This window comes from Nonomuraea sp. B12E4, from assembly GCF_039871825.1.
Classification (GTDB): domain Bacteria; phylum Actinomycetota; class Actinomycetes; order Streptosporangiales; family Streptosporangiaceae; genus Nonomuraea.
In genome coordinates this window covers 1-56520 of record NZ_JBDPME010000018.1, presented here as the reverse complement: position 1 = coordinate 56520, position 56520 = coordinate 1, and the positions used below count along the sequence as shown (strand labels likewise).

50 protein-coding genes and 2 pseudogenes are annotated in these 56520 nt (G+C 69.7%); 29 read left to right on the top strand and 23 right to left on the bottom strand.

What is annotated here, in order from left to right:
* Positions 1–32 precede the first annotated feature (32 nt).
* Complete coding sequence (locus ABGB18_RS32525; protein ID WP_347699469.1) at positions 33–218, top strand: hypothetical protein; 186 nt, start codon at positions 33–35, stop codon at positions 216–218.
* Between the two features lie 176 nt (positions 219–394).
* Here the strand turns inward: ABGB18_RS32525 and ABGB18_RS32520 are convergent, their stop codons facing one another.
* From ABGB18_RS32520 to ABGB18_RS32495, 6 genes are all read right to left on the bottom strand, one after another.
* Positions 395–1381 (bottom strand): malate dehydrogenase, encoded by a 987-nt coding sequence (locus ABGB18_RS32520; protein WP_347699468.1) that lies wholly within the window; start codon positions 1379–1381, stop codon positions 395–397.
* A 58-nt stretch (positions 1382–1439) separates the two neighbouring features.
* Positions 1440–3506, bottom strand: coding sequence for a transporter substrate-binding domain-containing protein (locus tag ABGB18_RS32515; RefSeq protein WP_347699467.1), 2067 nt, complete (start codon positions 3504–3506; stop codon positions 1440–1442).
* A 137-nt stretch (positions 3507–3643) separates the two neighbouring features.
* Positions 3644–4675 (bottom strand): polysaccharide deacetylase family protein, encoded by a 1032-nt coding sequence (locus ABGB18_RS32510; protein WP_347699466.1) that lies wholly within the window; start codon positions 4673–4675, stop codon positions 3644–3646.
* Positions 4676–5078: 403 nt separating this feature from the next.
* Positions 5079–6296: an NADP-dependent isocitrate dehydrogenase gene (locus tag ABGB18_RS32505; RefSeq protein WP_347699465.1), complete on the bottom strand. Its 1218-nt coding sequence runs from the start codon at positions 6294–6296 to the stop codon at positions 5079–5081.
* Positions 6297–6349: 53 nt separating this feature from the next.
* On the bottom strand, positions 6350–6649 hold the full coding sequence (locus ABGB18_RS32500; protein WP_347699464.1) for a DUF3017 domain-containing protein: 300 nt from the start codon (positions 6647–6649) through the stop codon (positions 6350–6352).
* Positions 6650–6757: 108 nt separating this feature from the next.
* A complete protein-coding gene (locus ABGB18_RS32495) occupies positions 6758–7879 on the bottom strand; it encodes a citrate/2-methylcitrate synthase (RefSeq protein ID WP_347699463.1) in 1122 nt (373 codons plus the stop codon).
* A 237-nt stretch (positions 7880–8116) separates the two neighbouring features.
* Between ABGB18_RS32495 and ABGB18_RS32490 the strand changes: the two genes are divergently transcribed.
* Positions 8117–8764: an FHA domain-containing protein gene (locus ABGB18_RS32490; protein ID WP_347699462.1), complete on the top strand. Its 648-nt coding sequence runs from the start codon at positions 8117–8119 to the stop codon at positions 8762–8764.
* A 463-nt stretch (positions 8765–9227) separates the two neighbouring features.
* Here ABGB18_RS32490 and ABGB18_RS32485 read toward each other — a convergent pair whose 3' ends face one another.
* The gene (locus ABGB18_RS32485; RefSeq protein WP_347699461.1) at positions 9228–10763 is read right to left on the bottom strand and encodes a family 10 glycosylhydrolase; all 1536 of its coding nucleotides are present in this window, start codon (positions 10761–10763) and stop codon (positions 9228–9230) included.
* An 88-nt stretch (positions 10764–10851) separates the two neighbouring features.
* Between ABGB18_RS32485 and ABGB18_RS32480 the strand changes: the two genes are divergently transcribed.
* The 5 genes and pseudogenes from ABGB18_RS32480 to ABGB18_RS32460 all read left to right on the top strand — a co-directional run.
* A complete protein-coding gene (locus ABGB18_RS32480; RefSeq protein ID WP_347699460.1) occupies positions 10852–12294 on the top strand; it encodes a glycoside hydrolase family 3 N-terminal domain-containing protein in 1443 nt (480 codons plus the stop codon).
* Entirely contained in the window at positions 12279–13151 is an 873-nt protein-coding gene (locus ABGB18_RS32475) for a MurR/RpiR family transcriptional regulator (RefSeq protein ID WP_347699459.1), read from the top strand. The genes ABGB18_RS32480 and ABGB18_RS32475 overlap by 16 nt, the downstream gene beginning before the upstream one ends.
* Positions 13152–13674: 523 nt before the next feature.
* A pseudogene (locus ABGB18_RS32470) lies at positions 13675–13836 on the top strand (ABC transporter ATP-binding protein); the annotation flags it as partial.
* A gap of 31 nt (positions 13837–13867) precedes the next feature.
* Entirely contained in the window at positions 13868–15508 is a 1641-nt protein-coding gene (locus ABGB18_RS32465) for a thiamine pyrophosphate-dependent enzyme (protein ID WP_347699458.1), read from the top strand.
* Between the two features lie 87 nt (positions 15509–15595).
* Positions 15596–15895 (top strand): annotated as a pseudogene (locus ABGB18_RS32460) (aldehyde dehydrogenase family protein); the annotation flags it as partial.
* A gap of 42 nt (positions 15896–15937) precedes the next feature.
* Here ABGB18_RS32460 and ABGB18_RS32455 read toward each other — a convergent pair.
* Complete coding sequence (locus tag ABGB18_RS32455) at positions 15938–16771, bottom strand: polysaccharide deacetylase (RefSeq protein ID WP_347699457.1); 834 nt, start codon at positions 16769–16771, stop codon at positions 15938–15940.
* A 94-nt stretch (positions 16772–16865) separates the two neighbouring features.
* Entirely contained in the window at positions 16866–17723 is an 858-nt protein-coding gene (locus tag ABGB18_RS32450) for a bifunctional methylenetetrahydrofolate dehydrogenase/methenyltetrahydrofolate cyclohydrolase (protein WP_347699456.1), read from the bottom strand.
* Between the two features lie 138 nt (positions 17724–17861).
* Here ABGB18_RS32450 and ABGB18_RS32445 point away from each other — a divergent pair, with 138 nt between their 5' ends.
* Complete coding sequence (locus tag ABGB18_RS32445) at positions 17862–18116, top strand: hypothetical protein (protein WP_347699455.1); 255 nt, start codon at positions 17862–17864, stop codon at positions 18114–18116.
* Positions 18117–18144: 28 nt separating this feature from the next.
* Here ABGB18_RS32445 and ABGB18_RS32440 read toward each other — a convergent pair whose 3' ends face one another.
* From ABGB18_RS32440 to purN, 3 genes are all read right to left on the bottom strand, one after another.
* Positions 18145–18324 (bottom strand): hypothetical protein, encoded by a 180-nt coding sequence (locus ABGB18_RS32440; RefSeq protein WP_347699454.1) that lies wholly within the window; start codon positions 18322–18324, stop codon positions 18145–18147.
* 143 nt (positions 18325–18467) lie between these two features.
* Positions 18468–20009 (bottom strand): bifunctional phosphoribosylaminoimidazolecarboxamide formyltransferase/IMP cyclohydrolase, encoded by a 1542-nt coding sequence (gene purH / locus ABGB18_RS32435; RefSeq protein ID WP_347699453.1) that lies wholly within the window; start codon positions 20007–20009, stop codon positions 18468–18470.
* Entirely contained in the window at positions 20006–20635 is a 630-nt protein-coding gene (gene purN / locus ABGB18_RS32430) for a phosphoribosylglycinamide formyltransferase (RefSeq protein WP_347699452.1), read from the bottom strand. Before purN ends, purH begins: the two co-directional genes overlap by 4 nt.
* A gap of 77 nt (positions 20636–20712) precedes the next feature.
* On the opposite strand from purN, the gene ABGB18_RS32425 reads away from it, so the two are divergent.
* A complete protein-coding gene (locus tag ABGB18_RS32425; RefSeq protein WP_347699451.1) occupies positions 20713–21132 on the top strand; it encodes a hypothetical protein in 420 nt (139 codons plus the stop codon).
* A gap of 236 nt (positions 21133–21368) precedes the next feature.
* Here the strand turns inward: ABGB18_RS32425 and ABGB18_RS32420 are convergent, their stop codons facing one another.
* The 3 genes from ABGB18_RS32420 to sucC all read right to left on the bottom strand — a co-directional run bounded on the left by ABGB18_RS32420 (position 21369) and on the right by sucC (position 25805).
* On the bottom strand, positions 21369–23000 hold the full coding sequence (locus tag ABGB18_RS32420; protein WP_347699450.1) for a DUF6350 family protein: 1632 nt from the start codon (positions 22998–23000) through the stop codon (positions 21369–21371).
* Between the two features lie 744 nt (positions 23001–23744).
* Positions 23745–24620 (bottom strand): succinate--CoA ligase subunit alpha, encoded by an 876-nt coding sequence (gene sucD, locus ABGB18_RS32415; protein ID WP_347699449.1) that lies wholly within the window; start codon positions 24618–24620, stop codon positions 23745–23747.
* A 3-nt stretch (positions 24621–24623) separates the two neighbouring features.
* Complete coding sequence (gene sucC / locus ABGB18_RS32410) at positions 24624–25805, bottom strand: ADP-forming succinate--CoA ligase subunit beta (protein ID WP_347699448.1); 1182 nt, start codon at positions 25803–25805, stop codon at positions 24624–24626.
* A gap of 365 nt (positions 25806–26170) precedes the next feature.
* Here sucC and ABGB18_RS32405 point away from each other — a divergent pair, with 365 nt between their 5' ends.
* Together ABGB18_RS32405 and ABGB18_RS32400 are read left to right on the top strand one after the other, a co-directional pair.
* Positions 26171–26986 (top strand): hypothetical protein, encoded by an 816-nt coding sequence (locus ABGB18_RS32405; protein WP_347699447.1) that lies wholly within the window; start codon positions 26171–26173, stop codon positions 26984–26986.
* 154 nt (positions 26987–27140) lie between these two features.
* Positions 27141–28001, top strand: coding sequence for a hypothetical protein (locus ABGB18_RS32400; RefSeq protein WP_347699446.1), 861 nt, complete (start codon positions 27141–27143; stop codon positions 27999–28001).
* A gap of 60 nt (positions 28002–28061) precedes the next feature.
* Here ABGB18_RS32400 and galE read toward each other — a convergent pair whose 3' ends face one another.
* Complete coding sequence (galE, locus tag ABGB18_RS32395; protein WP_347699445.1) at positions 28062–29042, bottom strand: UDP-glucose 4-epimerase GalE; 981 nt, start codon at positions 29040–29042, stop codon at positions 28062–28064.
* Between the two features lie 311 nt (positions 29043–29353).
* Positions 29354–30457 (bottom strand): Gfo/Idh/MocA family oxidoreductase, encoded by a 1104-nt coding sequence (locus ABGB18_RS32390; protein ID WP_347699444.1) that lies wholly within the window; start codon positions 30455–30457, stop codon positions 29354–29356.
* Positions 30458–30540: 83 nt separating this feature from the next.
* On the opposite strand from ABGB18_RS32390, the gene ABGB18_RS32385 reads away from it, so the two are divergent.
* The gene (locus tag ABGB18_RS32385; protein ID WP_347699443.1) at positions 30541–31146 is read left to right on the top strand and encodes a TetR/AcrR family transcriptional regulator; all 606 of its coding nucleotides are present in this window, start codon (positions 30541–30543) and stop codon (positions 31144–31146) included.
* 14 nt (positions 31147–31160) lie between these two features.
* Here the strand turns inward: ABGB18_RS32385 and ABGB18_RS32380 are convergent, their stop codons facing one another.
* Positions 31161–31724, bottom strand: a complete 564-nt coding sequence (locus ABGB18_RS32380; RefSeq protein WP_347699442.1) for a PadR family transcriptional regulator — start codon at positions 31722–31724, stop codon at positions 31161–31163.
* A 151-nt stretch (positions 31725–31875) separates the two neighbouring features.
* Between ABGB18_RS32380 and ABGB18_RS32375 the strand changes: the two genes are divergently transcribed.
* Positions 31876–32439, top strand: coding sequence for a hypothetical protein (locus ABGB18_RS32375; RefSeq protein WP_347699441.1), 564 nt, complete (start codon positions 31876–31878; stop codon positions 32437–32439).
* Positions 32440–32449: 10 nt separating this feature from the next.
* Positions 32450–33646, top strand: coding sequence for a low temperature requirement protein A (locus ABGB18_RS32370; protein WP_347699440.1), 1197 nt, complete (start codon positions 32450–32452; stop codon positions 33644–33646).
* Positions 33647–33670: 24 nt separating this feature from the next.
* Here the strand turns inward: ABGB18_RS32370 and ABGB18_RS32365 are convergent, their stop codons facing one another.
* Entirely contained in the window at positions 33671–34918 is a 1248-nt protein-coding gene (locus ABGB18_RS32365; protein ID WP_347699439.1) for a cytochrome P450, read from the bottom strand.
* A gap of 234 nt (positions 34919–35152) precedes the next feature.
* Between ABGB18_RS32365 and ABGB18_RS32360 the strand changes: the two genes are divergently transcribed.
* From ABGB18_RS32360 to ABGB18_RS32335, 6 genes are all read left to right on the top strand, one after another.
* Entirely contained in the window at positions 35153–36604 is a 1452-nt protein-coding gene (locus tag ABGB18_RS32360; protein ID WP_347699438.1) for a glutamate--cysteine ligase, read from the top strand.
* A 5-nt stretch (positions 36605–36609) separates the two neighbouring features.
* Positions 36610–37260, top strand: a complete 651-nt coding sequence (locus ABGB18_RS32355; RefSeq protein ID WP_347699437.1) for a neutral zinc metallopeptidase — start codon at positions 36610–36612, stop codon at positions 37258–37260.
* A 100-nt stretch (positions 37261–37360) separates the two neighbouring features.
* Positions 37361–37618, top strand: coding sequence for a WhiB family transcriptional regulator (locus tag ABGB18_RS32350; protein ID WP_347699436.1), 258 nt, complete (start codon positions 37361–37363; stop codon positions 37616–37618).
* 334 nt (positions 37619–37952) lie between these two features.
* Positions 37953–38636, top strand: coding sequence for a CPBP family intramembrane glutamic endopeptidase (locus tag ABGB18_RS32345; RefSeq protein ID WP_347699435.1), 684 nt, complete (start codon positions 37953–37955; stop codon positions 38634–38636).
* Positions 38637–38895: 259 nt separating this feature from the next.
* Positions 38896–39120, top strand: a complete 225-nt coding sequence (locus ABGB18_RS32340; RefSeq protein ID WP_347699434.1) for a type II toxin-antitoxin system VapB family antitoxin — start codon at positions 38896–38898, stop codon at positions 39118–39120.
* Positions 39102–39530, top strand: a complete 429-nt coding sequence (locus tag ABGB18_RS32335; RefSeq protein ID WP_347699433.1) for a PIN domain nuclease — start codon at positions 39102–39104, stop codon at positions 39528–39530. Before ABGB18_RS32340 ends, ABGB18_RS32335 begins: the two co-directional genes overlap by 19 nt.
* A 52-nt stretch (positions 39531–39582) precedes the next feature.
* Here ABGB18_RS32335 and ABGB18_RS32330 read toward each other — a convergent pair whose 3' ends face one another.
* The gene (locus ABGB18_RS32330) at positions 39583–40302 is read right to left on the bottom strand and encodes a PIG-L deacetylase family protein (protein ID WP_347699432.1); all 720 of its coding nucleotides are present in this window, start codon (positions 40300–40302) and stop codon (positions 39583–39585) included.
* A 126-nt stretch (positions 40303–40428) separates the two neighbouring features.
* On the opposite strand from ABGB18_RS32330, the gene pcrA reads away from it, so the two are divergent.
* Positions 40429–42654: a DNA helicase PcrA gene (pcrA, locus tag ABGB18_RS32325; protein ID WP_347699577.1), complete on the top strand. Its 2226-nt coding sequence runs from the start codon at positions 40429–40431 to the stop codon at positions 42652–42654.
* A 237-nt stretch (positions 42655–42891) separates the two neighbouring features.
* On the opposite strand, the gene ABGB18_RS32320 is transcribed toward pcrA, so the two are convergent.
* From ABGB18_RS32320 to ABGB18_RS32310, 3 genes are all read right to left on the bottom strand, one after another.
* Positions 42892–43893: a L,D-transpeptidase gene (locus tag ABGB18_RS32320; protein ID WP_347699431.1), complete on the bottom strand. Its 1002-nt coding sequence runs from the start codon at positions 43891–43893 to the stop codon at positions 42892–42894.
* Positions 43894–44036: 143 nt separating this feature from the next.
* Entirely contained in the window at positions 44037–44669 is a 633-nt protein-coding gene (locus ABGB18_RS32315) for a response regulator transcription factor (RefSeq protein WP_347699430.1), read from the bottom strand.
* Positions 44666–45874, bottom strand: a complete 1209-nt coding sequence (locus tag ABGB18_RS32310) for a PspC domain-containing protein (RefSeq protein ID WP_347699429.1) — start codon at positions 45872–45874, stop codon at positions 44666–44668. Before ABGB18_RS32310 ends, ABGB18_RS32315 begins: the two co-directional genes overlap by 4 nt.
* A gap of 3 nt (positions 45875–45877) precedes the next feature.
* Between ABGB18_RS32310 and ABGB18_RS32305 the strand changes: the two genes are divergently transcribed.
* The 8 genes from ABGB18_RS32305 (at position 45878) to ABGB18_RS32270 (ending at position 56400) form a co-directional block, all read left to right on the top strand.
* Positions 45878–47638, top strand: a complete 1761-nt coding sequence (locus tag ABGB18_RS32305; RefSeq protein ID WP_347699428.1) for a PspC domain-containing protein — start codon at positions 45878–45880, stop codon at positions 47636–47638.
* A gap of 219 nt (positions 47639–47857) precedes the next feature.
* Positions 47858–48043 carry a hypothetical protein gene (locus ABGB18_RS32300; protein WP_347699427.1) on the top strand — a complete coding sequence of 62 codons (186 nt, stop codon included), beginning with the start codon at positions 47858–47860 and terminating at the stop codon, positions 48041–48043.
* A 72-nt stretch (positions 48044–48115) separates the two neighbouring features.
* On the top strand, positions 48116–48598 hold the full coding sequence (locus ABGB18_RS32295; RefSeq protein WP_347699426.1) for a (2Fe-2S)-binding protein: 483 nt from the start codon (positions 48116–48118) through the stop codon (positions 48596–48598).
* A complete protein-coding gene (locus tag ABGB18_RS32290; protein ID WP_347699425.1) occupies positions 48595–50952 on the top strand; it encodes a xanthine dehydrogenase family protein molybdopterin-binding subunit in 2358 nt (785 codons plus the stop codon). Before ABGB18_RS32295 ends, ABGB18_RS32290 begins: the two co-directional genes overlap by 4 nt.
* Complete coding sequence (locus tag ABGB18_RS32285; protein ID WP_347699424.1) at positions 50949–51803, top strand: xanthine dehydrogenase family protein subunit M; 855 nt, start codon at positions 50949–50951, stop codon at positions 51801–51803. The genes ABGB18_RS32290 and ABGB18_RS32285 overlap by 4 nt, the downstream gene beginning before the upstream one ends.
* A 76-nt stretch (positions 51804–51879) precedes the next feature.
* A complete protein-coding gene (locus ABGB18_RS32280; protein WP_347699423.1) occupies positions 51880–52617 on the top strand; it encodes an SRPBCC family protein in 738 nt (245 codons plus the stop codon).
* Between the two features lie 91 nt (positions 52618–52708).
* The gene (locus ABGB18_RS32275) at positions 52709–55339 is read left to right on the top strand and encodes a CDP-glycerol glycerophosphotransferase family protein (protein WP_347699422.1); all 2631 of its coding nucleotides are present in this window, start codon (positions 52709–52711) and stop codon (positions 55337–55339) included.
* Positions 55336–56400 carry a glycosyltransferase gene (locus ABGB18_RS32270; RefSeq protein WP_347699421.1) on the top strand — a complete coding sequence of 355 codons (1065 nt, stop codon included), beginning with the start codon at positions 55336–55338 and terminating at the stop codon, positions 56398–56400. Before ABGB18_RS32275 ends, ABGB18_RS32270 begins: the two co-directional genes overlap by 4 nt.
* The last annotated feature ends 120 nt before the right edge of the window (positions 56401–56520 follow it).

The window sequence follows — 56520 nt, the reverse complement described above, 5'->3', positions numbered from 1 at the left end:
TGCGAGCCTAATGTGTGCTCTGATACGCAAATGTGAGGAGTCTTTCACCAAGGGTCACCAAGCTGCTCTTCGGTGCCCTGGTTGTCGCGGGCAGCCTGATGGCCGCCGCCGGCGTGATCTTCGTCACCCCTCGGCCCTCCCCGGCCGAGCAGCCGGCGACGTGCCCGGAGATGGCGAGCCCCAGCCTGACCACCTGCCCCGACACGGCCAGCCCGTAGCGGGGCCCGCCTGGGCCCTTCGCGGCCCCCTGGCGTGGCGGTGAGCGGTGGGGACGGCGCCCACAGCCCCGCGGACTCACGGCGCCACGGGCGCGCACGCGCGCCCGGACAACAGGGTGGTCGCCTGAGACGCGAACGCGCGCCCCGCGACGGGGGGCGCGCGTTCAGCGGGGCTTTCAGATGAGGCCCAGCTCCTTGACCGCGTCGCGCTCCTCGCTCAGCTCGCGCACGCTGGCGTCGATGCGCTCGCGCGAGAACGCGTCGATCTCCAGGCCCTGGATGATCTCGAACTTGCCGTCCACCGCGCGGACCGGGAAGGACGAGACGAGCCCCTCGGGCACCCCGTAGGAGCCGTCGGAGACCACGGCGGCCGAGGTCCAGTCGGTGCCGTTGACCCAGTCGTGGACGTGGTCGATCGCCGCGTTGGCGGCGGAGGCGGCCGAGGAGGCCCCCCGGGCGTCGATGATGGCGGCGCCGCGCTTGGCCACCGTCGGGATGAAGGTCTCCCGCAGCCACTCGGCCTCCACCTGCTCGGCCGCGGCCTTCCCGCCCACCTCGGCGTGGAACAGGTCGGGGTACTGGGTGGCGGAGTGGTTGCCCCAGATCGTCATCTTCTTGATCTCGGTCACCGGGATCTGCAGCTTGGCCGCGAGCTGCGACAGCGCGCGGTTGTGGTCGAGCCTGGTCATCGCGGTGAAGCGGTCGGCGGGCACGTCGGGCGCGTGCTGCTGGGCGATGAGGGCGTTGGTGTTGGCCGGGTTGCCCACGACCAGGACCCGGATGTCGTCGGCGGCGTGGCCGTTGATCGCCTTGCCCTGGGGGCCGAAGATGCCACCGTTGGCGCCGAGCAGGTCGCCCCGCTCCATGCCGGCCTTGCGCGGCATCGCGCCGACCAGCAGGCCGATGTTGGCGCCCGCGAAGGCGACGTCGGGGTTGTCGGTGATCTCGATGCCGGACAGCAGCGGGAACGCGCAGTCGTCCAGCTCCATGGCGGTGCCCTCGGCCGCCTTCACCGCCGCCGGGATCTCCAGCAGGCTGAGCTTGACCGGAACATCGGCGCCGAGCAGCTGCCCCGACGCGATGCGGAACAGCAACGCGTAGCCGATCTGGCCGGCGGCTCCGGTGACGGTGACCTTGACGGGCACAGTGGCTGACGACGCCATGGCCTTCCCCTAACTCGCAGGACGAATCATTGACCTTCGGGATGTTACCCGCTCGTCATCAGCAGCTTTCCATCGCGGGCACTTTCCGCTCCGTTTCGAAATCGACGTTGCCGAAATACGTGGTCAGGAGCCTGTCGATGGTGCCGGTCCGGTAGAGGTCGGCGATGATCGACCTGACCGCCCTGCAGGTCTTCACGTCGCCGTCCTTGATGCCGACGGCGTAGCGCTCGTTGGTCAGTTTGGCGCCCAGGACCTTGAACCGCATGTTCTCCCGGCCGGCGAACCCGGCCAGGATCACGTCGTCGCCGGGGATCGCGTCGACCTGGCCGCCCTTGAGCATGTCCATGCATTCGGCGTAGTCGCCGGCCGCCACCGGCACGACCTTCACCTTGTCCTGCACCGTGCCCACGGCCGGGATGCCGAGCCCGCAGATCTTCTTGCCTTTGAGGTCGTCGAGGGAGTCTATGCCGCTTCCCGCGCGTACCAGGATGTCCTGGTGCGCGAGGTAGTAGGGGCCCGCGAACCGCGTCCGGCTCTTGTCGATCGAGTAGGTGGCGACGACGAGGTCCACCTTGCCCTCGGCCAGGGCGGTGGCTCTCTCGGGGCCGCTGACGCCGACGAACTCCGTCGTCTTGGCGCCTAACCCGGTGGCCACGAGCCTGGCGATGTCGACGTCGAAGCCCTGGAAGCCGTCGCCGTTCCGCAGCCCCACCCCGGGCAGGTCGCCCTTCACGCCGACCACGATCCGCCCGCTCTCGGCCGCCTTGTCCACCACGGAGGGGAACGCGGGCTGGATCTCCTGCCCGGCCGTGCCGGTGGGCCCGCTCTGCCCGCCGAGGGACAGCGGCGACCAGCCGGACCGCGCCAGCGCGACCGCCCCGGCGATCAGGACCCCCACGGTGATCAGCACGATCCAGATCCGCGCCCGCCCGCGCCGCGAGGGCGCGGCGGGCCCGGTCGGCTGGTACGGCGGACCGCCCCCTTCCGTCGGCGCCGTCAGCTCCTGGGAGACCGGCTGCCTGCCCGGCACCACGGAGCCCTGCCCCGTCGCCGCCACGGAGCCCTGACCCGAAGGCACGGAGCCGTCCCCAGGCGCGACCATGGAGCTGCTCTGCCCGGTCAGCGCGGAAGCCTGCCCAGAGGGCGCCACGGAGCTCTGTCCGGGCGGCACCACGGAGCCCTGCCCAGGAGGCGCCAGGGAGCCCTGTCCCGTCTTGTCGGTGATCGACCCTGCCGAGACCCTCAGGAACGGCTTGGTGTCGTCGCTGGCCACCTGCACACCCCGGGTGAGCACCGCCGTGGAGGCCCCCACCGTGGACGACTGCCCGAGCAGCCGCAGCAGGATCTGGTCGGCCGAGGGCCGCTCGGCCGGCGACTTGGCCAGCGCGGAGCGCACGACGCCCTGCAGCGGCTCCGGCATCATGCTGACGTCGACCTCGTGGTTGAGGATGCGGTTGAGCACCATCGCGATGGACTTGCCCTCGAACGCGGCCTGCCCCGTGGCCGCGAAGGCGATGGTGGCCCCCCAGGAGAACACGTCGGTGTAGGGCCCGATGTCATCGCCGGCGATCTGCTCGGGCGCCATGTAGGCCGGGGTGCCGATGGCCCGGCTGGTGATCGTGCCGGTGGAGTCGATGATCCGGGCGATCCCGAAGTCCACCACGCGCGGCCCGTCGGCGGCGATCAGCACGTTGTCGGGCTTGAAGTCCCGGTGCACGATCGAGGCGTGGTGGATCGCGGTGAGCGCCGTGGCGGTGCCGATGGCCAGCCGGTCGAGCGCCGTGCCTCTGAGCGGCCCGTCGGTCTCGACGATCTCCCTGAGCGCCCGCCCGTCGATGTACTCGCTCGCGATGTACGGGGTGTCGCCGTCGAGATCGGCCTCGATCACCCGGGCCGTGCAGAACGAGGCCACCCGCTCCGCCGCCTTCAGCTCCCTGGCGAAGCGCGACCGGGCGATGGTGTCGCCGGAGAACTTCACGTGTAGCAGCTTGATCGCAGCGCGCTCACCTTGATCGTTGACGCCCAGGTAGACAATGCCCTGGCCGCCCTCACCGATCCGTCCTGACAACCGGAACGACCCCAGCTCGGTGGGATCGCCGGTAACCAGTGGCGAGATCTGCGGCATTCCTCATCCCCACGTTTGCTGAACCCCAACGAGGCAAACTTTACGACGTTCAGCAACTTCGCAGGGATCCGTTAAAGGTTCGTGACGTCACGGTTCGCCACGTTCTCCCGGCCGGCGTGGGCTCCGGCCAGGAGAAACTAGTAGGCCAGACTCCACGTAGCGTAGCTCTTGCGCAGGTACGGGTTCTTGTACTTCGGATACGCCACGGTCCTGACGTCGCCGTCAGAGGTATACCGCATGTCCGGGTTGTTCTTCAGCCAGTCGAGCCAGGCCGCCGAGCAGAACTGGGCGCAGTCGCCCTTCTTCTCCATGACCTTGATACGCGGGATGCCGGCCGGGTCGTACGACTTGCTGAACGGCGACGCGGCGGGCGTGTAACCGGCGAGGAAGGCGCCCTTGTGGTGGTAGAGCTTGCCCCGCAGGGCCCACTCCTTCTTGCTGGGCTGGTTGCCGTACGGCAGGGCGATCGTGGTCGGGTTGGTGTAGGACAGGCCGCTGATCTGCTGGGCGATCGAGCCGATCTGCTCCTCGACCTCCTTCTGCGTGCGTCCCCGCAGGTTGTGGTGGTCGCGGGTGTGGTTGCCGATCTCGAAGCCGTTGTCCTTCAGCCACAGCAGGTACTGTGCCTGCTCCTCGCGGGTGGTCTTGCCGAACATGTCGCGCGTCACGTAGAACGTGGCGGCCGGGCGGAACCCCGGGTGCTTGGCGGCCATATCCTTGAGGATCTCGACGGCGGTGTCCTTCTGGGGCACGCCCATCTCGTTCAGGGTGAGCTGGGACGGGGAGGAGTCGTCGAAGGTCAGCACCACGGGGTGTTTGCCGGCCGGGATGTCGATCTTTCCGGCCACCATCTCGGCGGCCGTGATCGGCACGTAGTCCTCCCTGATCAGCCGCTCCAGCTCCGCCCTGAACTGCTGCGGCGACCGGTCGTCCGTCGTGGCCGGCTTGGGCACGATCCGGTGGAACATGAGCACCGGGATCTGTCCCAGTTCGTTCGCCTTGACCTTGGCGGCCGCCTTGAGCTTGGCGGCCCGGCTCTCCTTGAGCCTGGCCGCGGCATCCGCCTTGGTGTTGGCCAGCTTGGCGGTGTCGGGCCCCGAGTCACAGCCGGCCAGGATCGCGACGGCGATCAACCCCACCCCGGAGCCGAGCAAAGTTCCCAGTCGCATCCGAACCCCCCCGAGTCACGCACGACCGTTACGAGGTGGCTCCTACCCAACTGATCAACTGCACCACGCTGCCCAGATCGTCAAGAGATGGCCGGAAAATACGAAAGGACCGCCCGGGATTCCTTCCCGCGCGGGACCCTTTGCGGACGACCACACCAGGTCACAGCGATAGTGCCGACCTGAATCCGGTCGAATCACCGGTGCCGTCACGACCGTCTGGTGGATCCATTCTGCCGCCTCCGGAAAGACGAAGCCGACGGGACCATGAACGCCCGCAAGGTGACAGCACTAAACGCAATACCTGCCATGCCGAAAATAGCGGTTCCCGGCTCGGCGCGACGGCGGCCGGGCATGCGATACGGCCCCCACTGTGCGGAAGGAGCTCAGGCAGGGGCCGTATCGACTAGGCGGACATCTTCTTCTTGAGGTTCTCGTCCAGCGCCGCCAGGAAGTCCTGGGTGGTGAGCCACTTGGCGTCGCCGCCGACCAGGAGTGCCAGATCCTTGGTCATCTGACCGCTCTCGACGGTCTCGATGCAGACCTCCTCCAGCTTGTTCGCGAAGTCGGTCACGGCGGGGGTGCCGTCGAGCTTGCCGCGGTGCGCCAGCCCGCGGGTCCAGGCGAAGATCGAGGCGATGGGGTTGGTGGAGGTGGGGTTGCCCTGCTGGTGCTGGCGGTAGTGGCGGGTCACCGTGCCGTGCGCGGCCTCGGCCTCGACGGTCTTGCCGTCGGGGGTCATCAGGACCGAGGTCATGAGGCCGAGCGAGCCGAAGCCCTGGGCCACCGTGTCGGACTGCACGTCGCCGTCGTAGTTCTTCGCGGCCCAGACGTAGCCGCCCTCCCACTTGAGCGCCGCGGCGACCATGTCGTCGATGAGGCGGTGCTCGTACGTGAGCCCGGCCTGCTCGAAGTCGGCCTTGAACTCCGTCTCGTAGACCTCGGCGAAGATGTCCTTGAAACGGCCGTCGTAGGCCTTGAGGATCGTGTTCTTCGTCGAGAGGTAGACCGGGTAGTTGCGGGCCAGGCCGTAGCGCATCGACGCGCGGGCGAAGTCGCGGATCGACTCGTCCAGGTTGTACATCGCCAGCGCGACGCCGCTGCCGGGGAAGTCGTACACGTCGAGCTCGATCGGCTCGGAGCCGTCCTTCGGCGTGAACGTGAGGGTCAGCGTGCCCTCGCCGGGGATCTTCAGGTCCGTGGCGCGATACTGGTCGCCGAAGGCGTGACGGCCGACGACGATCGGCTTGGTCCAGCCCGGGACGAGCCGCGGCACGTTGGACATGATGATCGGCTCGCGGAAGATGACGCCGCCGAGGATGTTGCGGATGGTCCCGTTGGGGGACTTCCACATCTTCTTGAGTCCGAACTCCTCGACCCGCGCCTCGTCCGGGGTGATGGTGGCGCATTTCACACCGACACCGTGCTTCTTGATGGCGTTGGCGGCGTCGATGGTGACCTGGTCGTCCGTGGCGTCGCGGTGCTCGATGCCGAGGTCGTAGTACTTCAGGTCGACGTCGAGGTAGGGAAGGATCAACTGGTCCTTGATGAACTGCCAGATGATCCGGGTCATCTCGTCGCCGTCAAGCTCGACGACGGGGCCCTCCACCTTGATCTTGGGCATGCGAATGGTTCCCCTTCAATGAATTGATGCATTGAGGCTATCGGACCGTCAGGTCAACCGGCCAAAAGGGACAGGATCAGGGCCTTCAGCTCGTTGTTGTAAAGCAGCAACGAGGTCAGGACCAGCACGAATCCGAACCCTGCCAGTGTGATGGCGTCGCTCCGCTTGCTGCGGATCTCCAGCGCCCCGCCGTAGCCGGCGAAACGCAGGGCGGCGGCGACCATGATGACGGCACCCAGCGTGAACCCGCCCCAGCGCGGGTCCACGAAGAAGGTCACGAGCACGCCAAGGACCGCACCCACCAGAATCAGCGGGTACGGTCCCCAGCCCTCACGTTCGGTCCGATCGCTCAACGCGCCTGCTCGTGGCCGCATTCGCTACGGGCCTGCGTCGGCATCGCTTCTCACTCTCTCCAATACTGAGCTCATCGCGCTGTGTCGATGGTCGCACCAGCCACGGGCTCATCGCTCGTCGATGGGCTTCCACTTCTGGTCGGACTCACCGATGTACTCACTGTCCGGCCTGATCAGCCGGTTGTCGGCATGCTGCTCAATGACGTGAGCGGTCCAGCCCGACATGCGGCTGATCGAGAAGACCGGCGTGAACAGGTCGGTCGGTATGCCGAGATAGTGGTAGACCGAGGCCGCGTAGAAGTCGACGTTCGGGTAGAGGCCCTTCGTTTCGAAGACGACCTCCTCCATCTCCTTGGACATCCGATAGTACGTGTCGTCGCCACTGCCCTCGCCCAGTTCGGCGGACATCCTGCGCAGGTGGGTGGCGCGGGGGTCCTCCGTCTTGTAGACGCGGTGACCGAAGCCCATGATCTTCTCGCCCGCGGCGAGCTTGTCGCGTACGGCCTGGGCCACGCCGCCCGGGGACAGCGACTCCAGCGTCTTCATGACCTGCTCGTTGGCCCCGCCGTGCAACGGGCCCTTGAGGGTGCCGATGGCGGCGACGATGGCGGAGTGCATGTCCGACAGGGTCGCGGCGCAGACGCGGGCGGCGAAGGTGGAGGCGTTCATGGTGTGGTCGGCGTGCAGCACCAGGCACTCGTCGAAGATCTCGACCTCGCGGGGGTCGGGGGTGCGCCCGGTGACCTGCAGCAGGAAGTTCGCGGCGATGCTCAGTGAGGGATCGGGGGCGGGGGCCTCGCCACCGCTCCTGGCGGCGTGGTAGCGGGCGACCAGCAGAGGCTCCTGCGCGGTCAGCCGGGCGGCCTTGCGCAGGTTGGCGTCGGGGGCGATGGAGTCCTTGTCGGGGTCGTCCGCGCCGGAGAGCGAGACCAGCGAGCGCAGCGCCTCCATGGGTTTCTGTTTCTCGGCGATTTCCGCGATGTTCGCCGAGACCAGCGCGCCGAGCTCCCTGCCCTGAGCCAGCTCGGCGCCGTAGGCCTCCAGCTCCGAGCGGTTGGGCAGCTTGCCGCGCTGCAGCAGGTATGCGGTCTCTTCGAACGTCGCGCGGCCGGCCAGGTCGTGGATGTCGTATCCGCGGTAGAACAGGCGACCGGCCTTTCCGTCAATGTCGCTCAGCGCTGTGGACGCCGCGACGACATCGGCCAGACCTTTCGTGGGCTTGTCCGCCATGAGTGTTTCCTCCGCTTATCTCCGCCCGAAGTCTACCCGTGAGCAGGCAAAACCGTCCGCAAAGGTCCAGACCAATTTCACGCCGGATTCTCCTTTCGGCAAAGGCGATTCCGCATCCCCTCGTTTGGGTAAGCCGGAGCTGTAGTAATAGTTACGGCGGGCTACCTGGGGAGGAACTGCCGTGCCCAGGAGGAGGCGTGCCGTTCATACGCTGCCTCACAAGGGGAGGAACCGCCAGTGGAGGGGCCGTTCATACGCATCGAGGACACTGGCGAGGTGGTCCCGTTGCGCCCCGAGATCACGACGGTCGGGAGGGGCCGGGGTGTTGACATCCGGCTCACCGATCCCAGCGTGTCTCGACTCCATGCCGAGTTCGTCAGACGAGGACCCTACCTGTATGTCGTGGACCTGGGACTGTCCAGGAACGGCACGCGGGTGAACGGCAGGCCGATCGCCCGGAGGGTTCTCGACGACGGTGACGTCGTCTCGTTCGGCGCGGCGCGGGGTCGCATCGGTGGAGTCCCCCGTGAGGACTTCACCCCTGAGGTCGAGCTGCGCAGGGCGGCCGCGCCCGAGCTGACCAGGCGTGAGGTCGACGTGCTGACCTCGCTCTGCCGGCCGGCGCTGTCGGACGAGGCGTTCGTCGCTCCGGCGACGGCACGTGAGATCGCCGACGACCTGGTCGTGACGGAGGCCGCGGTCAAGCAGCATCTGCTGCGGCTCTATCAGAAGTTCAGGATTCCCGAGGGCACCAACCGGCGCACGCGATTGGCCAACGAGGTCGTCGCGCTCGGCTTGGTCCGCCCGACCCCCGTGGTGCCACCACAGAGGTCGTCGGGAGCCACCGCCGAGCAGCCGTCGGCGGCTGGACGCAGGGCTTCATAGGCACGGGCGACCGCTGCCTGGTGGCGGGCCGCTGATCGCGGCCCACCACAATGACCAGATCGCGACCGGGGCTTCGGCGAGGGGTTCCGGCAGCGTCCGGAGCCTGGACCTCAGCGTGCCCGCCCCGGGCACGGTTCACGAGCGGGTGCGCGCCCGCGCGGCGCGCACCGGGCTCGTCGCCTGTCAGGAAACCGGCCGGCGACCCGCGCGAGCGTAGCCTGCCCAGATGCGACCGGCCATACCCGCCGGCGCACCGCTCATGGCGGCAGACCGGATCGGCGAGCCCGGCCGATTGTCGGCGAGCCGTGTCGACAAGACGGGTCGGCCTGGGGCAGCGGGTCGGGCCGGGGTGGCAGGTCGGGTCAGGGTGGCCGGTCTGGCCGGGGTGGCAGGTCGGGCCGGGGTGGCAGGTCGGGCCCGGTGGCGTGGCGGCCAGGGTGGCCGGTCGGGTCAGGGTGGCCGGTCAGAGCGCCGTGAAGGCGTTGCTGGGCCTGCTGGTGCGGTTGGCCCGGTCCACCGCCACCGCGTAGTAGTGGTGACCGCGCCTGCCGTCGGGGTCCGTCCAGCGGATCTGCCGGTCGCCGGGCACCACCGCGACCAGGTTGCGGGCGTCGGCGAAGGCTCCGGCGGAAGCGTGCCGGTCGAAGCGGTAGATCGCGAACAGGAACGGCTCGTCCCTGCCGGTCGCCACCGCGCGTACCTCGACGCCGCCGGAGCGGCGCAGCGCGTACGCCAGCACCGGGCGGCGGGGTGGCTCCCCGTCCGCCAGCCGGGGCAGCACGGGAGCCAGCGCGGGCCGCTGGTAGTGGTCGCGCACGGCCGTGGAGACGGAGCCGAGCCGGTCCACCCGGACGTCGTTGGCGTTGTACCAGATGTCCCCGCCGATCTCGGGGTGGTCCCGGTTGAGTGTCAGGTGCCTGGACAGCTCGTCGGGGACCTGCCACTCGGCCGCCTGGGCCGGATCGCCCGCCTTGTACGCGGCCTGCCCGATCCACAGCAGCGTCTTCGTGCCGCTCGCCACGTCGGCCCACCACGGGACCAGCTTGCTGTAGTCGGCCGGCGGCTGCCCGATGTACCAGTAGAGCTGCGGCGCGATGTAGTCCAGCCAGCCCTTCTTGACCCAGCCTCGGGTGTCGGCGTGCAGGTTGTCGTACGACTGGCCGCCGTTGGTGTCGGAGCCGAGCGGGTCGGTGCCCTTGTTGCGCCAGATGCCCGACGGGCTGATGCCCCAGGCGATCTCCGGCTTGGCCGCCCGCACCCGCTGCTGCATCTCCTGGACCATGAGGTCGACGTTGTTCCGCCGCCAGGCGGCCAGGTCGGGGAAGCCCGCGCCGTGCTGGGCGAACGCGGCGCTGTCGTCGAATTCTGTGGTGTTGACCGGATAGAAGTAGTCGTCGAAGTGCAGGCCGTCGATGTCGTAGCGGGTGACCGCGTCCAGCATCGCGTCCTGGCAGAACCGCCGCACCTCCGGCAGGCCGGGGTTGTAGTAGAGCTTGCCGCCGAACGGCACGATCCACTCAGGATGCCGGCGCCCCGGGTGGTCGGCGTGCAGCCGGGCCGGGTCGGCCTGCATCGAGACCCGGTACGGGTTGAACCACGCGTGGAAGGCCAGCCCCCGCCTGTGCGCCTCGGCCACGGCGAACCCGAGCGGGTCGTAGCCGGGATCCTGCCCCTGGGTGCCGGTCAGGTACTGTGACCAGGGCTCGAACGGGGACGGCCAGAACGCGTCCGCCGTCGGCCTGATCTGCACGAACACCGAGTTGAGCCGGCGCCGCACGGCCAGGTCCAGCCAGGCGACATATTCGGCCCGCTGCTGGTCGGCCGACAGACCCGGCCTCGACGGCCAGTTGATGTTGGCCACCGAGGCGATCCACATGCCGCGCATCTGGCGCAGCGGCGGGGCCGCGTCGGCGGCGTGCGCGGCGTGGGCGGGCAACTGGACCGCGGTGGCGGCGGCGGCGAGGGCGAGACCCTTCAGGAGAGTCCTTCTGCTGGGCATGGGGGGTGGCCTCTCGAAAGTGGTTGTGTCGAGGGCGACGATGACAGAAACTTACCTTCATATCAACAATCGTGAAGGAAACTGCCGAATGACCGATGACCTGTACGGACTGGCGATGACCGTGCTGCATCCCGGGTTCGACGGTACGTCCGTGCCCGACTGGATGCGCCGGGCTCTCGGAGAGGGCCTCGGGGGTGTCGTCCTGTTCGCCCGCAATGCCATCGACGAGCGGCTCGTACGCTCCCTCCGGTCTGAGCGGCCGGACACGGTCATCGCGATCGACGAGGAGGGCGGGTCCGTCACCCGGCTCGAGGTCGAGGCCGGCAGTTCCTTCCCCGGCAACCGGGCGCTGGGCGTGGTCGACGACGTCGAGCTCACCCGCCGGGTCGGCCGGCAGATCGGCCGCATGCTCGCCGGGCTGGACATCACGCTCGACTACGCCCCCTCCGCGGACGTGAACTCCAACCCGGCCAACCCCGTGATCGGCGTGCGCTCGTTCGGCCCGGACCCCGGCCTGGTCGCCCGGCACACCGTCGCCTTCGTCCACGGGGTGCAGGGCGCGGGCGTGGCCGCCTGCGCCAAGCACTTTCCCGGCCACGGCGACACGGTCACCGACTCCCACCTGGCGCTGCCGACCGTACACGCCTCCCGCGAGGTGCTCGTCGAGCGCGACCTGCCGCCGTTCAGGGCCGCGGTCGACGCCGGGGTGCGTGCCGTCATGTCCGGTCACCTGCTCATCCCCGCGCTCGATCCGGAGGCCCCGGCGACGCTGAGCCGTACCGCCATGACCGGGCTCCTGAGGGGCGAACTCGGCTTCGACGGGATGCTCGTCACCGACGCGATCGAGATGCGGGCGGTGGCCGCCATGTTCGCTCCCGGCGAGATCGCGGTGCGGGCGCTCAACGCGGGCGTGGACGCCATCTGCCTGGGGCTGACCACCGAGGACGGCCTGCGCGAGATCCGCGACGCGATCGTGGCGGCGGTCCGCGCGGGGGTCCTGCCCGAGGAGCGGCTGGCGGAGGCGGCCACGCGGGTGCGCGCCCTGTCCGGCTGGTACGCGGGCCAGTCCGCGCTGCGTGACAAGGCCCGCGCCGACCTCGACGATGGCGTGGGCCTGGCGGTGGCCAGGGCGGCGCTGACCACGACCGGGACCGCCGCGCTCGGCGGCCGCGCGCCGCTCGTGGTCGAGGTCAACACCCGCCTGAGCCAGGCGGTGGACCCCGCCACGCCGACCGGCGTCACGGCGGCCCTCGGGGCGCTGCTCCCCGGCACCGAGCGGGTGCGGATGGAGCCGGAGGGCGAGCTGCCGGAGCTCGCGCGGGCCGGCGATCGGCCCGTGGTGCTGGTGGTGCACGACGCCGCCCGGCACGCCTGGGTACGCGAGGCCGTGGCGCGGGCGGTGGCACTCCGGCCCGACATCGTCGTGGTCGACACCGGCATCCCGGCCGCACCGGCCGGTGCTGCGCACGTGGCCACCCACGGGATCTCCCGGGTGTCCGCGCAGGCGGCGGCCGAATGGCTGATCCGGTGACGAACGAGCCGGCCAACCCCGTCGCCGCCGTACGCGCCGTGCTGCCTTCGCTCACCCCGGCTGCCCAGGCCATCGCCCGCGTCATCCTCGACGATCCCGGCGTGGTCGTACGCAGCACGATCACCGAGTTCAGCGCGGTGTCGGGGACGAGCGAGGCGACGATCGTACGGACCGCCCGCGCGCTCGGCTTCACCGGCTACTCGCAGATGCGCTTCGCGCTGGCCGCGGCCGTGGCCAAGGAGCCCGAACGCCTCGTGCCCGGCGACCTCGCGCCCGACGACCCGCTGACCGACGTGATCGCCAAGGTGGCGCGGGCCGAGTCGGAGGCCCTGGCCGACACGGCGGCGCAACTCGACCCCGACCAGGTGGGCGAGGTGGTCAAGGCCATCTCGGTGGCGCGGCGGGTGGACGTGTACGGGGTGGCGGCCTCGGGGCTGGTGGCGGCGGACATGTCGCAGAAACTGCTGCGGATCGGGCTGTCCAGCCATCCGTTCAGCGACGCCCACCTGGCCCTGACCAGCGCCGCCCTGCTCCGGGGCGGAGACGTGGTGGTGGCGATCAGCTGTAGCGGGGAGACCCCGGACGTGCTGGTCCCGACCCGGACGGCGGCCGACGCGGGGGCGCTGGTCGTGGGGATCACGAACAACCCGCGGTCGTCGCTGGCGGACCTGGCCGATCACACGCTGGTGTCGGCGGGGCGTGAGACGGCCTTCCGACCCGGGGCGCTGGCCAGCCGGATCAGCCAGTTGTTGATCGTGGACTGCATCTTCGTGGGGTTGGCGCAGCGCACGTACGAGCGGGCGGACGCGGCGATCCGCGCGACCCGCGACGTCATCGAGCGCTACCGCAGCCGCTGACCGGCGGCTCCTTCCTCGCCGGCACTGAAGCACCCGCCGCAGATGGTGACGGTCCTGGGGGGAGAAAGGGAAGAGTGAAGGGCCGACGTGGGGCGGACGTGAGTGGAAGCAGACGGGGCCGCTGAGCCGGGCGGGGGCGGCGGGTGGAGGCCCCTTTGGTGGGAAGAGGGCCGGTGGGTGGCGGACGTGGGTACGGGCGCACGCGGGCCGTGCACGGGAGCGTCAGCTCGGGCTCCGCGGCGCTGAAGGCCCGGATCACCGCGAGCCCGCGGGCCAGCGACTGCATGATCAACCATTGGTGATCCCCTTGACAGGAGACGGCAATAGCGTAGGTTGCGCGATACGGGGTTGTTCGATCAGAGAATATATGTGCGCATAGCGAACAACTAGGAGCAGTCGTGCGTCGTGCTCTCGTTCTTTTCGGCGCCTTATTCGGACCCGCCTGCGGCGGCGGCACGCAGACTCCGGCACCCGTCAGGCACAGGGCAAGGCCAAGGGCGCGCCCGCCGCGTTGCGGAGCGACCGGGTGGACGCCATCGTGCTGTCCTCCTCGCCCACCACGGTCATGGAGGACCTGAAGATCGACCTGCCCGCCGAACGCGACCAGCTGACCACGCGGTCGCTGCCCCGGTTCGGGGAGCTGCGCGGGCACCGGCAGATCCAGCGGGCAAGGGGGACGCGATGAGCACGGCCGGGCACGTGGTGAGGGGGACGCGATGAGCACGGTCAGGGACGCCGCTTTCGAGGTGCTCCGCCGGCACGGGCTCACCACGCTCTTCGGCAACCCCGGCTCCACCGAGGTGTCGCTGCTGACCAGGCTGCCGGACGACCTGCGGTTCGTGCTGGCGCTGCACGAGGGGTCCGTCGTGGGCATGGCCACCGGGTGGGCGATCGGCCACGAGGCACCCGCGCTGGCCGTGCTGCACACCACCGCCGGGCTGGGCAACGCCGTCGGCGCCATCGCCACCGCCCGCGCGAACCGGGTGCCGCTGGTGATCCTGGTCGGGCAGCAGGACCGGCGGCATCTGGCGCTGGAGCCCTTCCTCGCCGGGCGGCTGAGCGGGCTGGCCGGGGACTACCCGGTGTGGGCCGACCAGCCGGCGCGGGCCCAGGACGTGCCGGGCGCGCTGGCCCGGGCCTGCCACGAGGCGACCACGTTCCGGGGGCCCGCGCTGGTGGTGGTGCCGATGGACGACTGGGACGCGCCCTTCGAGGGCGAGACCATGGCGGCGCCCGTCCGGGTGCTGCGGCCGGCCGCGGTGACCGACTCCGACCTGGCGCCGCTGGTGGAGCTGCTGGCCGGGGCCCGCTCGGCGGCGATCGTGGCGGGCGCGGGGGCGAGCTGGGACTCCCTGGTCGCGCTGGCCGAGCGGCTCGGCTGCCCGGTTTTCCAGGAGTCGTTCGGGGCCCGGGCCGGGTTCCCCCAGGACCATCCGCGGTACGCGGGTGTGCTGCCGGCCGACCGGACGCGGCTGCGGGCGGTGCTGGCCGGACATGATGCCGTGCTCGCGGTCGGCGCTCCCGTCTTCCGGCAGTACGTGTACGCGCCGGGCCCCCTCGTCCCGGAGGGCACGTCGGTCGCGCTGGTCACCGACGACCCGGCCGAGGCCCATCGGAGCCCGGCCGACCTGGCCTACCTGGCGGCGCCCGCGGCGGTCTGCGCACGGCTGGCGGCCCTGGTCCCGGCCCGTGCCACCGAAACCGGTCGGCGTGACACCGAGGCCGGCCACCGTGACGCCGAGACCGGCCACCACGGCACCACGGTCGCCGGGCCCGACGTCCCGGTGCCGCCCGCGGAGGGGAGGCCGTTGCGGGCCGCTCATGTGCTGCACGAGCTGGCCAGGCGCCTGCTCGCCGACACCGTGCTGGTCGAGGAGACCCCGTCCTCCCGCCCCGACCTGCACCGGCTCATGCCCGCCAGGACCCCGCTGGGTTTCGTGGCGGCGGCCATGGGCGGGCTGGGGTTCGCCGTGCCCGCCGCGGTCGGCCTGCGGATGGCGCTCCCCGACCGGCCCGTGGTGGCCGTCGTGGGCGACGGGGCGGCGCTCTACGGCGTACAGGCCCTGTGGAGCGCCGCGCACTACCGGGTGGGCGCGCTGTTCGTCGTGCTGGCCAACGGCCGCTACGCGATCTTGGACCGGCTGGCCGAGCAGCAGGGCGGCAAGGCTCCCTGGCCGCCGTTCACCGAGGTGGACATGGGTGGCCTGGCCAGGTCGCTGGGGTGCCCGGCCCGGCGGGTGGACTCCTACGAGGAGCTGACGGCGGTGCTCGACGAGGTGCTGCCCTCGCTCGCCGAGCGCGAGGAACCCCTGTTGCTAGAGGTGACCGTGACCCCGGATCCGGATTACCGGCCTTGAGGAGGCCCACCATGACGTTTCCTTGACCCCAAGCTCTGGACGGGCTCGATCTTCGACGGCGGATGGACGGACTCGCGCGGCGGGAGCGCACCGGTGGTCGAGCCCGCCACCGGCAACGAGCTGCTGGCCGCGGACTCCGAGTACGGCCTGTCCCTCCGCGTCCTGACCCGCGACGTCATGAAGGGGATGGCGCTGGCGGACCTGGTGCCGACGGGCATCGTGCACATCAACGACCAGACGGTGGACGACGAGGCCGTGGCGCCGTTCGGCGGGTTGGGCGCCTCGGGGACGGGCACGAGGTTCGGCGGGACGGGGGCGAACGTCGACGCCTTCACCGAGACGCAGTGGATCACCATGCAGGGTGCCATCGCCGCCTACCCGTTCTAGCCATCCCGCGTCGGGCCCTTCCTGACGGGCGGGGGCCCGGCGTCAGGTGGCGGATCTGAAGGCGCGGGCGGCGTGCAGGCAGGTGCGGAAGGTGAGCGGCCGGCCGAGGCAGGCGTCGAGGAAACGCTCCAGGCCCAGCATCCGGTGGCCGCGCCCGATGACCTGCGGATGGAACGTCAGCACGCACACCCCGCCGGGCACGTCACGCAGCATGTAGTCGATGTCGTCCAGGAAGTTGCCGAACACGCCCGCCGGTTCGCGCAACCCCGGCAGGGTCCCGGTGTCCGTCCGCAGGTATTCGAACTGCGGGTAGTCGTCGAGCGACCACGACACCGGCAGCTCGACGAGCGAGGTCGGCTCGCCGAACCGGTACGGGCCGTCCGGGTCGGCCGGGTCGGCCGGGTCGCCTCGCCTGGCGTAGTAGGGGGTGTAGTCGGTGTCCATGAGACTGGAGTCGTATTCGCAGCCGAGCTCCAGCAGCACGTCCACGGTGGAGTCGGTGAAGTCCCAGCTCGGGGTGCGGTTGCCGCGGGGGTCGTGGCCGGTGACCTTCCTGATCGCGTCGCGGGCGCGGGTGCAGGCGGCCAGCTCACCGGCCCGGTCGAGCTTGGAGACCGGCTCGTGGACGTATCCGTGCAGGGCGATCTCGTGCCCGGCCTCCGCGATGGCGGCGCACTCGGCCGGATAGGTATCCACGGTGTGCCCGGGGATGAAGAAGGTCGCGGTGATCTCCCTTTCCCGCAGCGTCCTGAGGATGCGCGGGATCGCGTGCGCCCCGAACTCGCCCCGAGAGACGGGCCCCGGCGTGTCCATCCCGCGCGCCAGCCAGAGCGAGATCGCGTCGAAGTCGAACGTGAGGCAGATCGTCCCGGTCATGTCCCCTCCATCTCGACGTGAATGCCCGGCTCTCGCTTTCCGCCGCACCGGACCACCCGGCGTCCAGCCGAGATCGCGCCGGAAAGCCAGGGGCTCAGCGGAGGCCGTGCTCGCGTTCGGCGGCTTCGACGACGTTGGACAGCAGCAGGGCCCGGGTCATGGGGCCCACGCCGCCCGGGTTGGGCGCGACGAACCCGGCGACCTCCGCCACGTCCAGCGCCACGTCCCCGACGATCTTGCCGTTCACCCGGGAGACCCCCACGTCGAGCACGGCCGCGCCGGGCTTGACCATGTCAGCCGTGATCAGCTCGGGCACGCCGGCCGCCGCCACCACGATGTCCGCCCGGCGCACGTGGGCCGCCAGGTCCTGGGTGCCGGTGTGGCAGAGGGTCACGGTGGCGTTTTCGGTGCGGCGGGTCAGCAGCAGGCCGAGCGAGCGGCCCACCGTGATGCCACGGCCGACCACGGCCACGTCGGCGCCCTTGATCGGCACCCCGTATTCCTGCAGGAGCAGCACGATGCCGTGCGGGGTGCACGGGAGCGGCGCGTCGACCATGTGGACGAGGCGGCCCAGGTTGACCGGGTGCAGGCCGTCGGCGTCCTTGGCGGGGTCGATGCGCTCAAGCAGGGCCATCGTGTCGAGCTGCTTGGGCAGGGGCAACTGAACGATGTAGCCGGTGCAGGCCAGGGAGACGTTGAGCTCGTCGATGGCCGCTTCGACGTCGGCCTGACCGGCGGTCGCCGGGAGGTCGACGCGGATGGAGGCGATGCCCACCTCGGCGCAGTCGCGGTGCTTGCCCGCGACGTAGATCTGGCTGCCGGGGTCGTCGCCGACCAGCACGGTGCCGAGGCCGGGGGTGATGCCGCGTTCCTTGAGCGCGGCCACCCTGGTCTTGAGGTCTGCCTTGATCCGGGCGGCGGTGGCCTTGCCATCGAGTTTCACTGCGCTCATGCCCGCAATCCTTCCATGCCTCAGGCCGGCTCCCACACCCCCTCCCGCCATCGATCCGCGGGCCGTCGGCCCAGGTCTGGCCGTGACGCTTCGGTTGAGAACACGTCAGAGGGCTGGAACGCGTCAGAGGGAATCGCCGTGGGCCATGAGGTGGGCCGCCGCCAGGGCCTGCCACGGGCGCCACCGTTCCCGGGACCCGGGGACGTGGCGGGGTCGAGGCCGAGGTCGGCGAGCACGGACGGCGCGCCCCTGCTGCCACCGAAGGACCGGGCCGGGCGCATCGCGGCGGCGCGGGCGGCGGCCGCCGAACTGCTGGCCGGCGGCACGTACGAGTCGCTCGCGAGGGGCCTGGACTACGGCACGCTCAACGCGGCGCTGACCGCGCAGGCGTGAGCCGGCGCGGTTCGTGGGCCGGGAGCTCTCAGTCGCGCTCGGCGGCGGCCTGGGCTTCGCGGCGCTCGATGATGCGCCGGGTGAACGGGACGACCTCCACGATGCGGATGCCGAGGTAGGCACCGCAGAATGCGAGCACCAGCAGGACGAAGGGGCTGGTGGCGAGGCCGTTCATGGTCACGAAGGCGTGCAGGATCGCGTCGAGCAAGGGGCACTCCGGGGGCAGAATGACGGGGAATCCTCAGGGTAACCGCAGTCGGCGGATGCTTACCGCCAAAAGCCGCAAAGGGCGACATGATCGTAAATATCGCCCTTTACGGTCGATCGTCCTATGGGTGATCGCCCACGGGATCAGTGGAAGAAGTGGCGGGTGCCCGTGAAGTAGAGGGTGATGCCCGCCTTCTCCGCCGCCTCGATGACCTCCTGGTCACGGATGGAGCCGCCGGGCTCGACGATCGCGCGCACCCCTGCCTCGATCAGCACCTGCGGACCGTCGGCGAACGGGAAGAACGCGTCGGAGGCCGCCACCGAGCCGGCCGCGCGCTCGCCCGCCCTGGTGACCGCCAGGCGGCACGAGTCCACCCGGTTGACCTGGCCCATGCCCACGCCCACGGTCGCCCCGTCCACCGCCAGCAGGATGGCGTTCGACTTCACCGAGCGGCAGGCGCGCCAGGCGAAGGCCAGGTCGGCCAGCAGCTCCGGCGACGCGGGCTCCCCGGTCTTGAGCTCCCACTGCGCGGGGTCGTCGCCGGGCGCGTCCACGCGGTCGACCGACTGCACCAGGAGACCGCCGTCGATCTTGCGGAACTCCGTCGGCTGCTCCGGCCGCTCCGGGCACCGCAGCAGGCGCAGGCTCTTCTTGGCCTGCAGCACCTCCAGCGCCTCCGCGTCGTAGTCCGGCGCCACCACGACCTCGGTGAACACGTCAGCGATCTGCCTGGCCAGCTCCACCGTCACCGCGCGGTTGACCGCGATCACCCCCCCATACGCCGACACGGGGTCGCAGGCGTGCGCCTTGCGGTGCGCCTCGGCCACGTCGGAGCCGACCGCGATGCCGCACGGGTTCTGGTGCTTGATGATGGCCACACAGGGGTCGGCGAAGTCCCAGGCGGCCCGCCAGGCGGCGTCGGAGTCCAGGTAGTTGTTGTAGGACATCTCCTTGCCGTGCAGTTGCTCGGCGTTGGCCAGGCCGCCCGGTGCCCCGGTGTAGAGGGCGGCGCGCTGGTGCGGGTTCTCGCCGTAACGCAGGGTGGCCTTGCGCTGGTATGCGGCGCCGGTGAACGCGGGCAGCTCCTCCTCGTTCCCGTACGGGCCCGCGAACCAGTTCGCGACCGCCACGTCGTACGAGGCCGTGTGCGCATACGCGACCCCGGCCAGCCGCCGCCGCTCGTCGAGCGTGAAACCGCCGGCGGCCACCGCGTCGAGCACGTCGCCGTAGAAGGCGGGATCGACCACGACGGCGCAGGTGTTGTGGTTCTTCGCGGCGCCCCGGATCATCGCCGGCCCGCCGATGTCGATCTGCTCGACGCACTCCTCACCGGACGCGCCGGAGGCCACCGTCTGCTGGAACGGATAGAGGTTGACCACCACGAGCTGGAACGGGTCGATCTCCAGCTCCTCCAACTGGGCCACGTGGTGCGGCTTGGTGATGTCGGCCAGCAGGCCCGCGTGCACGCGCGGGTGCAACGTCTTGACCCGCCCGTCCAGGCACTCGGGGAATCCGGTGAGCTGCTCGACCTTCGTCACCGGGATCCCGTACGAGGAGATCGCGGCCGCGGTGCCCCCGGTCGAGACGATCTCCACCCCCGCACCGTCGAGGGCCCTGGCCAGCTCTTCGAGCCCGGACTTGTCGTAAACGGCGATCAGCGCGCGCCGGATGGCGATGCGAGTCACGTGGATTCCCCTCCTGGTTGGTTCCCGATACGGACGATGCGTCCCTTGACCGTCCAGCCCTCGCGGACCATCCGGCCGACGATGTCGACGAGCAGGCGGCGCTCGACGGTCTTGATGCGCTCGTGCAGCACGGCCTCGTCATCATCCGGCAGCACGGGCACCGGCTCCTGCGCGATGATCGGCCCGGTGTCCACTCCCGCGTCGGCCAGCATCACCGTGCAGCCTGTCACCTTCACCCCGTGGGCGAGCGCGTCACGGACGCCGTGCGCGCCGGGGAACGACGGCAGCAGCGCCGGGTGGGTGTTGACCACGGGAAAGGAGTCCAGGGTCGGCGCGCCCAGGATCTTCATGAAGCCCGCCGAGACGACCAGATCGGGTTCGTGTTCCGCGATCCGGGCCGCGATGGCGGCATCCCACTCGACACGCGTCTCATGGTCGCGCAGTTTCTCGACGAAAGTCGGAATTTGGGCCTTCGCCGCCCTGGCCAGCCCTTCGATCCCCTCCCTGTCGGCGCCGACCGCGACCACGCGGGCTCCATACGACGGGTCGGCAGAAGCGTCCAGCAGGGCCTGTAGGTTGGTTCCAGAGCCGGAGACGAGGACGACGAGTCGCCCAGCCTTAGACACGCGCACTCTCCAAAGAGGAAACATGGGTGGGGGTGCCAGCGTATCTGTTCCTCGTCCGGCGACGCAGAGGAGGTCAGGTGTCCACACCGGTGAAGGCACCGGCAGGCCAGCAACCCGCGGACTCAGCGGGCCGCCGAGCGATCTGGTTGTCCATCGCAGCGCTGGCCATGACGTTCATGTTGCCGCTCGCCGGCCTGGTCATGGCGCTGTTCGCGCTGGTGGCCGGGATCCGGGCGCTGCCCCTGCTGAAAGCCGAGGGCAGGCCCACCGGCGTGGCGGCGGGCGGCATCACCATTTCCTCGGTCGCGCTGGTGGTGTCCGCGATGGCCGCGGCGATGCAGCTCTACCTGATGGACGAATACACCGCCTACCAGGAGTGCTTGAAGGGCGCGGGGACGGTGTCGTCACAGGGCGAGTGCTTCATCCAGTTCCGCGACGCGGCCCAGCGCAAACTCCCCGCCGACGTCCTCGACATGCTCGGCACCATGCAGCCGTAGCAGGGGATCTGCCGCACTCCCCGGCGCCGGCTCGGTCAGCCGCGATCCAGGCATGACATTCGTTGAGCCGCGACCCCAGCGGTGGAGGTCGGTGAGTCACGGTCCCCGGCGTTGGGGTAGGTCGGTCACAGTCCCCGGCGTAGGGATTCGTCAGCCGCCGGTCCCAACCGTAGGGGTTCGTCAGCCGCGGCCAGGAGTAGGGGCCCCTCAGTCGCGATCCCAGGCGTAGGGGCCTGTCAGTCGCGATCCCAGGCGTAGGGGTCGAGATAGATGACGTGTCCGCCGCGGTCGTCCGACTCGTCCACGATGTCCTTGCGCGGCGGACGGGCCGTTTCGGGGCGCGGCAGGCGAGGGCGGGCCTGGGCCAGCGTCTCCGCTTCCGCCGAGGCGTGTTCGTCCTGCCAGTCGTCCCTGATGACCGGGATCTCCTGGGTGTCGGCCTCGGTGGCGTCCATCCAGTGGCCAGGCAGCGGACGCGGGTCCGACTCGGCCAGCCCCACCCTGCTCGCCGCCTTCGCGATCGCGGCCCCCGCCTTCCGCACAGGAGCGGCCGCCTTGTCCAGCGGCGTACGGGCCCGCTTGTTGAGCAGCAGCAGGTTGGCCACCCCGGCGGAGATGCCCGCGGCCACCCCGACCTCGAGCGCCACCGACAACGCCACCTCCCAGGGCGACGGCCCGACCGCGGCCAGCCGCCCCCCGCCGATGGGCCCGCCGGACAGTGCCGCCAGCACCCCCGCCACCAGCCCGGCCGAGACCCCGGTGAGGAACCCCCAGAGCGGCGCGGCCTCATACGACGGCGACGGCGAGATCCTGGCCACCATCACCCCGGCCACGGCCCCGGCGGCGAACGGCACCGCGATCACCGCCATCATCCACGCCGGCACCGGCCCGCTCTCCGGCAGCGCCCCCAGCAGCGGCAGGCTCGGCACCGTGCCCAGTTGCACGCCGGTGGGCGCGACCAGCGTGTCCGCGCCGATGGCGAACCCGGGTCCGGCGATGTAGGAGAAGGCCCAGATGACGGCGTTCAGCAGGTAGAGGAGTTGCAGCAGCAACAGCAGCACCCCGCCCACGAACCCGGGCGCGAGCACCTCCGACAGATCCCTGACCTGCCCGAAGTTCAGCACGACGGCGACCAGCACCAGCGCCAGCCCGGCCACGAGCAGCACCGCCGTGGCGACGGCCGTGCCGATGGTGAGGGCGCGCACCCGCTCGGGCAGCAGCCGCAGCATCGCCCGCCACGGCCCGATCGTGCGTGCCGTGGCCAGCGCGCCCGCCAGGAACGCCAGCACGAAGTGGCTGAGCAGCGCCTCACCGATGAACGGCTGCGTGATCTCGTTGCTCGCGACGAGCGCGATCAGCCCCGCGAGCAGCGCGTACGGGGCCGCCAGCGAAACCCCCGCCTGCATCACCAGGACGAGCTGGGCCCGGCGCCGAGCCTGGGCCTGCTCCTTCGGGCTGTTCTTCGGCAACCGGGCAGGCAGGCGGAGCCGCAGGTCGGCATCACGCGCCATCCACCGCCCGGCCCGGTAGAGCAGCACGGCGGGCAGGATCGTCAGGCCCAGCGGCAGCAGCCCGACCCGCCCGCCCGGAATGGCGAACCCGGCGTGGTGCGCCGCCAGCCAGAGCTGCGCCGCCGTACGGAACACGCCCGGCAGCCCCGCCCCCAGCGTGCCACGCGGCGCGGCGATCCAGCCGACCAGCGTCAACGTGGTGAGCGCGGCCAGCCCGACGCCTAGGGTTAGGGCGGCGGCGAGCATTCCCGACACGGGCAGCGGCCGTCTCGACTCGTCGTCGTCGCTCGAACCCCCGGGCAACTTGCCGAGCACAGACCGGGGGGCAGTACGCAACTGGTCGAGAATCGCCGTCACAGTAGGCGATTTTCTCAATCTTTCCCGACCAGCGCTTGGTTGACGCGCCGCCGCCCCACACTTTATGAATCTCGCCGCCGTTTTACCCCATCCATCTCGGCCGCCGCCCACCTCGGCCGCCGCCCCTCAACCCCCGCCCATCTTGTACGCTCCGCCGGGGTTGCCCCACCCGCCGTCCTTGGCTGGGCTCTGTCCAGGGGGACGCTTGCTGAGCCGTTCAGTGGCGCACCGCCGTTACGACGCCCCTTGCCCGTCTCCGTGGCCACAGGATCAACCACCGATGTAAGCCACAAAACCCCCACCCCACACGGCCTCACCACATGACTTGACCGCCACGGCCCCACGGACCGACCGACGCCAACGGCACAACCTCAACCGCCCCCGGACCGCACGAGCGACCTACCACCGCACCTCACGGGTTGACCAACACCACACCTCACGGGCCGTCCCACCCCCATGCCCGACACGCGGCTCACTGCCTCGGCTCCCGGGCAGGGCTGACCACCACCGTGCCCCAGGCTGCCGGTATCCATGTCATCCGGGGTGACGAGTCACCACGGACGTGGCCCACGGGGCGGCGTTGCGGTGGTGCGCCACTGAGCGGCTCAGCAAGCGTCCCCCTGGACAGAGCCCAGCCAAGGACGGCGGGTGGGGCAACCCCGGCGCAGCGTACAAGATGAAAAAGACGTACAGGGTGAAAACGGAAACGCCCCGCGCGAGAGAGTCGCGCGGGGCGTTCGGGGTCTAGCGGGCCTGCATGATTTCGCGCATGAGCTGGGCGGTCTCGGAGGGGGTCTTGCCGACGCGGACGCCGACCTTCTCCAGGGCCTCCTTCTTCGCCTGGGCGGTGCCCGCGGAGCCCGACACGATGGCCCCCGCGTGCCCCATCGTCTTGCCCTCGGGCGCGGTGAACCCCGCCACATAGGCCACGACCGGCTTGGTGACGTGCTGCTCGATATACGCGGCGGCCCGTTCCTCGGCGTCGCCGCCGATCTCACCGATCATCACGATCGCGTCGGTGCCCGGGTCCTCCTGGAACGCCTGGAGCGCGTCGATGTGCGTGGTGCCGATGACCGGGTCGCCGCCGATGCCCACGGCGGTCGAGAAGCCGAAGTCACGCAGCTCATACATGAGCTGGTAGGTCAGCGTGCCCGACTTGGAGACCAGGCCGATGCGACCGGCGGTGGTGATGTCGGCCGGGATGATGCCGGCGTTGGAGGCGCCGGGCGAGGCGATGCCCGGGCAGTTGGGGCCGATGATGCGGGTCTTGTTGCCCTTGTCCACCGCGTAGGCCCAGAATTCGGTCGAGTCGTGCACCGGCACGCCCTCGGTGATCACGACGCAGAGCGGGATCTCGGCGTCGATGGCCTCCTTGACGGCATCCTTGGTGAACGCCGGCGGCACGAACACGACCGACACGTCCGCGCCGGTCTGCTCGATGGCCTCCTTGACCGTCCCGAACACGGGCAGGCCCTCGTGCGTGGTGTTCGCCTTGCGGGCGTTGACGCCGCCGACGACGCGGGCACCGGAGGCCAGCATGCGGCGGGTGTGCTTGGTGCCCTCCCCGCCGGTCATGCCCTGAACGATGATCTTGCTGTTCTCGGTCAGCCAGATAGCCATGAGTCACACACCTGCCGCAGCGAGCTCGGCGGCCCGCTTGGCCGCGTCGTCCATCGTGTCCACCAGCTCGACCCGCGGAAGCGCGGCGTCGGCCAAAATCTGCCGCCCGAGCTGGGCGTTGTTGCCGTCGAGGCGGACCACCAGCGGGTGGCGCACGGCCTCGCCACGGCTCTCCAGCAACTTGAACGCCGACACGATGCCGTTGGCGACGGCGTCGCAGGCGGTGATGCCGCCGAAGACGTTCACGAAGATGGACTTGACGCTCGGGTCGGACAGGATGATCTCCAGGCCCGCCGCCATGACCTCGGCGGACGCGCCGCCACCGATGTCGAGGAAGTTCGCCGGGGACGGCTTGCCGGGGAACGCCTCGCCCGCGTAGGCCACCACGTCGAGGGTGGACATGACCAGGCCGGCGCCGTTGCCGATGATGCCGACGTCGCCGTCGAGCTTGACGTAGTTGAGGTCCTTCTCCTTGGCCGCCGCCTCCAGCGGGTCCTCGGCCGACTTGTCGGCGAGGGCCTCGTGGTCGGCCTGGCGGAAGGAGGCGTTGTCGTCGAGCGTGACCTTGCCGTCGAGGGCCTTAACCTGGCCGTCGGCGGACAGGATCATGGGGTTGACCTCGACGAGCGTGGCGTCCTCGTCGACGAAGCAGCACCAGAGCTTCTCGATGAGCTCGGCGGCGCCGTCGAGCGACTTCTCCGGCAGGCCGCCGGCCTCCGCGATCTCGCGGGCCGTGGCGCGGTCGACGCCGTTGAGCGCCGAGACCGGGACCTTGGCCACCTTCTCGGGCGCGGTGTGGGCGACTTCTTCGATGTCCATGCCACCGGCGGCGGAGCAGATCGCGAGGAACGTACGGTTCGCGCGGTCGAGCAGGAAGGAGAAGTAGTATTCCTCCGCGATCGCGCTGGCCTCCTCCACGAGCACCTTGTGCACCGTGTGGCCCTTGATGTCCATGCCCAGGATGGCCTCGGCCTTGGCGGCGGCGTCGGCGGCGTCGGCGGCCACCTTCACACCGCCGGCCTTGCCCCGACCACCGGTCTTGACCTGGGCCTTGACGACAACGCGGCCGGTCAGCTCGGTTGCGGCCGACCGCACCTCCTCCACGGTGTGGGCGACGATGCCGCGCGGCACCGGGATGCCGTAGTCGGCGAAGAGCGTCTTCGCCTGATGTTCGAACAGGTCCACGAGGGTCCGTCCTCTTTCCTTGGTCGCTCGCCCTCCTCACTCGCTTCGCGGACTGCCGCGTTCGTCAGCCTTCCGCTCCGCTCGCTCTGTCGGGTTCGCTCCATGCTTTCCGACTGATGTTCGACGGCCCGGGCAACCCCCTGCGTGCCGGGCGTTTCCGCCAGTGAAGCCTAGCCCGAAGCTTGACCTGCCCCGGTCATCGGGTCGCGGTTCTCCCACTCTGTGACGCTGATCTCACTACTCCACGACGGCTTCTGCACGAAAAATGCATGGATTTGGGATCGTATGCACCGGTGCTCGATATACGGTCGTGATCTCTAATCGGCAGGCTTGCCTTCCCCGCCCTGAAATGTCGAAGGAAACTCATGAAGCGAATTCTCGCAGGCCTGGCCCTGGCGTCCTCGGCTGTCCTCATGACCGCCGTGCCGGCACAGGCCACGTCCGCGGATCCGGTCAAGGCGCTGCGTAAGCAGTTCGTGGCCGGGCACGGGGTGCGGGTCTCGGAGACGGCTCGCAGCCTGTTGAGCGGGAAGCCCAACGGCGTCACCAGTACGACGGGCGTCTACGGCTTCGGAAAGGCGGGGATCGTCGCCTCGGACATGCGTACTCGGGTGATGGGCGGGGAGTCCGACAAGTTGCCGACGCCACCCCGGGTGATCAACGTGGGCGACAGAGCCTATGCCCAGGGCGGGTTGTCCAGCGAGGAACTGCCGGACGGAAAGAGGTGGGTCCGGTACGCGATGGCGGGCGACCCGCGCTCGGGCGGCCAGCCGCTCGACATCTTCAAGCCCGAGGTGCTGAAGGCGCTCGTCACGCAGGCCAAGAGCACCAAGGGCGGCACGTATCGCGGGTCCCTTCCCTTCGGCACCCTCGGCAAGATCTACGGCGAGAAGGTCGACAAGCGGCTCAGCGAGATCAGCATCGGCTACGTGCTCGACCTGAACGCCAAGGGCCTGGTCACCCGGGTCCGCAGTGAATACTCGCTGGACTTCGGCATGCTCGGAAAGAGCACCTCCACCGTCGACACGCGTTACACGGGCTGGGGAAGTAAGGTCACGATCAAGGCCCCCGCCGCCGACGAGGTGATCGACGTCGAAGACCTCGACGGGCTCGGCGCAGACGCCGAGGTCCTGCAGGAGATCCCCGACACCTCCCTGAACTCGCTGGGCGGCATCCGCTAGCCCCGAGCTCGGTCGGGCCGCTCCCGAGGCCGCACGCCGACCTCACCACGGGGTCACACAGCTTCACCGCGAGGTCACAGGCCTCACCGCGAGGTCGCGTTCCCGGCCTCGACGCAGTAAGCAAGATCTTTCTCATCGAACAGAGGAACAACGCATGAAGCGCATCCTGACCGGCGTGGCCTTAGCCACGACGGCCACCCTGGTGACCGCCACTCCCGCGCTCGCCGCGGCCCCCAAGAACCCGGCGGTGGCCGTCAAGAAGAAGCTCGCCCCCGGCAAGGGGGTGAAGTTCACCGAGCGCACCACCATGATCAACGGCAGCCGGCGTGAAATCGTGGTCCGGCGCAGCGGCACCTTCGCATTCAGCAAGTCGGGCGTCGCCGCCTCGGACATCACCGGCAAGCTCAACTTCTCGTCGAGCGACCTGGAGAAGATCCCTGAGGGAGAATTCGGGGACCTGATCAAGGCGATGGCCGACCCCGAGCGCACGATCAGGACCGGCACCACGTCGTACCTGTCCGGCGGCCTTTGGGCGGCCATGCTGCCGGAGGGCAAGACCTGGTTCAAGGCGCCCAACGGCCCGACCAGCGGCGTCACCGGGGCCTTCGGCCAGCCCCTGAACCTGGCGGAGACCGCCACGCTCAAGACGCTGCTCAAGGGCGCCAAGCCCGTCAGCGACGGCTACGCGGGCAAGACCAAGGTGGGCGACGTGTGGAAGGTCTCCCCCTGGCTGCGCGCCTCCTTGATCGCGACGCCCTCCGCCAAGGCGCAGAAGACCCTGTTCTCCTGGCGGATCACCGTGGACAAGGCGGGTCTGCCGACCCGGCTGCTGACGACGTTCCCGGCGTCCGTGGTCGCCGCCGCCAAGGGCACCATCAGCGTGGACACGAGGTTCACCGGCTGGGGCGCCTCCGTGTCGATCAAGGCGCCGGCGGCGGATGACGTCGCGACGGAGTTCTCGGACGGCAGCGACGAGATTCCCCCGCTGAACGTCCCGCTGGCGGGCCTGGGCTGATAGCGCGATCCCTCTCCCACGCGGGTGGGAGGGGGATCCCCCCTTTCCTACGACCTCGGCCTAGTCGTCGAGCCGGGAGTCGCGCAGGGCCGCCCATTCGAGGGAGTGCCTGATGCCCTCCTCGACGGAGTGGCCGGCCTTCCAGTTCAGCAGCCGGCGGGCGCGGTCGGTGCGGGTATAGGCGCCGGCCACGTCACCCGGGCGCGCGGGAGCCTCGACGACCTCGATCGGGCGGTCGACCACACGGTTGAACGCCTCCACCAACTCCCGCACGGTCGTGCCGGCGCCGGTGCCCAGGTTGATCACGTCGGTGTCCAGCGCGTCGAACCTGCGCAGGGCCGCCACATGAGCGGTGGCCAGGTCCCAGACGTGGATGTAGTCGCGGATGCCGGAGCCGTCGCGGGTCGGGTAGGCGGTGCCGGTGACCTGGAAGGGCACGCGGTCCTCGTACGCCTCGATCATCTTGCCCAGGGCGTGGCTCGGGCGGCGCAACTGCAGGCCGGTGCGCATCTTCGGGTCGGCGCCGATCGGGTTGAAGTAACGCAGCGAGAGAATCTTGATCGGGCGGCCGGCGGAGATGTCGGCGAACATGGCCTCGCACACCGCCTTGGTCCGCGCGTATGGGCTCTGGGGGGCCAGCGGGGAGTCTTCGTCGACGGTGTGGTCGTCGCCCGCGCGGTAGATGGACGCGGAGGAGCTGAAGATCATCCGCTTGCAGCCGTTGCGGATCAGGTGGTCGACGAACTCCAGGCTCTTGGAGACGTTCGCGCGGTAGTAGCCGATGGGGTCGGCCACGGAATCAGGCACGACGATGAGCGCCGCGCAGTGAACGACAACCTCAATATCCGGATTTTCAGCAAATATCTTGTCAATCAGCGGTCCGTCGCTGATATCCCCCTCATAGAACACCCTTCCCTCGGCGAACTCCCGCCGCCCCGTCACAAGACTGTCGAGAATCACGGGCTCGATCCCAGCGTCCTGACACGCCGACGCAACCGTGCTCCCGATATATCCCGCCCCACCGCTAATCAACACACGCATCCCAGCACCCTAACTTCACTCGATGCACTGAGCCCCCAAAACCCCACCCTTTGAGGCCCCGCACGGTGGGCGTGTGGCCGAACCCCCAAAACCCCCATCCTGTACGGCTCCGCACGGTGGGCCGGCCACCCGCCGTACTTTGGCTGACGACCTTCCAGGAACACGCCCTCTGACCCGTCAGTGGCGCGCCACCGTCACGGAGCGTCCTGTGGGCCCCCTCCATGGGGGTTGTCATGCGATCTAGCTGGTCAGCCGCTTGAGGGTCGTCAATGCGGCAGCAGCTCGTTCAGGCCGTTGCTGCCACGTATTCATCACGAGGGCTTGGTCGCGCTCGGGTTCACCCACATGCGCTCGATCAAGGCGTGTAGTCGTTGGGCGTCGCGGAAGCTCGGCGCATGCCGGGTGTGGTCCCGCAGGTCGGCGGCCAGTCGTCGGTACAGGCGTGCGACGTTGGCCGCCTCGATCGGCAGCGCGGAGGCCTCGTCGGCGTCCGGCAGGATGGAGACGGGCGCGGTCGCGCCCGGCCGCCATTGCCACAGGTCGAGCCGACCGATCTGCGGCTGCGCCACCTGCGGCTCGGTCTCGGGTGCGGACAGCAGTGTGAGCGTGCCGGCCGTGCCGGAGATCTCCAGCCGGGTATGTGGGCGGGCGATCTCGCCGTCGTGCACGTGCATGGCCATCACGGCGCCGCCGTCGAGTCCGGCGATGGCCAGGAGCTGGTCGGGTGCGGTGACCGCGATCGCCTCGCCGGTTTCGGCGATGCGGTGCTGCTGGATCCGTACGGCGGTGCGCGCGCTGAGGTCACGGATGGGACCAAGCACGTGCTGCGCCAGGTCGAGCGTGTGCCCACCGAGGACCTCGACGAGTCCGGCGCCCGTGGTCGCGTCGTAGGTATAGGCCGTCCACGCCGGGACGTCGAGCGTGCCGCCTTTGGCGCGGGAGCTGAAGAGGTTCGCCGACAGGACGGTGCCGATCGCGCCGTCGGCGATCATCTCGCGCGCCCGCACCACAGTCGGCGCGAAGCGCGCCTGCAGGCCGACGACGGCGAGGACACCGGCCTGCTCCGCCGCCTCGGCCAGCGCCGCGGCTTCGGTGCTGGTGCGGGTGAGCGGCCATTCGCAGTACACGTGCTTGCCCGCCGCCAGGGCGGCCGTGACCAGCTCGACGTGCTCCGGAACCTTGACGGTCACCACGACGAGGTCCACGTCGGGATGCCGGGACAGGGCCACGGGATCGGTGAAGGCGTGCGTGGCGCCGAAGCGCTCACGTGCGGCGTGCGCGCTCTCGGCCCGGGTCGTCGCCACCGCCGCGAGGGCAAAGTGCGGCGAGGCCCTGATGGCGGGGATGTGCGCTCGGGCCGCCCATCCTCGGTCCGGGTTGGCTCCCAGAATCCCGACCCCGATCTGCTGATACATGTGCCACCTCATAACCGGATCGACTTGTTCCGGTTGCCTACTATAACTGGAACATTCTGATCCGGTTACGATAGGCTGGTGGCATGAGCGCGGTAGAGGCCCTGTTCGCTGACGGCAGCACCCGGTTGCGCGCCGACGCGCGCCGCAACGCCGAGCGTCTTGTGGCCGCCGCTCGGGGAGCGCTCGACGAGAAGGGGCTCGACATCACCGCCCGCGACGTCGTCAACCGCGCCGGAGTCGGGCTCGGCACCCTGTACCGCCGTGTCCCATCGCTCAACGCATTGCTGGCCGCCATCCTCATCGACACCCTGACGGAGATGACCGACCTGGCGATCCGCGCCCGCCAAGAGCCTGACCCGTGGACAGCCTTCGCCGGCTTCGCCGAGGCCTACGTGCAGCTACGCGCGTCGAGCTGCGGCCTGCACGCCGCGCTGTCCGGGACGGACGCCGATCCCCTCGACCTCGCGCTCCATGTCGACCGACTCCGAGAGGAAGTCCGCCACCTGGTCCAAGACGTGCAGGCAGTCGGTGCGATCCGCGACGACCTCGACTGGCGCGACATCCCGTTCCTGCTGGCCACTGCCATACCCGCAGACCGCACCATCGGCCTGACCGCCAGGCCCGACCAATGGCGGCGCAACCTCACTGTCATCCTCGACGGCCTGGCACCCGCAGGGCCGGGTCGCTGACCCCGCACCCCGGGTCAGTCCTGTTCGGCGTCGCCGGATTGCGTGAACCGCTCCTGCATGCGGTCGAGCTGGTCGATTCCCCACAGCGCCCAGTCGCGCAGGGCGGGTAGGGTGCGCAGGCCGCGTTCGGCGGCCAGGCGTCCCACGGCGAGCGGGTTGTCCCGCCACGCCTGGTCCGCGTTGGCGAGCTGGGCGTGCAGAGCCTCAAGCCGGCGGCTGGCGTTGTCGGCGTACTGGCGTAGCAGCGCCCGGGCTTCGGCGGGCTCCAGAGTGTTGATCAGAAACATGCGCAGAGCGCCCTCGTTGCGCACGGTCTCGCTGACGGGGGGCTCCATCATCCAGCGGCGCAACTCCTGGCGGCCCTCCGGCGTGATGGCGTAGGTCTTGCGGCCACGTGAGGCCCTTTCGACGATCTCCACCAGCCCGGCCTCATGAAGCCGGCGCAGCTCCGGATAGATGTGACTGTGGGTGGTGTGCCAAGCCCATTGGCCCAGACTCTCTTCAAAGACCTTCGTCAGCTCGAAGCCGCTGGCCGGTTTCCCTGCCAGCAGTCCCAGCAGCGCATGCCGCAGCGTCATTCCCCCACTCTAGCGCAACCAAGTGTACTTACTGACATGTACAACTTGACACTGAGCTGAGTGGGCGGCATCGTGGCTGCCTGTTTTCATCTCGCCGCCGCGGCCGACGAGCAAGCACCCGCCGCGGCCATCGACAGGGGCTCGAATCCATATGCTGACCCGTTTCCTCCGTACCTTCGTACCGTGGATCGCCTTCACGATCCTCGGCCAAGAGCACGATTCCAGGCTGGGCGCACTCGTGGCGGTCGCGCTCGCCGCGATCTTCCTGACAGCAGACCGCCGCCGAGGTCGCGCTCTCGCCGAAATGGTGATCGAGGTGAGCTCTGTGGCGTTCTTCGGCACCCTCGCGCTTGTGTCCTGCACCCTTTCACCGGCGCCGCTGGGTCCGTACGGCACCGCTGCGGCCGCCGCCTGGCTCGCCGTCACCGCATGGGGCACACTGGCCATCCGCCGCCCCTTCACCCTCGCCATCTCCCGCACCGCGGTCCCGGCCGAGGTCCATGACAACCCGGCCTTCTACCGTGTCAACGCCGTCATCACAGCCGCCTGGGCCACCGCGTTCACCCTAGAGGCGGTCGCCTTGCTCCTCGTGATCACCGTCGCGCCGCACGTCGCCATCGCCATCATCGCTGTCAAGGTCTGCGCCATCGCCGCTCCCGCCCTGTTCACCGTGCGCTATCCCCGGATCCTGGCCACGCGGCGAGGCACGACCTGAGGCCGGCGACGTGACCCGGTTCCGCACGCGCACGAAGGAGACGAGCGTGACGCTCGCGGATATCAACGAGAAGGAACGGCACGCTTCGTGGCTGGAGCTCTTCTTCGACCTCGTGGCGGTCGCGGGCATCGCACAGCTGTCACATCTGCTGCACGGCAGTACGTCGGCCGCGCTGTACGCGGTCTGCTTCCTGGCCTTCTGGACGGCCTGGATGTGCTTCACCGTCTACGGGAACGTGGCCGGGGACTCGGCTCGCGCGCTGCCAATGCTCGTGGCGATGTCCGGGCTGGTGGTCATGGCCGCGGCGGTCGGGGACGTTGAGGGTGACCGGGGGCAGGCCTTCGCTATCGCGTACGTGGCGGTTCGCGTGGTGTCCGGCCGGGTGTGGCGCGCACGCGGCGGAATTCGCGTCGTCGTCGAGTGGCCGGTCGCGCAGGTCGGTGTCGGCGTTCTCCCGTGGGTCGCCTCGCTCTGGGGCCCCGCCTCCTGGCGCCCGGGGTTGTGGAGCCTGGGGCTCGTCCTCGACCTGCTGATCGCATTCGCGATCCCGGACGGGCGCATCGCCGCGCGCCTGGACAGGCGGGCCGTCCCGGATCCCGGAGGCCGGATCACGCGGCCCGCCCGGCTGGACACCGCCCACTTCGGCGAGCGTCTCGGCCTGTTCACCATCATCGTGTTGGGCGAGGGCGTCATGACAGTGACCGACGCGATGGCCGAGGCGTCCACCTGGACCGCCGCGCTGTACTCAACGGCCGCAGGCGCCCTGGTGTTGCTCGCCGGTTTGTGGGCCTCGGCGCTCCGGCTGGGCTTCGGCGGCATCCCATTCCTCACGCCTGATGCCATCCGGCCTCGGCTAATGCTGCCGCTGCACTGTCTCACCGCCGGTGTTCTCGCGGTGTCGGCTACCGGCATCGGCGATCTCGTGTCCTCTGTTCAGCAGGAGCATGTCGCGACGGGGACTCGCTGGCTGCTGTGTGGCTCCATCGCCGCCTTCGGCGTCATCGCCGTCGCCGCCGGCAGGGCCGCCGGACGCGGCCGGCTGTGGGCGCTGGGCGTTCTGACACCGCTCCTGGCCCTGCTCGCTCTTGTGGCAGGCTTCGGTGGTGCCCTCACGACGGCCGAAGCGGTGTGGTTGCTCGCAGCGGCCGTCGTCGCGGGACCCGCCCTCACATACCTCACCGACATGTGGCGCGACGCCGAGCGGTGAAAAGTCCGTGCGGTTCGACGCCAATCACCAGGTGACCGGAAGTTCGGTCAGCGCAGTGTGAATCAGTCCGGTGTGTCGGCGCAGCCGTTCGACCGGTATGGCGACGCGCAGCCTGGGCAAGTGCCGGGGAAGAGTGGTGAACACCGCCCGCAGTTCGATCCTCGCCAGGGGGGCGCCGAGACAGAAGTATGTTCCCCGGCCGAAGGCCAGGTGCTGGTTGTCCTCCCGGCCGATGTCGAACCGATGCGGATCGGGAAACACTCGCTCGTCGAGGTTGGCCAAGGGACCACTCAGCACCACCAGGTCGCCGGCCTTGATGGTCACACCCGCCAGGTCGAAGTCGGCGTTGGCGTAGCGGAGCGGTCCGTATTCCGGCCGGGCCGCCTGGTCACCGGCCGGCAACGATGAGCGGAGGATCTCCTCGACCGCAGGCGGCACGAGAGAGGGATCACGCCGCAAGGCCTCCCACTGGTGCGGATTTTCGTGCAGCAACACGATTCCCTTGTCGATCGCGGTCGCCGTGGTCACGTGTCCGGCGAACAACAACATCGTCGAATACTTGATCACCTCGTGCCGGGTCAGCTCTGCTCGCGCCTCCGCGGCCGCCAGGTCGGAAATCACGTCGCTGCCCGGCCGCGAGCGCTTGTGCCGTACGAGCTCGATCAGGTAATCGCGCAGCTTCGCGCTTCCCGACTCGGCCCTCACGCGGTCGTTCACCTGCGCCATATCCTCGCACCACGCGCGAAAGTCATCGCGGTCGTCCTCCGGAACGCCGAGCAACTGGCAGATCACCATCGCGGGCAACGGGAACGAGAAGGCGTCATGGAAGTCGACCGGCGGGGTCCGCTCGAGCAACTCCTCGACGGCCTGCTCGACCAGAGTGGCGACGCGGGGCTGCAGCGCCGCCATGCGGCGGGCGGAGAACGCCTTGCTCAGCAACCGGCGCATCCGCTGGTGGTCGGCCTGTTCGGTGTCGCCCGTCACCAGCGACTGCGTGAGAACGGGTGACCTCACGAGCTGTGCCGCCCGCTCGGGCACGGGGTGGGACCGGCCGAGCCGGGGGTCGCTGAACAACTGCTTGACCTCTTCGTACCCGGTGACCAACCAGGCAGGATCGCCGGCCGGGGTGATCAGCCGGGTGATCGGCTCGCTGTCTTTCATTCTGATTCCTTCTTGGGTGGCCGAGATTGACATCGGGGGGTGCGGACCTACGATGCCTTTCCGAACACCAAGTGTCAATCCGTACATGTCAATTTTGACACTCACGAGCACACCTCGACGTGATTCCGGAACGAGATCCCGCCCCGGCGTCACTCCGCAGCCTCCCGTCGCTGATGCCACCGCCGCATAGCGCTGTCCCGGCGCCCTCCCACCCCCCTGGCTGACGCCACAGCACCTACCGACCCACCCCGTTCCGGCCCGTGGTGGTGGCCCACTCCGCCCGCGTCTCTGCTCCTCTGGTTTTGACGGCCTTGGCGTGCGACATTTTCGGTTATGGGCAGGGACGTGCCAGTCGTCGTGTTCAGCAGGGACGACCGCCGCAAGTACCGCGAAAAGGTGCGGCGATGCCTCGACGTCTTCGCTCAGATGCTGCGCGAGTCCCGCTTCGAGATGGAGCGCCCCCTTGCCGGACTGGAGATCGAGCTCAACATCGTGGACGCGCGCGGCGAGGCGGCCATGCGCAATGCCCAGGTGCTGGCGGCGATCGAGGAGCCGGACTGGGCGACGGAGCTGGGCCAGTTCAACATCGAGATCAACATCGAACCCCAGGAGCTGGGCGGCGACGGCGCCCTCCGCCTGGAGAACGACGTCCGAAACCGCCTCAACCACGCCGAGGAACGCGCCCGTTCGCAGGACGGCCACCTGGTCTTGATCGGCATCCTGCCCACGCTGCGCGAACAGGACATCGGCGAGGGCGCTCTCTCCGCGAACCCCCGCTACCGCCTGCTCAACGAGCAGATCTTCGCGGCCCGCGGTGAGGATCTGCACCTGTTCATCGAGGGCGTCGAACGCCTCGACACGCACGCAGACAGCATCACTCCCGAGGCCGCCTGCACCAGCGTTCAACTGCACCTGCAGGTCAGCCCCGAGGCGTTCGCCTCCCACTGGAACGCGGCCCAGGCCATCGCGGGCCCCCAGGTCGCCGTGGCGGCCAACTCCCCGTACCTCTTCGGCAAGGAGTTGCACCGCGAGACCAGGATCGCGCTGTTCGAGCAGGCCACCGACACGCGTCCGGCGGAGTTGAAGGCGCAGGGCGTACGGCCGCGGGTCTGGTTCGGGGAGCGGTGGATCACGAGCGTTTTCGACCTGTTCGAGGAGAACGTCAGCTACTACCCGGCCCTGCTCCCCCTGTGTGAGGCCGAGGACCCGCGCGCCGAGCTCGAACAGGGCCGGATCCCCCAACTCCACGAGCTGACCCTGCACAACGGCACGATCTACCGGTGGAACCGGCCGGTATATGCGGTGGTGAACGGGATGCCGCATCTGCGGGTGGAGAACCGCGTCCTGCCCGCCGGGCCCTCCGTGTCGGACATCGCGGCCAACGCCGCCTTCTACTACGGGCTGATGCGGAAGCTCCCGTATGCGGAGCGGCCGATCTGGACCCAGATGTCGTTCCAGGCGGCGGAGGACAATCTCGGCGCCGCGGCCAGGCAGGGGCTGGAGGCCCGGCTGTATTGGCCGGGAATGGGCGAGGTGCCGGCCGCGGAGCTGATCCTGCGCCGCCTGCTGCCCCTGGCACACGAGGGCCTGGCCGAATGGGGCGTGTCCAGGCCCGTCGCCGACCGGCTGCTCGCCATCATCGAGGGCCGCTGCCTTACCGGCCGTACGGGGGCGAACTGGCAGGTGGAAAGCGTGCGCGCCCATGGAGGGGAGCGGCATGAGGCGCTGCGCGCCATGACCCTCGACTACATCGAACGTATGCACAGCAACGAGCCCGTGCACACTTGGGATACGTGAAGCCGGTGACCCGTCCAGTGACCCGCGCCCTGAGTTTGACCCTCACCCTGCTGCTGGTCGCCGCCTGCGGCCTCGCCAGGCCGCCGTCCATGGATTCCCAGGAGGGGGACACGTTCGAGGACGACGTACGCACGGCGCGTACGCTGACGGAGACCTTCTGGCAGCAGCAGTTCGAGCAGTTGGGCGAAACTTATCGGCCTATTTCCGATTTCATCGCGTACTCGGACGGCTCAGGCCCCAACTGCGGCAACCAGCCTTCCGTCCCGAACAACGCCTTCTACTGCCCTCTCGGCCATTTCATCGCCTACGACCAGAGCTGGATGGAATCGCTGCGGAACGAGATGGGGGACGGTTCGGTCTATGTGATCATCCCGCATGAGTTCGGCCATTCCATCCAGGCCCAGCTCCAATCCAACTTCCAGCTGAACATACAGATGGAGCTCCAGGCCGACTGCTACGCGGGCGGCACCCTGGCTGCCCTGGTCAAGTCGCGAGCGCTGCGGGCGCAGCCGGGCGACGAGAACGAGCTGATGGCCAGGCTGGCGGCCGCCGGAGACCCCACGGACGACTGGCTGAACCCAGCGGCCCACGGCACCGCCGACCAACGCCAGCGGTTCTTCGCCAACGGCTACCGAAACGGCGTCGGCGCCTGCTGACGCGGTAGCAGTCAGGCGCCACGCCCGAACCTGGGGACGTATTTCAGGGTCAACCCACAGGATGATGTGTGTGATCATGCCGGCGCTCTACCTTGGGTGCATGCCACTGGAGGAGATCGGCTGGCTGCGCCGGGGCGCATGCAGATCCAGCGACCCTGACCTCTTCTTCCCGCTCGCCCCCACCCCTGCGCAGGAGGCACGAGCCAAGGCAGTGTGCGAGACCTGCCAGGTCATCGAGGAGTGCCGCGCATACGCATTACGCTCGGGCGAGTCGGAGGGCATCTGGGGCGGCCTCACCCCAGAAGAACGCCGCCGCAGCCGCTTCCCCGCCAACTGGCGCCGCCCCGCCGCCTCCTGACCTCCCACTCCCAGCCCACCCGTCACCGGCGAGCAGCCGTGCGCAAGGTGGCGTGTGAAACACGCGATCTACTCGCCAGCAGAAACGCTGGGCGAGCACGCCGATCGAGGCGATGAGCGCGAAGCGACGGACACGGAAGCGAAGGCTGGACGCGAGGCGACGGGCTGGGCGCCAGGCGACGGGCTGGACGCCAGGCGACGGCTGCGAGGCTGCGTGCGCTGAGACCGCCACGGGTCACACGTGATCAATGTCATGCTTGCGGGCAAATCGCTCAGCGACACTGACGTTCAGTGAACGGCGACCTGCTCAGTGAACGGCGACGTAGCCTGCAAGGGTGCTGCTTCGCTCGATCGCCGTCCTTGCCACCGCCAACGTCATGAACAACAAGGTCGCCCCTCGGCTGGGTCCCGTGACGTCCGCCGCCGCGACGGCCGCCCTGGTGGCGATGGCTCGCAGGTCCGGTCTGTCGTGGGAGGAGATCGGCTTCGAGCACGGCCGCCGTGGGGCGATCGCGGGAGGCGCCTTAGCGGCAGCCGTGGCCGCTGTCTACACCGCCGGCATCGCGCACCCACGTACCAAGCCGCTCTTCCGCGACGAGCGTGCCCTGTCGCTCTCGCGCGCCCGGGTGCTGGAGGAGGCCCTGCTTCAGGTTCCGCTGGGCACGGTCCTGCTGGAGGAGGTCGGTTTCAGGGGCGCCCTGTATGCCATGGTGCGCCAGCGGCGCGGCACTGTGGCCGCGACGGCGACCTCCTCGGCTCTGTTCGGCCTCTGGCACATCCTCCCCGCCATCGACATGGCCCGCGCCAACCCGGCCCTCGGTGCCCTGACGGCGGGCGAGTCCCCTGGCCACCTGGACACCGCCCGGGTGGTGGCAGGCAGCGTGGTGTCCACTGCGGCGGCCGGGGTGCTGTTCTGCGAGCTCCGGCGTCGCGGCGGCCTCCTGACCCCAGCCATGCTGCACCTGGCCACCAACTCCCTCGGCTACCTCTTCGCCCGCATCGCCGCCAAACGAAAGTAACCACCCGGCCGGCGGCGAAGCCCGCATGGCTGCGTGAGCCAGTCCGCCTTTCGACCGGGGGATCATCGACTGTCCGAGGATGAAGGTTTTCGCACATCGGTTGAAGATCCTTCATCGGGGATTGGACCGTTCCCAAGCATTCTCACCTCGATGCTCTAACGTCTCCGGCGCGCCCTCTCAAGGCCATATTCTTCTTGAGAGGTGCGTATATCAAGATCACAATTTCTGATATACGCTGGAGGTACGGAGGTGGTGTTGTATGCGCACAGTAATCGACATCGACAAGGAGCTCCTGGAGACGGCTCAGCGGAAGCTGGGAGCGGCGACCATGAAGGAAACGGTCCACACAGCACTACAGGCGGTCGTCGACAGGGACGCGGAAAGGGCGAGCGCGATCGAGGCGTTCGAGTTCTGGCGCACGGAAGGGAGCCCGGATCTGCTGGATCCGGAGATCATGAAGCATGCGTGGCGACTACAGGACTGATGTACCTACTCGACAAGAGCGCGCTGGCTCGCATACGCACCAGCGACGTGGTCGCGAAGGCCCTCCACCCGCTCTATGTGGCGCGGGTCGTGGCCACCTGCGCCGTCATCGATCTCGAGGTGCTCAACAGTGCCCGCGACTTCGCCCACTACCAGCGCATCCTCCAGGCGCAACGCCAGTGCATCAATCTCCCGGTGGGCGGGGAGGTGCAGGCACGCGCCCTGGACGTGCAGAAACAACTCGTTGAAATCTCCCAGCACCGCGGCATCGGACCCAACGATCTACTGATCGCCGCCTGTGCCGAGGTGCACGGGGCGACGATCCTGCACTACGACCGCGACTTCGACATCATCTCCGAAGTCACGGGGCAACCGTCGCTCTGGGTGGTCCCGCCCGGGTCCGTTCCCTGAGGCCCTGCCCCCGGGGCGGGGCCTGAGGGCCTGAGGTTTCGGGGGCGGAAGGTCAGGCTGTGGTGACGACCTGGAAGCCCTCCGCGTAGTGGCCCTCGCCGAGGCCGGCCTGTTCGGCCCAGGCGGCGAAGCGGGTCCTGACGAACTCCGTGAAGTCTTCCCTGTGGGAGATCTGGCTCACATGTGACTGCAGGGCCGCGAGCTTGCGGTCCATGGTCTCCGTGATGTCCACCCAGTGGTCGGGGGCCGGGCCGCCGTTCAGCCACACCTCCCGTACGGTCCACGCCTCCAGGCCCTCCTCCTTCACCAGTTCGGGGAACGCGTAGGGGTTGCGGGCGTCCGGATAGACCGCGTCGAGGGTGGCGCCGCCCACCGCCCGGTGGTCGGGGTGGCTGGGGGCGACGTGCTGGTAGTTGCGGTCCGGGTGGTGGGTGATGACCAGGTCAGGGCGTATCTGGCGGATCACTCTGGCGATGTCGCGGCGCAAACCCAGCGAGACCGTCACCTGACCGTCCGGGTAGCCCAGGAAGCGTACGTCCGTGATGCCGACCGCCTTGGCGGCGGCCAGTTGTTCGGCCCGGCGGAGCTCGGCCATGCCGGAATTGTCCAGGGTGCGCTCGTTGCCGCCCGCGTCGCCGTCCGTGACCAGCAGGTAGGTGACCTCCACCCCCCTGTCGACGAACAACGCCACACTCCCCGCCGCACCGAAATCGATGTCGTCCGGGTGGGCTGTCACGGCGAGTACCCGGTTGATCTCGGTTTCCGGCAGCATGGCTCCCCTTTCCTGAACTTTACTTTCAGCACAACCGGCGCACCGCCTACGGCATTCCGGGCGCCGATTGTCGGTGGGGCGTCTTAACCTAGGTAGGTGCCGACCCACGTCTCTGTTGACCAGCCCTTGCTCGACGGCCTCAATCCGCAACAGCGCGAAGCCGTGATCCATCACGGCAGTCCGCTGCTCATCGTGGCCGGGGCGGGTTCTGGCAAGACGCGGGTGCTGACCCACCGCATCGCCTACCTGCTGGCCGAGCGCAAGGTGCACCCGGGCGAGATCCTGGCGATCACCTTCACCAACAAGGCCGCCCGCGAGATGAAGGAGCGCATCGACAAGCTGGTCGGGCCGCGTTCCAAGGCGATGTGGGTGATGACGTTCCACAGCGCGTGCATGCGCATCCTGCGGCGGGAGGCCAAGCGGCTGGGGTTCCCGTCCAGCTTCTCGATCTACGACCAGGCCGACTCGCAGCGGCTCATGGCGATGGTCTGCCGGGAGATGGACCTCGATCCGAAGCGCTACCCGCCGCGCTCGTTCTCGGCCCAGGTCAGCAACTTCAAGAACGAGCTGGTGGACTACGAGACCGCGATCGACAAGGCGGGCTCGCATCTGGAGAAGACGCTCGCGCAGGCGTACAAGGCCTATCAGCTCAAGCTGACCGAGGCCGGGGCGATGGACTTCGACGACATCATCATGAACACGGTGACGTTGTTCCAGCTCTTCCCCGAGGTGGCCGAGCACTACCGGATGCGGTTCAGGCACGTGCTGGTCGACGAATACCAGGACACCAACCACGCCCAATACATCCTGATCAGGGAGCTCGTCGGGCATCCGGAGCTGCGCACGACGGACGGCGAGGTGGTGCGGTCCGGGGCCGACCAGTCGGAGCTCTGCGTGGTGGGCGACGCCGACCAGTCGATCTACGCGTTCCGGGGCGCGACGATCCGCAACATCCTGGAGTTCGAGCGGGACTATCCGGACGCCCGGACCATCCTGCTGGAGCAGAACTACCGCTCCACTCAGAACATCCTGGCCGCCGCCAACGCCGTGATCGCCCGCAACGAGTCGCGCAAGCCCAAGAACCTCTGGTCCGACCAGGGCGACGGGCCCAAGATCGTCGGTTACGTGGCCGACAACGAGCACGACGAGGCCATGTTCGTGGCCCAGGAGGTCGACCGGCTCAGCGACGAGGACGGCGTCAAGGCGGGCGACGTCGCGGTGTTCTACCGGACCAACGCCGCTTCCCGGGTGTTCGAGGAGATCTTCATCCGCACCGGGCTGCCGTACAAGGTCGTCGGCGGCGTGCGGTTCTACGAGCGCAGGGAGGTCAAGGACCTGCTGGCCTACCTGCGTGTGCTCGCCAACCCGGCCGACGTCGTGTCGCTGCGGCGCATCCTCAACGTGCCCAAGCGTGGGATCGGCGACCGGGCCGAGGCGATGCTGGAGGCGTTGTCGTCGCGCGAGCGCATCTCGTTCTGGGACGCGCTGCGGCGGGCCGACGAGGCGCACGGGATGGCCACGCGCTCGCTCAACGCCGTACGCGAGTTCGTCGCGCTGGTCGAGGAGCTGATCGACAAGGCGGCGGGCATGCCGCCGTCCGCGCTGGCCGAGGAGGTGCTGGTCGCCACCGGCTACCGCGCCGAGTTGGAGGCCTCCGAGGATCCGCAGGACGAGTCCCGGCTGGAAAACCTCAACGAGCTGATCTCCGTGGCGTCCGAGTTCGAGGAGGCCAATCCGGAGGGGACGCTGGTGGAGTTCCTGGAGCAGGTCTCGCTCGTGGCCGATGCCGACCAGATTCCCGACCAGGACGGCGGGCAGGGGGTCGTCACGTTGATGACCCTGCACACGGCCAAGGGGCTGGAGTTCCCGGTGGTGTTCCTGACGGCCATGGAGGACGGTGTGTTCCCGCACGTCCGCTCGCTCGGGGAGCCGAAGGAACTGGAGGAGGAGCGGCGACTGGCCTACGTGGGGATCACCCGGGCCCAGCAGCGGCTCTACATCACACGGGCCGCCGTGCGCAGCTCGTGGGGGGCGCCGTCGTTCAATCCCGCCTCGCGCTTCGTGAACGAGGTGCCGGGCAAGCTCATCGACTGGCGCACTGATCCGGAGAAGTCCGCCTGGAGTGCCGCCACGCGACGCGAGCCGGCGCCGCGTGCCGCCGCCGCCCCGAAGAGCGGGGGGCGGAGCGTGCCGTCACTGGCGCCCGGGGACCGGATCACGCACGACGCGTTCGGGCTGGGCACGGTGGTGTCGGTGGACGGGGTCGCGGAGAAGACCAAGGTCAAGATCGACTTCGGTAGTGGCGGGGAGAAGACACTCCTTCTGGCCTACGCCCCGCTGGAAAAGCTCTGACCCAGGGTTCCCCCGGTCGAGCCAGGGGTTCGCAGTTCGGAGGCCAGGTGGGGTTCGGGCGGTCCCGTGCACGGGGGCCGGCTCGGGGCTCGCCGGCGGATGGTCACCCTGCTCCAGGTGGAGAAGGTGTGCGGCGCGGGTGACTCTTTCCGAGGGCCGGCCGCCGTTGTGGGGCGAGGCGGGGCCGCCCTCTCCCGAATGAGGGCGGCCCTTGTGGAAAGGTCGGCGTGGGGACGGTCAGCCCTGCTTCAGGGCGCTGCCCTTCTTCCACTGGGTCCAGTTGAGCTGCCAGTAGCTCCAGCCGTTGTTCCACTCCAGCTTGCGCTTGGTGCCGGTGATCTTGACCACGTCACCGCGCTGGGCGATGCCGTAGAACCACTTGGCGCCCGCCGGGGTGGCCCGTACGCAGCCGTGGCTCATGTTGGAGCGCCCCAGGTACTGGTAGTAGCCGGCGCTCTGGTGGACGTACTCGCCGCTGTCGGAGATGCGGACCGCCCAGGGGATCTCCTCCTTGTAGTAGCGCGGGTCCTTGGGATCCGTCACGCCCATCCAGGAGGAGGTCATGGTCTCCATGGCCTTCTTGCCCATGGTGAGGTGCACGCCGCTGGTGGTGAGGAAGACGTCCACGCCGTTCTTGACCATGCCGCCGCTGCCGGCGCTGATCGGGATCCTCTTGGCGATCTTGCCGTCGCGGTAGACCTTCATCGTGTGCTTGCGGGTGTCGACCACGGAGACGTACGAGGTGCCGACGGCGAAGCGGCGGGACACGTCCTTGCCGCCGGTGTTGCCGGGCAGTTCTGACAGGCGGGCGGTGAAGAGGACCTTCTGGTGGGGCTTCCAGTACGTCTTCGTCCGGTAGATGACCTTGCGAGCCGACACCCAGCGCCAGGCGCCCTCGACCGGCTTGTCCGCCTCCACGTCCAGCAGGGCTTCGACGGCGGCCTTGGATTTAACGTCACGGTCGAACGTGACGATGATCGGGAAGCCCACGCCGACCTTCTCCGTCTTCTCCCCCATGGGGGTGATGTCGGCGATCTTGAGCGTGACCTTCTTCGGCGCGGGGGTCGCCGTGGTCGTGGGTGTGGCCGGGGGCGTCGTGGCAGGCGCCGCGACGGCGGCCGCCGCGACCGCCCGGGCCGGGACGGCCAGGCTTTGAGGTACGGGTGCGGTCTCCGCCGCGCAGGCCGTCATGGTGACAAGCGCGACCAGGGCAGGCAGCATCCGGGGGACGCGGTTCAAGGGGGTTACTCCTGGGCTATGTTTTTACTCCTTTATGTTTGACAACAAGGATCATCGTTTTGTCGCGATCAGGTGATAACTTTCGCGTAACGTTCCAAACGCGCTCAGTACCGACCCCTGGTCCAGCGGCGGGAGCTGGGCGTTCAGACCAGGCGGCGGGCGGTGGCCCAGCGGGACAGCTCATGCCGGTTGGAGAGCTGGAGCTTGCGCAGGACCGACGAGACGTGCGTCTCCACGGTCTTGACCGAGATGAAGAGCTCCTTGGCGATCTCCTTGTACGCGTAACCACGCGCGATCAGCCGCAGCACCTCGCGCTCCCGCTGCGTCAGCGAGTCGAGCTCAGGGTCGATCGACGGCGCCTCCGACGAGGCGAACGCGTCCAGCACGAACCCCGCCAGCCGCGGTGAGAAAACCGCGTCCCCCTCGGCCACCCGGCGGATGGCGTCGGTCAGCTCCGTGCCGCTGATGTTCTTGGTCACGTAGCCGCGGGCACCGCCCCTGATCACGCCGATCACGTCCTCGGCGGCGTCGGAGACCGACAGCGCCAGGAAGCGGACCTGGGAGCCGGCGCCCAGCACCCGGCGCAGCACCTCCTGCCCGCCGCCCCCGGGCATGTGCACGTCCAGCAGGACCACGTCGGGCTGGTGCTCGGCGATCGCCCTGACAGCCGTCTCCACGTCCTCGGCCTCGCCCACCACCTCGATCGAGTCGCCCAGCTCCGCGCGTACGCCGGAGCGGAACAGCCGGTGGTCGTCGACGATCAGTACGCGGGTCATGCCTTCTCCACTTTCATGGTCAACATCACTTCCGTGCCCTCACCGGGCGCGGTACGAACCCTGGCCGCGCCTCCGTGACGCTCCATCCGCCCGATGATGGACTCACGGATCCCCATCCTGTCGAGCGGCACCGCGTCAAGGTCGAAGCCCTTGCCCCGATCCTTCACGAAAATCGTGATCTCTTCACCCTCAACTTCGGCGTACACGGAAATGGACGGACTCTCAGAGTATTTCGCCGCGTTGACCATCGCCTGTCTGGCCGCCTTCAAGGTGGCCCCCAGCTTGCCCGCCGGGTCCAGGGTGATGTCCCCGACGCAGACGACCTCGATCGGCACGCCGTGCGCGTCCTCCTCCTCGGCCGCGATCCTGCGTACGGCGGCCGCCAGCGTCGCGTCGGCGTCCTGGGCCGGCTGGTAGAGCCAGTTGCGCAGCTCGCGTTCCTGGGAACGGGCCAGGCGGGCGACCTCGCGCGGGTCGTGCGCGACGCGCTGGATCAACGTGAGCGTGTGCAGCACCGAGTCGTGCACCATGGCGGCCACCTCCGCCCGCTCCTCCTGCCTGATGCGCTCGCGCCGCTCAAGCTGCAGCTCCTTCCACAGCCCGGCGAGCCAGGGCGCGGCGATGACCGCCAGGCCGCCCACCACCACGACCGTGAACATCAGTCCGGGCCGCGCCTGCCGGAACTCCCCCTGGGCCGCCAGGAACCCGATCGCGCCGATGACGACGAGCACGACGCCGATCAGCGTGCGGACGCGGTTCTTGCGGATGCTGAGCGTCGCGCCGCTCATCCAGTTCTTGCGGCGTTCGGGGTCGGCCTGCTGCCAGAGGATCAGCGCACCGATTCCGCCGACGGCGAACGGCAGCATGCCGATCCCGCCCTGCGACGCGCCCGTCAGCCAGCCGAACGCGAGCAACGCCATGCCGATCGCGCTGAACGCGGCCAACTGACTCCAGTCCCGCTGCGGCGCCTGTCCCTGGTGTGGCTGCCGCGGCGTGACCATCCACAGCACCGCGTACGCCACGACGCCCACGCCATCGACGACGCTGAGCAGCACGAACATCAGCCTGATCACCACGGGATCAAGCGAGAGCTGCGTCGCCAGCCCTTGGGCCACGCCGCCGAGCAGGCGGCCCTCCATGGGGCGCGTCATCCGGCGGTAGGGTGTGCCGCCGGTGGGCTCGGCGAGAGTCTTCTGGTCAGCCATAACATGGCCATAGTCACATGTGAGGGACGTCTCGGGCATCAGGGAACGACCCCCGGGTCAGCTCAGGGGTCTCCCGGATGCGGGTGTGCCTCCCGCCGGTCCACCATGGTTTGCATGACAGAAGCTCCGCCCAGGCAACCGGCCGCTCCCCCCAGAGCTCTGAGGCGCAGCGCCGAAGGACGCATCCTCATGGGTGTCTGCGCCGGGCTCGGGCGGCACACCGGCATCGATCCCGTGGTGTTCCGCGTCGGCTTCGCCATGCTCCTGCTCGGCTCCGGCATCGGGTTGTTCCTCTATATAGCGGCGTTCCTGCTGATGAAGGACCCGACCGGCAAGCCGGGGATCATCGAGCTCTGGACCCGCCGGGACTTCGACGCCGAGGCCGTGATGGCGCTGCTGACGGCGGTGCTGGGCTTCGGGCTGGCGATCAACCTGGCGACGGTGTGGATGGACGCCGGCACGCTCGTGGTGGGCGTGTTCCTGGCCGTGTCGCTGCTCGCCGCGCACGCGAGCGGGGTGGATCTGCGCGGGCTGGTCCGGTCGCTGCCCGAGCGGCTGACGCGGAGAAGGGAGTCCGACGAGGATTCGCTGGCCGCCGCTTTCGCGCAACCGCCGTCATCGGTACGGCCGGACGCTCCCGCGGCACCGATGCCCCCGACCACCTCCGCGGCACCGGTCCCCCCGACCGCCCCCGAGTCACCGAGCTCCCCCGCCCCGCCGGTCCGGCCCGTGGCCACGCCCGCCGCCGCGGCGGAGCCGGTCGCGAGCGCCGAAGCCGCCGAAGAGGCGCACACGGCCCAGCACGAAGCGCCCGGGCAGGCCGACGACGCGGAGACCGGCGCGTACGCCGACCCCCAGGCCCACGCTCAAGACCTCCCTCAAGACCACGCTCGAGACCACGTCCAAAGCGACGCCGACGCGATGACCGCGCGGCACGACCTCCCGCCGACGTCCCCGACGTCCCCGACGTCCCCGACGTCCCGGTATCGTCCCCAGCCGAAGACCGCCGTCCACTACACCCCCTACGGCGAACCCTTCGCGCCCAAGGGCCCCTACCAGCCGCTCGACCCGGCCAGGAGGACGACGGGCTACTCGCCGTACGACCCCATCCACTTCGACCGCTCGTTCCCCAGGACGGAGCGCCAGCGGCGGCCGCGGTCGTTCATCGGCGTCATCACCATCTTGCTGGCAATCATCATCGGAGGCATCGTCATGGCGGTCCAGGCCAGGTCGGCCGGCGGAGTGAGCCCGACCGTCGTCGGCGGGGCCATGCTCATCACCATCGGCGCCGGGCTGCTGGTCGCCGCCTGGTGGGGCCGCGGCGCCGGGCTGGTGGGCGCGGCCACCGCGATCGCGCTCTTGGTGGCCGTGGGCCTGATGCTCGGCGGTGTGCCGGCCAACGTCGGGGAGTCCGAGTGGGCCGTGACCAGCCTCCCGGAGACGAGCAGCCGCTACGACGTCGGCGTCGGCGACGGCCGGCTGGACCTGTCCGAGCTGCCGCTGACACCAGGAGAAAGCGTGACGTTCAACGCCTCGGTCACCGTGGGCGAGCTGGTGGTGATCGTGCCACCGACGGCCAGGGTGGAGGTACACGCCAGCAACAAGGTCGGCGACATCATGCTCGACCAGTCGCTCAAGGGCGGCGTGGACGTGCGGCTGGACCGGGTGCTGGAGCCCGAGACCAAGCCGGACGGCGCGATCCCCACCATCGTGCTCAACCTGAAGGGCGGAATCGGCGACATGGAGGTGCGGCGTGCCGCGTGATGTCCGCGCGAGGGAGCGCCGTCGTCTGGAGGAGCGGCGGGAGCGAAGCGACCAGAGCGGGGGAAGACGACGGCATCCAGGCGACCGAGCCGCCGAACGGAGTGAGGCCATGAAACAGCGAGGGAGCGCCGTCGTCTGGAGGAGCGGCGGGAGCGAAGCGACCAGAGCGGGGGAAGACGACGGCATCCAGGCGACCGAGCCGCCGAACGGAGTGAGGCCGTGAAACAGCGCGTGCATCGGACGGATTGGATGGCCCTGCTCAGTGGTGTTCTCTTCATTGTGCTGGGCATTTTGATAGTGACGCGGGCGATCACAGACTGGCTGGTCCTGGGCGGGGTAACAGTGCTGGGATTGGCTTTCGCAGGGTTTGTGGCGATCATCGCGAGAGTGGTCCGCGGTAAGTAACCCCTTGACCGGGAAAAACACGGGCGTAGGTTCGGGTGTGTCCGCCTTTCCCCTGCTCCTGAGGGAGGACGTATGCCCCGAATCACCGTCACTGTCGACGGGATCAAGTACGAGGAGGACGTCGAGCCGCGGCTCCTGCTCGTTCACCTACTGAGAGAACGGCTGGGCAAGACCGGCACACCGGTCGGGTGCGACACCAGCAACTGCGGCGCATGCACGATCATGCTCGACGGCAAGAGCGCCAAGAGCTGCTCCGTGCTCGCCGTGCAGGCCGACGGTTGTGACATCGTCACCATCGAGGGCCTGGGCACCAACGGCTCGATGCATCCCATGCAGCGGGCCTTCCACGAAGAGCACGCGCTGCAGTGCGGCTACTGCACGCCCGGCATGGTCATGGCCGCGATAGACCTCCTCCGGGAGGAACCGGACCCATCAGAGGAATCGATCAGGCACGGGCTGGAGGGCAACCTCTGCCGGTGCACCGGATACTGCAACATCGTGCGCGCCGTGCGCAGGGGCGCCCAGGAGATGGGGCAGGCGGTGACCACGCCATGACCATCCAGGAAATAGGCCGGCCGCGCAGGCGCAAAGAGGATGCCAAGCTGCTGACGGGGCGCACGCAGTGGACGGACAACCTCACCCGCCCGGGCCTGCTGCACGTGATGTTCCTGCGCAGCCCGATGGCGCACGCCAGGATCACCAGGGTCGACGTGTCGGGGGCGCGTGACCTGCCGGGGGTCGTGGCGGCGTTCAGCGGCCAGGACCTGGCCGCCGAGCAGGGCAGCCTGCCGTGCGCGTGGCCGGTGACCGAGGACATCCACGTCCCGGACCACCCGCCGATGGCCGTCTCCGAGGTGCGGTACGTCGGCGAGGCCGTGGCCTGCGTCATCGCGACCGACCGCTACCGCGCGGCCGACGCCCTGGAGGCCATCGACGTCGAGTACGAGCAGCTTCCGGCGGTGCTCGACATGAACGAGGCGCTGGCCCCGGACAGCCCGAAGGTGCACGAGGCGGGCAATCTGGCCTACGCCATGAAGACCACCACGGGCGACATCGAGACCGCGTTCAGGGACGCGGCGGTGGTCATCGACCGGACGTACATCCAGCAGCGGCTCATCCCCAGCGCGATGGAACCCAGGGCGGTGCTGGCCGACACCGACGGTGACTCGTACACGCTGTGGTCGTCCACGCAGATCCCGCACGTCCTGCGGGTCATGCTCGCGGTGGTGACCGGCGTGCCCGAGCACAAGCTCCGCGTGATCGCGCCCGACGTAGGCGGCGGGTTCGGCTCGAAGCTGCAGGTCACCGCGGAAGAGGTGCTCTGTCTGCTGCTCACCCGCAGGCTCGGCAGGCCGGTCAAGTGGACCGAGTCGCGCTCCGAGGGCAACCTGACGGTGCACCACGGACGCGACCAGATCCAGCACATCCGGCTGGCCGCCGACGCCGACGGACGCATCCGCGGGCTGCGGGTGAGCCTGCTGGCCGACATGGGCGCCTACCTGATGCTGCTCACGCCGGGCGTGCCGACGCTGGGCGGGCCGATGTTCAACGCGATCTACAAGATGGACGCGTACGAGTTCGCCTGCAAGGGCGTCTTCACCACCAAGATGCCCACCGACGCCTACCGCGGCGCGGGCCGTCCCGAGGCGACGTTCGGCATCGAGCGCACGGTGGACGAGCTGGCCGCCGAGCTCAGGATGGACCCGGTGGAGTTGCGCAGGCGCAACTGGATCAAGCACGACGAGTTCCCGTACACCACCATCTCGGGCCTGACTTACGACTCGGGCAACTACGAGGCGGCGACCGAGCGGGCGCTGTCGCTGCTCGGCTACGACAAGCTGCGGGCCGAGCAGGCCGACCGGCGTGACCGGCACGACCCGGTGCAGCTCGGGATCGGCGTCAGCACGTACACGGAGATGTGCGGGCTGGCCCCGTCCCGGTGGCTCGGCGAGGGCCGCTACGCCGCGGGCGGCTGGGAGCACGCCTCAGTGCGGATGCTGCCGACCGGCAAGGTGGAGGTCATCACCGGCAGCTCGCCGCACGGGCAGGGCCATGTGACCTCGTGGAGCCAGATCACGGCCGACGCGCTCGGCGTGCCGTTCGAGGACATCACGGTGCTGCACGGGGACACCGCGGTCGCGCACAAGGGCATGGACACCTACGGCTCGCGCTCGCTGGTCATCGGCGGCGTCGCGGTGCTCAAGGCGTGCGACAAGGTCAAGGACAAGGCCCGCAAGCTGGCCGCGCACGTGCTGGAGTGCTCCCCGGACGACCTGGAGTTCGAGGCGGGGGCGTTCAAGGTGCGGGGCACGGACTCGCAGAAGACCATCCAGGAGCTGGCCTTCGCCGCGTTCACGGCGCACGACCTGCCCGACGGGGTGGAGGCGAGGCTCGACTCCGACGTCACGTTCGACCCGGAGAACTACTCCTTCCCGCACGGCACCCACCTGTGCGCGGTGGAGGTGGACACCGAGACGGGCATGACGAAGATCCGCTCGTACGTGGCGGTCGACGACATCGGCAAGGTCGTCAACCCGCTGATCGTCGAGGGCCAGTTGCACGGCGGCATCGCGCAGGGCATCGCGCAGGCGCTGTTCGAGGAGGCCGTGTACGACGCCGACGGCAACCTGCTGACCACCACGATGGCCGACTACCTGCTGCCCTCGGCGGTGGACCTGCCGTCGTTCGTGCTCGACCGGACCGAGTCGCCCGCCACCAGCAACCCGCTGGGCGTCAAGGGCGTGGGCGAGGCCGGCACGATCGCCTCGACCCCGGCCGTCGTGAACGCCATCGTGGACGCCCTGCGCCCGCTCGGCATCCGGGACGTCCAGATGCCGTGCTCGCCGGAACGCGTCTGGCGGGCGCTGGAGGCGGCTCGGCACAGGGCCCAGGAAGGAGCAGGACGATGATCCCCGCACAGTTCGACTACGTGCGCCCGGATTCGCTGGCCGGGGCCTGCCAGGCCCTCGCCGCCGACGAGGACGCCAAGGTCCTGGCGGGCGGGCAGTCGCTGATGCCGCTGCTGCGGCTGCGGCTGGCCTACCCGTCGCAGCTCGTGGACATCGGGCGGCTGCCCGAGTTGAAGGGCGTGCACGACCGCGGTGACCACGTCTTCATCGGCGCGATGGCCACGCACGACGAGGTCCTGCGCTCCCATGTGGTGAACGCCGACTGCCCGCTGGTGGCGCTGGCCACCTCGACGGTGGCGGACCCGGCGATCCGGCACCGGGGCACGTTCGGCGGCTCGCTGGCCCACGCCGACCCGGCCGCTGACCTGCCGGCCGTGGTGCTGGCGTTGGAGGGCGTGTTCGTGGCCAGGTCGGCGGAGGGCGAGCGGGAGATCCCCGCCGCCGAGTTCTTCGTCGACTACCTGGAGTCGGCCCTGCGGCCCGGCGAGATCCTGGTCGGGGTGAGGATTCCCAAGCTGGGCCCGGGCTGGGGCTTCCACTACGAGAAGTTCCGCAGGACCGCGCAGGCGTGGGCGGTCGTCGGCGTGGCGGCGGCCGTCAGGCGCGCCAACGGCTCGATCGCCGAGGCCAGGATCGGGATGTCGAACATGGGGCCGACTCCGATGCGCGCCCGCGCGACCGAGTCCGCCCTGCGCGACGCCGAGCTGGGCGACCAGGTACGCCAGGCGTGCGAGCAGGCGGCGGCCGACACCTCACCGACGTCCGATCTGCACGCCCAGGCGGACTACCGCCGGCATCTGGCCAGGGTCCTGACCCATCGCGCGGTACGCGCCGCGACCGGATCGCCCTGACCCCCGTTCCGGGGGCGCCTCTTCCGGGGCGCCCCCGGACGGACGTAGTGTCGATAGAGGGAGAAGGAGCGGATCGATGGCGATGCGGTTCGAGCACGAGTTCACTGTTCCGGTTCCGATCGAGCAGGCCTGGGCGGTGTTGCTGGACGTCGAGCGGGTGGCGCCGTGCCTGCCCGGGGCGACACTCGACATCTTCGAGGGCGACGAGTTCACCGGCCGGATGAAGGTCAAGGTCGGCCCGATCACGGTGACCTATCGCGGCTCGGCCAGGTTCGAGGATGTGGACAAGGACTCCTACTCACTCACGATCCAGGCGTCCGGCAAGGAGGCCCGGGGTTCCGGCACGGCCAGTGCCACGGTCAAGGCGCGGCTGGCGCCGAGCGGGGAGGCCACGGCGGTGACCGTGGAGACCTCGTTCAACGTCACCGGGCGGCCCGCCCAGTTCGGGCGGGGCGTGATGGCCGAGGTCGGCGGCAAGCTCATCGAGCGGTTCGCGGGCAACCTGGCGGAGCTGCTCAGCGACTCCACCGTCGAGCGCGTCACCGCTCCGGCGCCCGCACAGGCCACCGAGGCCGCCCAGGAGGACGAGCGGCATCTCAGCGCGGTGCCCACGCCGCCGGTGCAGGAGGCTCGCCCGGTGGGGACGTTGCGCACGTCGCGCACGGCGGACGAGGAGGCGCTGGACCTGCTGGAGATCGCCGGGCAGCCGCTGCTGAAGCGGCTGGCGCCGGTGGCGGGGGCGCTCGCGGCGCTGGCGGTCATCGTGTGGGTGATCCGCCGGCTCACCCGCCGAACGCGCCCGACTTTGGGCTGATTTAGGGCAAATAGTCAATCAAGTCCGGACACTTCACTCCGCCCGAGGGAAGTGCTTCCCGCAGGTGAACGGACCAGCGGGGGGACTTGCCATGCCGGACTGCACCGTTGTCGTCATCTCCTACAACGACGCGAGCCGCCTGCCCAGGGCCGTACGATCCGTGCTGCGCCAGTCGCTGCGCGACGTCGAGGTGTTGATCGCCGACGACGCCAGCACGGACACCACTCCCGAGGTCGCCGCCCGGCTCATGAGGAGCGATCCGCGGGTGCGTTACCTGCGCAGACCCAGCAACAGCGGGCACTGCGGGGCACCCAGGAACGACGGCATCGACGCGGCCCACTCCCCCTACGTCATGTTCCTCGACAGCGACGACGAGCTGCCCAGGCACGCCTGCAAGAGCCTGCTCGCCGAGATCGAGCGCACCGGGGCCGACTTCGTGTCCGGGCAGATCTCGCGGCTGTTCGAGTCGGACGGGCGGCTGCGGCCGTACTATCCCACGCTGTTCGCCCGGCGGCGGGTGGTGGCGGGCATCCGGCGGGAACCCGAGCTGTTCCTGGACTCCTTCAGCACGAACAAGCTCTACAGCCTGCCCTGGCTGCGCTACAACCTGCTGCGCTTCCCCGAGGACATCCACTACGAGGACCACGTCTTCACGGCCGAGCTGTACGCGCTGGCACGCAGGTTCGCGGTGGTGCCCTGGGTGGTCTACCACTGGCGCCGGGCCCGCTCGAACACCTCCATCTCACTGAGCATCGAGGACATGGAGAACGTGCGGCAGCGGGTGGCCGCGGCCCGGCTGAGCGACGACATCCTGCGCGCCCACGAGGCCGGCGACCTGGTGCCGCACCGGCAGCGCCGGTTCCTGGTGCAGGACCTGCGGGTCTACCTGAACCCGTTGCCCACGCGGGACCTGGTGTGGGCCAAGGAGTTCGCCTCGATCGTGCGGCCGTACCTGGAGGAGATCCCGGCCGGGGTGCTGGACGGGATCGAGCCGCTGGACCGGGTCTGCTGCCAGCTCATCCTCGACGACCGGATCGAGGACCTGCGGGTGGCCGCGGGCTCGCTCACCGGGCCGCGGGCCGCGCCGCGGGCGGCGGTCCAGCTCGACGGGCGCACGTACTGGGGGACCCGCCTGTCGCCGGGCCTGGACATCACCCGGCTGCGGCTGGCCGAGCTGCCGTTCTCGGCCTCCCGGCTGCGGCACGAGGTGGCGGCGCTGGCCTCGGACGGCGAGCGGGTGCGGATGACCGTGCGCACCTACGACCCGTTCGGCGTGCTGCCGCAGGACTGGACGGCGTTCCTGCGGCTGGGCAGGAAGCAGGTGCCCATCGAGCCGGAGCCGTCCGGCGAGGGCGGGTACGTCAGCGAGGTCACCTTCACCCCGGCGGGCAAGTGCGACCCGGTCATCGGCTTCACCCGGACCTCCGACGGCCACACCACGACCGACCGGCTCCTCGTCGACCCGCACCTCGAACCGATCGAGCTGCCCGGCGGCACGGTAGGCGCCGAAGGGTACGCGGCCTACCTGTGCGTACGCCCCGGCCCCCGCGCCCGGTCGATCCCCCGGCGGGCCGGGCAGCGGCTGATCAGGCGCTTCAACACGCCAGAGAACAAGCTGCGGGCCTACAAGGCGCTGATCAGGGTGCTGCCCCGGCGCGAGAACCTGGCCCTGTTCGAGTCCGACGTCGGCAGGACCTGCAGCGGCAGCCCACGGGCCGTCTACGAGGAGCTGCGCCGGCGCTCCCTGCCGATCGACGTGGTCTGGTCGGTGGCCAAGGACCGCAAGAACTTCCCCGCGGACGCGACCCTCGTACGCCGCGGGAGCTGGCGCTACCTCTGGACGATGGCCCGGGCCGGGATCTGGGTGGACAGCCACGGGTTCCCGCTGGACTACCCCAAGCCGCGCGGCACCCGCTACCTGCAGACCTGGCACGGCCAGGGGATCAAGTCGATCGGGTTCGACGCGCCCGATCTGCGCGGCGACTTCGACAGGCCGCGCGCCCAGTGGCGGGCCGCCGTCGCCCGGTGGGACGCGCTGGTCTCGCCGAGCGCGGAGTTCTCCCGGGTGTTCCTGCCCTCGAACGGGTACACGGGCCGGGTCTACCGGTTCGGCACGCCCAGGTGCGACGCGCTCGTCCGGGGTGAGGTCACGGACGACGTGGCCGCCCGGCTGGAGATCCCGGCCGGGCAGAAGATCCTGCTCTACGCGCCCACCTACCGGGACCGGGTCAAGGGCAGCGGCCAGTCCGTCCGGGTGGACCTTGAGCTGCTGGCCGAGGCGCTGGCCGAGGAATGGGTGCTGCTGCTGCGTACGCACCCGGTCGAGCGCTACACCCCGCCCGAGCACCTACGGCACTTCGTCCGCTCCGCCGGGTCCTATCCCGAGATCAACGACCTGATCCTGGCCTCGGACGCGCTGCTGACGGACTACTCGTCGGTGATGTGCGACTACGCGATCACCGGCAAGCCCATGCTGTTCTACATCGACGACTGGGACGACTACCGTCTGTCGGAGCGCGGCGTCTACCACGACCTGCCGGCCATCGCGCCGGGGCCGTGCGTCTCGACCACCGAGGACCTGGTCGCCGCGATCCGCGACCTGCCCGCCGGGCACGCCGCCCACGCCGAGCGGTACGCGGCCTTCCGCGCGCTGTGGTGCGCCGAGGAGCGGGGGGACGCGGCCGCCCGGATCGTGACCGACTTCTTCGAGGGGGCCCGATGAGCGTCGTCTTCACCTGCCTGGACGCCGACACGCTCGGTGGCGTCCAGCAGGTCACGCACACCCTGGCCCAGGGCCTGGCCGAGCGCGGGCACGAGGTGCACGTGATCGGCCTGCACCGGGCCGTCACCCCCTTCCGGTATGTGGACCAGCCCCGCTACCACCACCACGTGATCGGCCGGACACCCGTGGAGTCGGAGGTCCGCCGCGCCCGCGGGCAGGCCGACGAGCGGATGAGGAAGCTGCTCGGCCAGATCCGGCCCGGTTACGCGGTGATGACCTCGCCGTCCGTGGTGACCCGGCTCTCGGGGCTGCTGCCCGCGGAGTTCCGGCCGATCGGCCAGTACCACGGCTCGTACGACCACGCCCGCGGCTGCTGGCACCTCGGCTCGATCAGGCGCCACTACCCCGGGCTTGACCAGGCCGTCTTCCTCAGCGAGGAGGACGCGTGGTCGTTCTCCGAGCACGCGTTGCTGCCCAACACCTGGACGCTGCCGAACCCCCTGGCCGCCTGGCCCCGGCGGACCGCCGCGCTGGACGCGCCCCGCGTACTGGGGGTGGGCCGGCTGGAGGGGGTCAAGCGGTTCGACCGGCTGATCAGCGCGTTCGCCCGCACCGCCGCGCCGCCGCCGTGGGAGCTGCACCTGATCGGGGACGGCGCGGAGCTGGACCGGCTGCGCGCGCACGCCGCCTGGGAGGGAGTCGCCGACCGGGTGGTCTTCCGGGGGCCGGTGCCCGCCGCACGGATGCCTCAGGAGTACCTGGACGCCTCGATCCTGGGGCTGACCAGCGAGCACGAGGGGCTGCCGATCGTGCTGCTGGAGTCGGGGGCGCACGGGGTGCCGTCGGTGGCGTTCGACGTGTCGGGCGGGGTGCGCTCCGCGGGGCCTGTGCTGGTGCCGCCGGGCGACGTGGCGGCGTTCGCGGCCGTGCTGGCCCGGCTCATGGACTCGGCGGAGGAGCGGCGGCGCCTGGGCGCCTCGGCCCGCGCACGGGCCGAGGCCTTCCGCCTCGACCACGTGCTGGACCGCTGGGAGTCCATGTTCGCCCACATCGAGCGCTAGTACTACTCCGCTAGATCTGTAGGACCTGGAGGCGCAGGCGCTGGATGAAGTGGTGCCTGCGCGCTCGGGATTGCTTCCTGCGGCGCTGCTCCGACCAGTAAAGGCCCAGCTCAACGACGT

What these genes read in the sequence shown, in the direction of transcription:
- ABGB18_RS32380 (WP_347699442.1), bottom strand. Translation starts at nt 31,724, where the DNA reads ATGACGCTGCGGCATGCGCTGCTGGGACTGCTGGCAGGGAAACCGGCC.
- ABGB18_RS32475 (WP_347699459.1), top strand. Translation starts at nt 12,279, where the DNA reads ATGGCTGATCCGGTGACGAACGAGCCGGCCAACCCCGTCGCCGCCGTA.
- ABGB18_RS32295 (WP_347699426.1), top strand. Translation starts at nt 48,116, where the DNA reads ATGCCCCGAATCACCGTCACTGTCGACGGGATCAAGTACGAGGAGGAC.
- ABGB18_RS32280 (WP_347699423.1), top strand. Translation starts at nt 51,880, where the DNA reads ATGGCGATGCGGTTCGAGCACGAGTTCACTGTTCCGGTTCCGATCGAG.
- ABGB18_RS32385 (WP_347699443.1), top strand. Translation starts at nt 30,541, where the DNA reads ATGAGCGCGGTAGAGGCCCTGTTCGCTGACGGCAGCACCCGGTTGCGC.
- ABGB18_RS32305 (WP_347699428.1), top strand. Translation starts at nt 45,878, where the DNA reads ATGGCCATAGTCACATGTGAGGGACGTCTCGGGCATCAGGGAACGACC.
- ABGB18_RS32315 (WP_347699430.1), bottom strand. Translation starts at nt 44,669, where the DNA reads ATGACCCGCGTACTGATCGTCGACGACCACCGGCTGTTCCGCTCCGGC.
- ABGB18_RS32350 (WP_347699436.1), top strand. Translation starts at nt 37,361, where the DNA reads ATGCCACTGGAGGAGATCGGCTGGCTGCGCCGGGGCGCATGCAGATCC.
- ABGB18_RS32480 (WP_347699460.1), top strand. Translation starts at nt 10,852, where the DNA reads ATGACCGATGACCTGTACGGACTGGCGATGACCGTGCTGCATCCCGGG.
- ABGB18_RS32495 (WP_347699463.1), bottom strand. Translation starts at nt 7,879, where the DNA reads ATGGCGGACAAGCCCACGAAAGGTCTGGCCGATGTCGTCGCGGCGTCC.
- ABGB18_RS32465 (WP_347699458.1), top strand. Translation starts at nt 13,868, where the DNA reads ATGAGCACGGTCAGGGACGCCGCTTTCGAGGTGCTCCGCCGGCACGGG.
- ABGB18_RS32405 (WP_347699447.1), top strand. Translation starts at nt 26,171, where the DNA reads ATGAAGCGAATTCTCGCAGGCCTGGCCCTGGCGTCCTCGGCTGTCCTC.
- ABGB18_RS32510 (WP_347699466.1), bottom strand. Translation starts at nt 4,675, where the DNA reads ATGCGACTGGGAACTTTGCTCGGCTCCGGGGTGGGGTTGATCGCCGTC.
- ABGB18_RS32275 (WP_347699422.1), top strand. Translation starts at nt 52,709, where the DNA reads ATGCCGGACTGCACCGTTGTCGTCATCTCCTACAACGACGCGAGCCGC.
- ABGB18_RS32485 (WP_347699461.1), bottom strand. Translation starts at nt 10,763, where the DNA reads ATGCCCAGCAGAAGGACTCTCCTGAAGGGTCTCGCCCTCGCCGCCGCC.
- ABGB18_RS32270 (WP_347699421.1), top strand. Translation starts at nt 55,336, where the DNA reads ATGAGCGTCGTCTTCACCTGCCTGGACGCCGACACGCTCGGTGGCGTC.
- galE (WP_347699445.1), bottom strand. Translation starts at nt 29,042, where the DNA reads ATGCGTGTGTTGATTAGCGGTGGGGCGGGATATATCGGGAGCACGGTT.
- ABGB18_RS32285 (WP_347699424.1), top strand. Translation starts at nt 50,949, where the DNA reads ATGATCCCCGCACAGTTCGACTACGTGCGCCCGGATTCGCTGGCCGGG.
- ABGB18_RS32310 (WP_347699429.1), bottom strand. Translation starts at nt 45,874, where the DNA reads ATGGCTGACCAGAAGACTCTCGCCGAGCCCACCGGCGGCACACCCTAC.
- ABGB18_RS32505 (WP_347699465.1), bottom strand. Translation starts at nt 6,296, where the DNA reads ATGCCCAAGATCAAGGTGGAGGGCCCCGTCGTCGAGCTTGACGGCGAC.
- sucD (WP_347699449.1), bottom strand. Translation starts at nt 24,620, where the DNA reads ATGGCTATCTGGCTGACCGAGAACAGCAAGATCATCGTTCAGGGCATG.
- ABGB18_RS32375 (WP_347699441.1), top strand. Translation starts at nt 31,876, where the DNA reads ATGCTGACCCGTTTCCTCCGTACCTTCGTACCGTGGATCGCCTTCACG.
- ABGB18_RS32455 (WP_347699457.1), bottom strand. Translation starts at nt 16,771, where the DNA reads ATGACCGGGACGATCTGCCTCACGTTCGACTTCGACGCGATCTCGCTC.
- ABGB18_RS32515 (WP_347699467.1), bottom strand. Translation starts at nt 3,506, where the DNA reads ATGCCGCAGATCTCGCCACTGGTTACCGGCGATCCCACCGAGCTGGGG.
- ABGB18_RS32290 (WP_347699425.1), top strand. Translation starts at nt 48,595, where the DNA reads ATGACCATCCAGGAAATAGGCCGGCCGCGCAGGCGCAAAGAGGATGCC.
- ABGB18_RS32520 (WP_347699468.1), bottom strand. Translation starts at nt 1,381, where the DNA reads ATGGCGTCGTCAGCCACTGTGCCCGTCAAGGTCACCGTCACCGGAGCC.
- ABGB18_RS32390 (WP_347699444.1), bottom strand. Translation starts at nt 30,457, where the DNA reads ATGTATCAGCAGATCGGGGTCGGGATTCTGGGAGCCAACCCGGACCGA.
- ABGB18_RS32400 (WP_347699446.1), top strand. Translation starts at nt 27,141, where the DNA reads ATGAAGCGCATCCTGACCGGCGTGGCCTTAGCCACGACGGCCACCCTG.
- ABGB18_RS32330 (WP_347699432.1), bottom strand. Translation starts at nt 40,302, where the DNA reads ATGCTGCCGGAAACCGAGATCAACCGGGTACTCGCCGTGACAGCCCAC.
- ABGB18_RS32340 (WP_347699434.1), top strand. Translation starts at nt 38,896, where the DNA reads ATGCGCACAGTAATCGACATCGACAAGGAGCTCCTGGAGACGGCTCAG.
- ABGB18_RS32450 (WP_347699456.1), bottom strand. Translation starts at nt 17,723, where the DNA reads ATGAGCGCAGTGAAACTCGATGGCAAGGCCACCGCCGCCCGGATCAAG.